Here is a 57671-nt window from a genome sequence, read left to right on the forward strand (position 1 = left end):
CTGAAACAGGTTCTTGAGTTTCTTCACCATCTATGACAGTTCCGTCCTCCATTTCAACCTCTTTCAGATCCGTGCCATCAGACCATTTCCACTCCACTCCACCTTCGTAGATAGCAGTGTTTGGGCATTCCGGCTCGCATGCACCGCAGTTGATGCATTCATCTGTGATCATTATTGCCATGTTGAAACTTATTTTATGTCGTACAACAACAGTGAACAAAATTATCTACAATAAGTTTGCGTGCAAACAATATCCTGACAATTAAATGACTCTGAACGAAAGAATTGATGCTTTTGCAGCTTTGGGAGAGAAAATCACCAAATTATCATCTGACAAGCTAGAAGAATACGCCTACAGAGCGCAATCTCAAAATCAATGGTTCACAGAGGACAATGTCAAACGAGCATTTGAGGGAATCGCCTTCATGCTCCAATCAGAAAAACTCAAGTCATGGACCAAAAACTATACCTCACTTGAAGCCGAAGTTCCAAAAATAGTTGGAGTCATCATGGCTGGAAATATACCATTGGTAGGGTTTCATGATTTGCTGTGTGTATTACTATCTGGTCATTTTGCCGCGATCAAAACCAGCTCACAGGATACTTATCTGGTACAACTGCTCGTTGACTGGCTGCTGGAGATTGAACCCCGATTCAAAAAAAACCTAGAAGCCAGAGAACGACTTACGAATATTGATGCACTCATCGCCACCGGCAGTGACAATACTGCCAGATATTTTGAATACTACTTCAAAGATCATCCGAAGATCATTCGAAAGAACAGAACCTCAATCGCTATATTGGATGGAACAGAAACACCAGAAGAGCTTCATGAACTAGGTAAAGACATTTTCTGGTATTTTGGCCTTGGTTGCCGCAATGTCTCCAAGGTACTTGTTCCTTCGGGTTATGATCCCTCAACATTCTTTGAAGCTATAGAAGATTACAAAGCAGTAGGCGATCATTACAAATACCGAAACAACTACGACTATCACAAATCGATTTTGCTGGTAAACGGCACCAAACACCTGGATAATGGATTCTTGCTTTGGTTGCCAACGGAGAATTTGGTGTCTCCTATTTCCATTCTTCATGCAGAAGAATACAACAGCACGGAAGAGCTCAATTCTATCATAGAATCCTATGGTGATAAGCTCCAATGCATTATGGGTAAGAATAAAATTCCTTTCGGTTCCGGGCAACTACCAGAGCCATGGGATTATGCAGATAATGTGGATACGTTGGAGTTTTTAGAGAAGCTTTGATTAATACTTCTAGGTCAATAACCAAAGAAGGGCTGCTTACACGGTAAACAGCCCTTCTATTCAGAACTTCTTTAGGTCTTTAAGCCTTGTTCATCTCTTTGATCAGGTTCAAAGCAGAACCTGCTTTAAACCAGGCAATCTGACCTTCGTTGTAAGAATGATTGGTCACAATCACATCTTTACTGCCATCGGCATGAACAAACTCAAGTGTGAGTGGCTTGCCTGATACAAACTCAGTCAAATCAAGGAAATTAATCGTATCAGCCTCCTGAATCTTATCGTAATCAGCTTCATTAGCAAAGGTTAATGCAAGCATTCCTTGCTTTTTCAGGTTTGTTTCATGGATTCGGGCAAAGGATTTTACAAGAACTGCTCTCACACCCAAATGTCTAGGCTGCATGGCTGCATGCTCTCTGGAAGAGCCTTCACCATAGTTGTGATCTCCAACAACGATTGTAGGTATACCTGCAGCTTTGTACGCTCGCTGCACATCAGGCACGCCACCATACTCTCCTGTCAACTGATTTTTTACTTTATCAGTCTCGCCGTTGAAGGCGTTGACGGCACCCGTTAGTGTGTTATTGGAGATATTATCCAGGTGACCTCTAAATCTCAACCAGGGACCAGCCATGGAAATGTGATCAGTTGTACACTTTCCTTGTGCTTTGATCAAGAGTTTGGCGCCAGTGATGTTTTTTCCATCCCAAGGCTTAAACCCTTCAAGCAGTTGCAGACGCTTAGAATCTGGATTGACTACCACTTCTACTCCAGAACCATCCTCAGCTGGATTAATATAGCCCGCATCCTCCACGTCAAATCCCTTTGGAGGGAGTTCCCAACCTGTAGGAGGATCAAGCTTTACTTGTTCACCTTTATCGTTGGTTAAGGTATCTGTCATTGGGTTGAAGCCCAACTTACCCGAAATCGCAATTGCCGCTACCATCTCTGGAGATGTGACGAAGGCATGCGTATTTGGGTTTCCATCTGCTCTTTTAGCAAAGTTTCTATTAAACGAGTGAACGATGGTATTCTTCTCTTTCTTATCAGCACCAGCTCGATCCCACTGACCGATACATGGACCACAGGCATTGGTAAACACTTTGGTTCCCAACTTTTCGAACGTTTCGATAAAACCATCACGCTCAATTGTGAAGCGAACCTGTTCTGAACCAGGGTTAATTCCAAAGTCAGCAGCAGGCTTAAGTCCTTTGGCCAAAGCTTGCTCAGCAATAGATGCTGCTCTGGAGATATCTTCATAAGATGAATTAGTACAAGAACCGATCAGTCCCCATTCTACTTTCTCAGGCCATCCATTTTCCTGAGCCTTTTTACTCATTTCAGAAACAGGAGTAGCCAAATCTGGTGTAAACGGACCATTTACGTGTGGCTCTAGTTCATCCAAATTGATTTCAATCACCTGATCAAAATACTGCTCAGGATTCGCATAGACTTCAGGGTCACCAGTCAAATGTTCCTTCACTCCATTAGCTAAATCAGCTACTTCATCGCGACCAGTAGCTCTCAGATAGCGCTCCATAGACTCATCATATCCGAAAGTAGATGTAGTCGCTCCGATCTCTGCACCCATGTTGCAGATGGTTCCTTTACCAGTACACGACATGCTTTGAGCTCCATCACCGAAGTACTCGACGATTGCGCCTGTTCCTCCTTTCACGGTAAGAATTCCTGCTACTTTAAGGATCACGTCCTTCGGAGCAGTCCAACCGTTCATTTTACCAGTAAGCTTCACACCTATTAGTTTAGGAAACTTAAGCTCCCACGGCATTCCAGCCATCACATCTACTGCATCAGCTCCACCAACACCAACAGCTACCATTCCGAGTCCACCGGCATTCACCGTATGCGAATCTGTACCGATCATCATTCCACCCGGAAATGCATAGTTTTCCAGAACTACCTGGTGTATAATTCCAGCACCAGGTTTCCAGAAACCGATACCATATTTATTAGAAACAGACTCCAAGAAGTTAAACACTTCATTGGAGCTATTCAGGGCATTCTGCAAATCTGCAGCTGCTCCTACCTTTGCTTGAATCAAATGATCGCAATGCACTGTAGTTGGAACTGCTACTTTGCTTTTGCCTGCTTGCATAAACTGCAGCAGCGCCATTTGGGCAGTAGCATCCTGGCAAGCAATTCTGTCTGGAGCAAAATCCACATACGACTCGCCTCTCTTGTAAACCTCTTTTGGCTCACCTTCAGCTAAGTGACTATACAATATCTTTTCTGCCAGGGTCAATGGTTTCCCAGTGACCTCTTTTGCTTTATTTACTCTTTGGCCTATAGTCTCATAGACCCTTTTAATCATATCAATATCAAATGCCATTGTGCTATGAATTTTCTCAAAAATCAGACAAACGCCAAAGTTATCTAAATCTGAAAAATCTTCATCATAATCATACAAATCAATTCCTGAGTACGACAGTGAAAGAAGGAATTTATAACAGATGCAAGGTGCTGTTGGTTGTAATACCACACAGAATATGATAAATCACTAAATAGCTTACATATGCCACAGGATTTTTTTGGTATAGAAAAGGAACTTACCACTCCTCTTGGAAAACGTAAATACTATTCACTACGGGATTTGGCGGCCAAACGAAGCGAAGTGAAATCACTTCCGTACGCCATTCGGATTTTATTGGAAAATGCCATTCGCAATTACGATAACTTCGCTGTAACTGAAGATCATCTTGAGACACTTCTCAACTGGCATGAAACTGCCGGCAAAAAGGATATCCCTTATACTCCTGCAAGGGTTTTAATGCAGGATTTTACGGGAGTGCCAGCCGTGGTGGATATAGCTTCCATACGATCTGAGGTAGCCAGAAAAGGAAAGGATACAGGCAAGACCAATCCGGTAGTACCCGCTGATATGGTCATTGACCACTCAGTGATGGTCGAATTTTTCGGCACACAAAACTCTTACAAGAAAAATGTAGACCTGGAATACCAAAGAAACGAGGAACGTTATAAATTATTAAAGTGGGCTCAAAAAGCCTTTACCAATTTTTCAGTGGTACCTCCGGGAATGGGTATTTGTCACCAGGTGAACCTCGAATACTTGGCCAAAGGGGTAATCGAGCGAGATGGCTACCTTTTTCCAGATACACTGGTAGGTACAGACTCACATACTCCTATGGTCAACGGTATTGGAGTGCTTGGCTGGGGTGTAGGTGGTATAGAAGCCGAAGCTGCCATGCTAGGCCAGCCAATCTATATGATACTACCAGAAGTCATTGGGTTGAAGCTTACCGGATCGCTTCCTGAGGGTGCTACCTCTACTGACCTGGTGCTGACAGTGACCAAACTGCTTAGGGACTATGGAGTGGTTGGTAAAATTGTGGAAATATTCGGACCAGGCTTGGCTCATTTGACTGTGCCTGATAGAGGTACAATCAGTAATATGTCGCCGGAGTTTGGATGTACGGATACCCACTGGCCAATAGATGACCAGACGCTCGCCTACATGCTAAAAACGAATCGATCTAAAGAGCATGTAGAGATGGTTAAGAAATATGCCCAGGAAAACATGCTCTGGAGAAATCCGGAAGACACTATCAAATACACCGATGAGATAGAACTTGACTTAAGTACAGTAGAACCAACCATATCCGGACCGAAAAGGCCTCAGGATAAAATCCTGCTTAAAGATGCCAAAGACCAAATTATCAGCTTACTGAAAGAATCTCATAGCAGAACCTACATCCCAGTACAGGAACGCACTGGTAACTGGGCCTACGAAGGTGGCCAGGCAGCAGAAGCTGTTCAGATTGAAACTGGTATCAAAAGCATCCCAATGAAGCGTGGGGACATCAGTTACAATTTATCTGATGGTGCAGTGGTCATTGCAGCCATTACCTCATGTACGAACACTTCCAACCCAAGTGTGATGATTGGGGCGGGATTAGTAGCTAAAAAAGCCGTTGAACGAGGACTTGATGTAAAACCCTGGGTGAAAACATCCTTGGCGCCTGGGTCTAGAGTAGTAACCGATTACCTGGAAAAGTCACACCTTCTTCCCTATCTGGAGGCTTTGAAATTTCACACGGTAGGTTACGGATGTACTACCTGCATTGGTAACTCCGGTGACATGATGCCAGAAGTACAGAAAGCAGTAATTGAAAATGATTTGGTGGTTTGTTCCGCTCTCTCAGGAAACAGAAACTTTGAGGCACGAATCCACCCCAACATTAAAATGAACTTCCTTGCTTCACCAATGCTGGTAGTGGCATATGCTCTAGCAGGCCGCATGGATTTTGACATGAATAATGAACCACTGGGCATAGACTCCAATGGTGAAGCGATCTTCCTCAAAGATATCTGGCCAACACTGGATGAAATTAATGAGATAATGGATGTGGTGGTCACCCCAGAAGATTACAAGCGCACTTATGAAACTATTTTTAATGGAGATGATGCCTGGAAAGGACTGAACGCCCCGGAAGGTACCATCTATGAGTGGGATGACAAGTCTACCTATATACAGGAAGCGCCTTTCTTTAAGGATATCTCAGAAGACGTGCCAGAGCCAGAGGACATCCAAGGTGCTAAAGTGCTGCTACAGCTTGGAGATATGGTTACAACCGACCACATTTCTCCTGCAGGTAAGTTCCAACCAGAGCATCCTGCTGGTCAATACCTGACGGAACATGGTGTAGAACAGCGAGACTTTAACTCGTATGGTTCACGACGTGGAAATCATGAAGTAATGATGAGAGGTACTTTCGCCAACGTCAGGATCAAGAATAAACTAGCCAGCCGTGAAGGCGGGTGGACCAAGTACCACCCTACCGGTGAAGAAATGCCCGTATACGATGCGGCTATGAAATACCAAGAGGATAACACACCATTGGTAGTGATTGGTGGCAAAGAATATGGTTCTGGTTCGTCAAGAGACTGGGCTGCCAAAGGAACCACATTACTCGGTGTAAAAGCAGTAATCACAGAAAGCTATGAACGTATACACCGTTCAAACCTTGTGGGGATGGGTGTTTTACCGTTACAGTTTCTGGAAGGAGAAACACAAGACACTTTAGGATTAGCTGGAGATGAGACCTATGATATCTCAGGAATAGCTGATGGTTTGACTCCTGGTAAGGAAATCCAGGTCACAGCAACTAAACCGGATGGTACCAAAACTGAATTTAAGGCGATGGTTCGGTTAGATTCCGAAGTGGATGTTGCTTATTACAAGCACGGAGGTATCCTGAATTACGTCTTGAGAAATTTCTTGAAGGACTAGGACATGCCTGACAAGTTTAAAAACAAAAAACCCTGACGAAATCTCGTCAGGGTTTTTGTTAATATATAGATGTTAACTCTCAATCAATAAGAAGAAGCATCATCCTGATTCATTAAGTATCGAACCTGAATCTCACCAGCTGTAGGACTGGAGATAGTCTGCAGCAAGTGTAACTTATCATACGATTGGAATACGATCTCAAAATCGAATATGGTTCCATCTTCTGCAGTTAGTGTCAGATTGGTATCAGTTGCAACCCAATCTCCCACATAAACAAATCCATTGTCATCAGTTAAAACAAAGGAATCATCTCGTTCGAGTGTGAACCTTTCAAAAACCAATGGAGAACTTGTGGATCCTCCACTACCAGCTGCCTGGCCATTCACATAGTATTCCGTTACCACCCAGTCTCCATAAGACATATTGGTAGGGGTCGGCTCTACTGGCTCAGCACAGGAGATGGCAAATGCTGCCATCCCTGTTATCATTATATAACTAAGTATCTTTCTCATAATTGTTATTGTTTAACGATTCGGATATTCTCTACTTCATTTCCTTGCACCACAGTCATGTTGTAGATACCAGCATCCAATTTTGAGATACTGATTTCTTTTACAAACTGTTCTGCATTTTTCTCGAAACTTTCTGAGATCAAGATCTGACCAGATAAAGTCATAATCTGAACCTTCACTGTTCCAAGCTTATCTCCAGGAATATCCAAATTCACTACGTCAGTAGTAGGGTTTGGATAAGTACTAGCTACAATTCCTTGAGCACTTGTAGGAGGAGCAACACGGCTGCCAGTAAGATCCACGGTGTTGGTAGTAGCAGTACAACCACCTTCATAATCTACTTCCACCATGTATTCAGCAGCATCCAGTACTACAATAGAAGTTTGATCACGTTTGTTTCTCATCTCCACTCCATTACGATACCATCTGATTTCCAAATCATCTGCACTATTGTAAAGAAGTGTTAACGTGATTCCATCCAATTCAAGTGATGCGTTGTTTGGTCTCGCAGTTTGTGTATATGTAGACATTGCCACACATCCAGAACCATCTGCTCTTGATACTGATAGCATAAACTCAGTTTCGGAAGTTATTGGATCTGAAGTCACATAAGTCGTACCATTGGCACCAGCCACCATCGCACCTGAAGGAAGTCCAGTTTTAGCATCAACTAGCTGATATCTGAAATAAGGACTACCGCTCAAGCTAAAAGTAACTCCCGCTTCACCACATCCAGCGGAATACTGACTAAAGCCAGGAACTGACGGTAATGCCAAGCTATTAAGAGTAATTTCATTTGATTCAGGTGATAAACAAACCGAACCATCTTCAAAGCTCTCACCTACATATACAGTATAATCACCTGGAGCTGTAACTTCGATTACATTAGAACTAGTGGTTCCAGCCTGTGTAATGCTATTGTTATTCCATCTCCAATCGTAATAAGTGAATCCTTCAGGAGCAGTTAAGGTTACAGAACCTTCACCCTGACAGAAAGTCAAAGCTCCGTCTGAAGTTATCACTGGCGCAACATCTGGCACATCACTGATCGTCAATGTGAAAGCTTCAATCGTTGTGCTACAAGTCACACGACTATCATCACTTACCCATTCGAATGAGAAATCTCCACCCTGGGTGAATGTATAATTGTCGGATTCAGTAGAAGCAAACAAAGCTCCATCAAGATAGATATTAACTACCCCAGTATTGACATTATTGGTATTTGACGTTCCTTCATAGAAATATACCGTATAATCATCACAAGCGTGGATAACATCCCCTGCGACAATTGGTCCATTGCTATAAAAGGTAGTATTGTTCGATACTCTAAACAGTGGTAGATCAACCTCTCTTACTACGATTGGGTCTGACCATTCGCTGGAGCATCCACTTCCAATAGGTGCATTGGAAACTCTTACTTCATAAGTACCTGCAATGGTAGTGGTAATAGTCTGAGAACCTACTCCATCTAGATTACTAGCTGAAGGTGCATTCCATTCATAGTAAGCAAATCCATCAGGAGCACTCAAGGTAACCTCAATAGCATCTGAACATGCCAATAGATCACCGCTTACCACTGTAACTACTGGTGTTTCCTCAACAGGATCAGTAATATTTACTGTAAACGTTTCAGTGGTAACAACACATTGTCCATTCAACGCATCATTGGTCCACTCGGCAAAGTACTCACCAGACTCCTCAATATTCATTGAAGATCCTGTTGTTGTTTTATAAGCTACTCCGTCTTTGTACACCGTATAAAGTGCACCAGTTCCAGGGCTAACATTTCCACCAGCAAAGCCATCACGGAAATAGATGGTAACATCTTCACATCCGTTGATCACTTCACCACCATTTATATAACCGCCATCAGCATACAACTCAAGCTCGATGACATCAATCACTTCAAGATCGAACGTTTCTGATTCTGCATTGCAACCATTCAAACCTAAAGATTGGTTAGATACAACGACGGTATACTCACCTGGCTCATCAGCGACATAGGTATTAGACGTACCTTCTACCAATAAAGCTCCATTATCATACCATGCATAGTATGCAAAGCCTTCAGTAGCAGTAAGAGTCACTTCACCCTCACCATCAGAGCATTCGCTCAGAGCACCATCAGCTGTAATTTCTGGCATCTCAGGTGTAGCAATCTCCTCAATGGTAAATGTATCTGTCAAATAAATACAAGTACCGTCTGTAACTCTGGCAAAATACATGCCTGCTTCAAGGTCTTCATCATCACCGTCAAGTACGCTTGCATTAGAAACGAAGTTGTTTAGATTGTCTCTGAACCATTCAACACTCGTAGGTGCATAGCTGAAGTCATCTTCAAACCTTTCTAATCTCAAATAGATGTCGTCATCCTGACCTTCACAAATTGTGATTGAGTTGTTATCTTCTTCAACCAAATCAGAATCCACAAATAGTTTGAAAGTTTCAAGGTAACCCACCTCTACCGGGTCAGTATCTACTGTCTCGCGAGTATTACATACCATTCCAGAAGATGACATAGACGTCACTCTCATATCTAACTCCAATGACTCCATAAATGAACCAAGAGTAATCTCAGTTTCTCCATCTTCAGGATCATAAGTCAATGTCGCCATTACTGTATCAGCCTCAACGTTGATGATTTCATACATGAAATAATCCTGAGGTGAATTGATGTTCAATACTACCTCTTCATTATCACATTCTTTGATATCTCCAGAAGTTACACTGAATGTTGCTGAGGTGTTGATAGGTGCTACAAGTTCTACATTTTGCTCTGAGAACTGACCTGTTACATCAACGTCTTCGTTGATGTCATCATACATATCTGTATTGTCATCAGCATCCAAGCTAAATCTATACCATGTATTACTTTGTGATGAAGTCAACACATTACCAGGAAGCTGTACGGTTATTGTTCCGGTACCTTCAGTCGCCATAAAGTCATAGCCACTCAAAGAGGAGGATGCTCCACCAACAGCCTTATAGTTTGCTTTCAATATATTGTCTACTCCGAAGCGGCCTCTAATTTCATAACCCAGAGTAACTTCATCACCTTGACAAATCTCATCAGCACTAACACTTGTAATCAACACTTGTTGCTTTGCGATAGATCGTGATTCTGTAGTGATGTAGTCAAACGGTAAGGTATTGCCAGACTTGAAAACAAAATTATCTACAGATACGTCGATTCCATTTCGCTCTTCTTGTCTGAACCTGAACCTTACCCCCGACTTCATTTCTTCAGTCAAGGTGTATTGAACTGTAGAATCATTGATGGTAAACTCAGAATCCATTTCTGGGAACGTATCCAACTGCATGTAAGTGCCACCAGCATCCAAGGAATATTCAAAAATCAGGTACTGATTATCCAATAGGTTCTCAGATACTTCATCGAATGTAAGATCGAAGCTCATGATGGTCTTGTTTTCTAGCTCATCCGCTTCGAAATCACGTGTAGTGATCAATCCTCTGCCGAAATCATTCTCAAACTCAACCATATTAGACCCACTTAAGGATGCACCCTCAGGGAAGAAACTAGTGTTGTTTTGAGAGTTAGAATAACCAGCACTCCCTGTATAGATGTAAACATCATACAAGTCAAGTGAAGAACCATCCAGCTCTGCATCGTTACCAATTACCCATCTAAATTGAACGGTCTCGACTCTGTCTTCATCAAACAATGCCAGAGAAGTAAAGTAGTATAGATAGTTATTATAGTAGCCATCTCCAAAAGATGTAATATTAGTCCAATCTCCACCGTTCATCGAATATTGGAAAACCACATTATTGGAACCCACTTTATCAAAATCCACATCGAATCTGATGTAAGGACTATTTGGACTGTACAACTCATCCTCCCTAAAGACTTTAGTGGTGATAGCCACATCATTTACGTCTCCAGCTAAAAAGTTACTAGGATCCGAAGTAATGTCATCCTCATTATTTGACATTTCTGAGAACTGGAACATATCTACATCACCTACTTCTCCAAGTGGTGCACCTTCAGTAAATTCTATAACGAAAGTCTGTGATCCGCTTAGGAACGGAGGAAGATCTACTGTAATATCTGCAGTACCTACCTGAGTTGCCAGGATCATGTCGTTAGAGCCGCTGATGTTTACAGCAAGAAGGTTGGCATAAAGGTCGTCTACACCAATAGTAGCTGTCTCGTCATTCTCCAGATCAACGCTAAATGTAGCCGTGCTACCTGCATAGAGTACATCGTTCGCTGCAAACTCTAATGTAGTTCTTACTGCCTTCAGGAAGACATCCAGATCACCAACATCCGTAGTACTCTCACCGTCTTCATCACCATAGATGAAGTAGGTTTCGCCATCCACCTCAATAGAAGCAATTAAATAAATATCATAAGTGCCAGCAGTAGCATAGAAAGGTATAGACCCTTCGAAACCTTCACCCAGCGTAGTAGTAGTACCTACAACATAAGGTTTGTCGGTCTCAGGATCAATTACAAAATCACTGCCGTCATGAAGTATGAAAGTGAATTGAGTTCCTGACGGGAAAGTATCAGGCTCTAAAAGGTCCTCATTATAATCCCAGGTGTACTCAAATGTCTCGCCATTGAACACTGCATCTTCCAGGTCTGTCTGCATCCACACATAGTCTGTTGCAGCAGGCTCGTCGATAGTAACTGCTTGTTCTTGATTGTTATCATTAAATAGGTAAGAAGCAAGTTCATTACCCTGATCATAGATAAGATCAATAGAAGATACAAGCCATGCATTTTTATCAAGGCCTAAGTTTAGAGGCTGGCTCCATCTAATGTAAACATCCTCAGCAAGGAATGCTTCAGGGATTCCCACACTAATGGTACCATCTGCATTGTACAACAATCCAGTCTGATACATATCATCCTCATCCTCTAATACCTCAATAGCGGTCCATGTAGACCCATCAGTAGATAGCTCTAATCTTGGTACAGTATTGGTATTGGAAGCCATAGTAACTACGGATTCATAATAAAATTGAAGAGTTACTGAATCAGCTCCACTAAGATCGAACGGACCTGCAACCAATTCTCTTGTACCAACTCGGTCAAAATCAAAAGAGGTAAAGACAGAAGGGTTACTAACACCTGTTACGGTCATGAAATCATCCTCGCTATCCACATCAATGATCTCATCCGATGGATAGTATTCACCGTCTTCACCTGGAATGAATGGAATCACCGAAATCTCATACGCTGCTAAAGCATTGTCTTCATCTAAAGGCAAAACAATTGGCATGCTTCCAGAGATGCTTTGTGTGCCTTGATCTGAGTTCGTTCCGATAACATAAGTTACATTGCCTTGAACCAAAACAGCAGCAAACTCTACATCATCTGGGAAGTACTCCGCATTGTAGCTAACAGTCACATCCTGACCAATGGTATAAGAAGAATTCACATCAGCCAAGTTGATGTAAGGCTCAACTAATCCAAATTCATAAAGAACATCAGCTGTTTCTGTGAATGTTGGAGTTTCGATGACAACATCATCAATTTTAGATGTATTTACCCCAGCATTAAAATTATCATCATAGGCAACCCTAAAATACAGGCTGTCTGTCCAAAAGTTGTTTGGCACGTCAACATCAAAAGTTATATCGAAACCACTATTTGTTAGCGTTTCAAAATCTTCCCATGTCTCACCATCATTGGACAAATAGATAGTCATGTCGTAATCACTATCAAAATCCTCATTATCGATATTAACAGAGATATTTCCTCCATAAGTGAAATCGAATGGAATACTAGTGGCCGAACGCTCTGACGAACCATAGAACACATCAGGAGTTCCCGACACTTCCTGTGTTCCAACTGTCATACTAAAGTATTCATCCAACTCTTCTGCTGATAAATCAACATTGAGAAGTTCGCTGAAAGTGAATGCATCGAATAAACCTGTGGTTAAGCTAAGCTTCAACGTTGGATTAGTTGGACTATCTGGGTAATCCAGATCTTGCGGTAAAACACCTGTAATCGTTCCATCCAGAGTTTCTGTAGCATTAAGCTGAACATAATCTCCGTCATTGTTCAACACACTCAAAACCAATTGTGCGCCAGATCCTGGCTCACCATCTATTGAGTAGGTCACTGTGGCTGTAGATCCCGGAACAGCGTACTGCTCACCTGCTACATCAACAGCCATGGTAAATGAAACATCTGAAATTGAAATTTCCACCTCATAAATCGGAAGAGTAACGGATGAATACATTTCATCATTGACCAATAAGTAGACCGTGTAGTCTCCACCTTCCAATGCAGGAACCTTGAAGTCAATTGATTCATCAGTAACATCCTCAATTTCTCCAATCAAAATATCCAATTCTTCATCTCCAACCGTGTTGATCAACAACTTAGCTCCAGTATTAGCAGGAAACTCTCCTTCATCAATTGAAAATGTGAAAGTCTGATCTGTCATTGGGTATGACAGGTTATCAGATTCAATACTAATTGGATCCAGAGTGATCGATGGACGGTCAATATCAAAATTGATATCATCATCTCCAACAATGTCTATCAGATTGTCAACCCCATTTATGGAAATTGAACTGATGTACCACATATCGAGTCCATCTCCATTATTTCCTTCTTGTCTTACTCTTAGAATGGTACCTGAAGTGATCATACCTGAAGGATAATCAGCAGCAGCCACCGCAAGTAATGATGTTCCGGTTGCTGACAAAGCGTTTAGTGAAACACTTGTTAGCTCAGTAAAGCTTCCACCTTCTTCGGTAGCATACTCTAAAACCAAATCAGTCCCTGCCGGAGATAATAGATTTTCAGATCTGCCAAGATAAATTTTGATGGAATCATTGTCAATAGAAGCAAAATCAAATGCTGGAAACTCAATTGATCTCTCACCATCTCCGTCAAATTCAATATTATCTAAAACAGTCAACTCACCATTTTCGATTGTTAACTCATCAAAGTCATCTGAATCTCCGAAATCAGGTGTATAGCTATCACTCCAAAGCAGTTGACTATCGTCTGAATCATATGCCGCAACATACAGATCATAACTATCATAAATAACCCCAGTTGGAACAGTTCCAACTATGGTGAATACTGTATCATTTACATTAGTAAAAGTTTCGCCTTCCAGATAAAAACGATCACTACCATTGGTGAAAATAGCACCATAGCTGTAAAGGTCCAGTTCTGCACCATCAGTGATGGAAGCAACTATGTTGATTTCATCTCCAGGATAGGCGGTTGAAACATCCACATCATCTCCCGTCACATAAACAGAATCAATGCTTAATTGAGGATTCACCACAGAATATGCAATAGAAATATCGCTATCTATGGAAGAGTATGCTTGTTCTAGAGTTAGCTCGATATCACTTGTTACCGCCCAAGAGCGAACATTTGCTCCTAAACTAGAGCTATTTGCCTGTTCAATCTTGAACATTACAGATGAAGTATAGGCAGAAGACGGCAGTTGGAAAACCTTAGATCCATCTCCAGCGATTGTATCTGATGCAGCTCCAACCTCTTCCAGAGATGTATAAGTTGAACCTCCGTTTGTTGAATAATAAAACTTAATAAAGTTTACTGTATCAACTGAATAAATATCATCCGCACCCACATCCTCAAAATCAAAGAATATGGTAACTGTATCAGCTCCTGATAAATCTACAGCGTCAGTTACCAAAGATCTGGTTCCTGCTCTATCAAAAACGCCATCGTCATTATCAGTACCTGCTTGAGTGGTTTCTTCAAGTGCGAAGATTACACTGTCTACATCATTGTAGAAGTCATCACCTTCCAATGCATGAAGCCTCAAGTTATAAATACCGTTGGTCGGCCATGTAAAATCAAAGTCTACCTCAGCATCCTGAACGGTAGACTGACCTAAGATAAGATCAGTAGTGCCAGCATCATTTAAATCAATAGCAGCATTACTGTAAAACAAGACAAAATTTGTCCCATTCTCGTAACCAGTCGCCTCAAAAGTGTAGGTTGTGTCTTCACCCACAAATTGAGTTGTATTATTAGGAGCAGTTACTGTCAACTGCCCTTTTGCTACAAACGCAAAACAGCTTATCAAGACGATAAGCAGCGCTTTGGCGGTTTGTATAAAATATTGTTCGTATTGTTTTCTCATTTTTGCAGTGATTTAATTAAAGAAATTTAAATCCGATTCTGATCGCATTGAGTGTGTTCATGGTCACCGAGCTGTTTTTGGTTGATTCCTGAAACAACTCACCATCTACAAACACTTCGTTCATTTTGGACTGTGCAAGGTTGAATCCCACTTCTGTCCCGATGTAAAATCGTGAGTTTAAGTGGTACTCAGCACCTACACCAATACCAACGCCAATCAGGAAGTACCCTTTGTTGGTAGCCGTTCTGTTGGCAATGTTTACGCTTGTGGCGCCATCAATCGAATAAGAGGTAGTGGACTCATAACTAGAGAATCCCTGCCCCACTAGAACATCCAGTGCAGCATAGGATCTGAATCCATTTTCTACTCTGAAGTGATACTCACAACCAGGTCTTACTAGGTAAGAACTACGGTTGGTCACTGCATCGGGCGTATCCTGCTCGTTACTCAACCCCACATTGATCCCCAAACGAGGAACGATGTTGGTAGTAACTGCATATCGAGCTCTCAAAGAGCCGAAACTTAATAATTTCCCACTACTGGAAGATGATGACCATGCATCATTACCAAAAGGGGAACCAGTGACTTCAAAAGCCATATCTCCAGCGTCAAAATACCCACCCTCAGAACCTTCGTCCTGTGAGAATGCGGTACCCCAGCCGATCAATAGAGCCAATGAAACCAGAACACATTTTCGCATAAGTGTAAATGGTTAGGGTTGAAAAATCAATTTTTGGCGGTTTATAAGAAGGGAAATAGGCGGCTTCTTATTTAAACCACAACAAACCTAGGAAAAATCTCATAGACATACCATACCCAAAATTAGGTATGTGGATATATTTATTGAATTATTAACAATACGGGGGTTTTATTTTAAATATTATCAAATTGAAATCGATTTCCTAGCATGATTTTTACAATTCTGTCACATAAATTTAATATTTTGATGATCTAGCTTATTTTACTCCTCTGCAAATCAAAATTTCTTCTAGCTTTATCCAGGTGAAGCAAAAACCCACCTAACCTATGCAAACAAAGCCTTTTAGCATCAGCAGAGCAGCTTACCTGGTGTTAACAATTCTTGGGATTACGACCATTTTGGTGTACTCTAAAGATTATGCCATCCCCTTTATAATCGCACTGCTCGTGTGGTTCATCATTCATGAATTAAGAGAGAATATCCAGCAGGTACCCTGGCTGAGGAGAAACTGTCCTATCTGGTTACAAAGCATGATTGGTTTTGTAGTCATCAATGTGGCTCTCTTTCTGGTGTTCCAGCTTCTGATAGTTAGCATGTCGGACCTGTTGGATTCTATTGACATCTATGAGCAGAACCTGGATAAGAGTCTTCTCCAAATCAATGCAATGACCGGTGTAAATGTGACTGATCAGGTGTTAACCTACATCAAAGAGCTCGACCTGGCGGCAGCAGCCTCCACCTTGTTTGATTACGTTTCACTGTTACTAGGCGATGCATTCCTAATCTTACTGTACGTACTATTTCTTCTGCTAGAAGAGTCGGTATTCAACTATAAGCTTGATGCCCTGTATAGCGATGAAAAGAAGAAGAAAAAAATAGTGGCTCTATTCCAAAAAATGGATCATAGTATCAGTAAATACCTCACGTTAAAGACCATCGTCAGTTTACTCACGGGATTCCTGAGTTATTTTGCCTTGTTGTTGATTGGAGTAGATGCTCCCGCATTTTGGGCAATTCTAATTTTCGTGTTAAACTATATTCCTACTATTGGCTCATTGATTGCCACGCTCTTTCCTGCTCTGTTTGCAGTGGTGCAGTTTGGTGAGTTTGGCCCAATGGTACTTGTATTAATATCTGTGGGACTCATTCAGGTAATCATTGGAAACATAGTAGAACCTAAAGTAATGGGTGATTCACTCAATATAAGTTCGCTGGTGGTCCTTCTTTCTCTGACTATTTGGGGCGCAATCTGGGGTATAATGGGCATGATTCTAAGCGTACCCATCACCGTCATCATGATCGTTGTATTTGAAGAAATCCCAGAACTAAAGCCAATTGCCATAATGCTATCGGAAAAAGGACAACTGAAAACACTCGCAGATGATCCGGATTAAAACTAAACACCGACTATCTAGTTGTAAAAAATAAAAACCAATCATTATGAAACGTACCAGTTTGTCTGCAATAGCTTTAGTTATGGCAGCATTATTTTTTTCTTGTAGTAACACCAAGTCCAGTGATTCCAATGAATCCCCAGAAGAGAAAATCAGTCAGGCCGCTGAAGATTTGGGGCCAGAAAAATATTCTGTATACAAAGCCCCTCCGTCCTATGACTATCCGGATGCAAGTCTGTCCATGACTGCTCCTGAAACATTACTTAGTCCAGGAGAAACAGCTTTCCAATTTGAGGTGACTAATTATGATCTTGGAGTACAGACGCCGGACGCAGCAGCAAGAGGTATCGCCAATTCTGGTAAAGGTCAACATATTCATTTTATCCTTGACAATGACCCCTACTCTGCTCACTATGAACCAGAGTTTACTAAGGAACTCACCGAAGGTAAGCACGTATTACTAGCCTTCCTTTCAAGATCTTATCATGAGGCCGTTAAAAATGATAGTTCATATATATTAAAGGAATTGATAGTAGGTACGCCAGCAGAAGATGAGCCTCAGTTTGACGCAATGGCTCAGCACCTCTTCTACAGCCGACCTAAAGGAACCTACAGTGGAGCCGATACTAAAAAACTTATGTTGGACTTTTTCCTCTTCAACACCTCAATTTCGCCTGATGGCAACAAAGTGAGAGCTACCATCAATGGAGAAGAGCATGTACTGACAGAGTGGGCTCCTTACTATATAGAAGGTTTGGAAATGGGAGAAGTAACCATCAAACTGGAACTTATAGACAAAGATGGAAAATTGATTCCAGGTCCATACAACTCAGTGGAAAGAAAAGTCACACTGACCGAATAGTCAGAAGTTCAAATTCTTTTTTAAATCCCATTGCTAGCGAGTAATGGGATTTTTTATATCTTAGAAGACTGATATTCAACCTAATACCACCATGAACTCATCAATTGATACCGAAGATATCGTTTCAGTCTTCAAAGAAAATGGATATAAAATCCTAAATGCCGGTGAAACAATCGTCCTGAAAAAACCCAATTCGGGAAGCTTAACTACGTTCATCATTTTTGGTCTCATTGGGTTGACTTTACTCACCATAGGTCTCTACATTGGACTTCACTTTACAACCATCCTCTGCGGATTATTTTTCATAGGAGTACCCTTGATTTATGAACGCTATAAGTATCCAAATCAAATTATCATTGACACTAACAATAAGACAGTAACACTAAAATCTGGCTACACTGTCACAAGAGTCTATCGCTTTAATGATATTTCTTCACTAGAAGTAGATGAATCAATCGTCACCAGTGATGTGAGTCCTTTCAAGGATGGTTACCAGGACTTCATTTATTCGTTCAAACTGAATATCGGTTCTAGCAAACATAAATTTGTCAACCTGGTCTTTAGAAAGCAGAGTGATTCAAGTGTCCATATGATCACGCAATACCTTTCTGATCGGCTGTCTTTGCAAAGTAGTAGCTAGGGCTTAATCATTCCAGTCTGCTACAAAAAGATTCGTATCCCTGGTTCCTCCGTTGAATCGATTGGAGGCCCAAACCAATTGCTTACCATCCGGGCTGAACATGGCAAAAGAGTCAAATGTCTCATCATAAGTGATTCGCTCAAGTCCTGTGCCATCTATATTGATCATATATAGATTAAATGGGAATCCCCTCTGCGATTCATGATTGGATGAAAAAACGACTTTTTCACCTGATGGATGAAAGTATGGAGCCCAGTTGGCATTGCCAAGATTCGTAATTTGCTTGAGATCAGATCCGTCCACATTACAAATGAACAGTTCCATTTCTGTTGGCTGTACGAGCCCTTGAGCCAGTAATTCCTTGTATACTTTTATCTCTTCTTCTGTCTTTGGACGAGAAGCTCTAAAGATCAGTTTGGTACCATCTGGTGAGAAAAATGCACCTCCATCATACCCCAACTCATCAGTCACCTGCTGCACATCCGTACCATCGATATTCATGGTGAACAATTCCAAATCTCCTGAACGCATGGAAGTAAAGACAATTTTGTCTCCCTTTGGAGAAACCGTAGCCTCTGCGTCATAACCTGGAGTATCAGTTAGTTGCTCTTTAATAGTTCCTGACAAGTCCGAAACAAAAATGTCGTATGATTCATAGATTGGCCACACATATTTGCCATCAATACTTCTCGGCGGATCTGCTGGGCACAATGAATCCATCAAATGAGTAGAGCCATAAACAATCGTGCTATCTCCAGGTAAAAAATAAGCGCAAGTAGTGCGTCCCATTCCTGTACTGAGCATGGCAGGCTTTTGATTAGGGCTAACTTTGTCTACATCCAGCACAAAAATCTGATCACAGGAAACTCCCCATTGATTAAAATCAGACTGAAACACCAACTGATCACCTGCAAATGACCAATAAGCTTCTGCATTGTTACCTCCCCAGGTCAATTGACGAACATTACTCAAATGAGATTCCTCATCATATCTGAGCGTGTCAGGTTTTGGCTCAGAAGATTCAGTATCGGCAGTCTTTTTAGAAGGACCAGTACATGCTATGATTAATAGCAGGCCCATGATGCTAACAATGTTTTTCATAACAACTAACTTTATCAGCGCGCTAAACTAATATAACTTATTACATTATGAGGTCCATTCAAGCCTTAATCATTGCATTATTTTTAGTGGCCTGTGAGCAGGCACAAAATCCAACAGAGATCATTTCACAAGACATAGCCATTTTAGCTAGCGATTCACTAGAAGGACGTGAAGTGGGCACTGAAGGAGAACGCAAAGCCGCTAGCTATATAGCAGGTAGGTTTAAGGAATTGGGGCTATCCCCGAAAGGAACGGCCGGTTTCATGCAATCTTTTTTTGTCAAAGATTCAGATAATCCTCATGAAAAAGCTACCATGTCTGACGAGGATACACTACAGGGAATATCAGGTCGAAATGTTGTTGCATTTCAAGACAATCCAGGCGATCAACTCATCATTATTGGTGCTCATTATGATCACCTGGGATATGGAGGATTGTCCTCTCTCCATCGCGGTGATTCTGCCATTCACAATGGAGCTGATGACAATGCCAGTGGTGTCTCTGCTATGCTGGAAATAGCTCGTTACTTTCAAACGAATCCTATTAACTCAGACATCCTTTACATAGGTTTTTCTGGTGAAGAGAAGGGACTATGGGGATCCAACTACTTCGCTAAAAACCCTACTGTAGATTTGACTCTGGTTAACTACATGATCAATATGGACATGGTAGGTCGACTAGACACTGCCAAGGGAATAGCTATTCACGGAACAGGAACTGCTCCTGTATGGTCTGAGATAATCGATCAATCCAACACTGTCGGCCTCAAAGTGGTGAAAAAAGAATCTGGAGTAGGTCCTTCTGACCACACCTCTTTTTACCTACAAGATATTCCTGTGCTTCATTTCTTCACCGGGCAGCACGGCGATTACCACAAGCCCACAGATGATTCTGAGCTAATCAATGTCAATGGAATCTTAAAAATTACCACACACATTGAAAACATCGTCAAAAATCTAGATACCGAACCAAAACTTACTTTTCAAAAAACAAAAGACGAGTCCAGCCAGGGTCCAAGATTCACAGTGACACTTGGTGTGGTTCCCGATTATTTGTTTGATGGTGAAGGCATGCGCATAGATGGTATCAGTGAAGACAAACCCGCTCAAAAAGCAGGTCTGGAACAGGGTGATATTGTAATCCAACTTGGTGATAGCACCATCATAGATATGATGAGCTATATGCGTGCACTTTCCGCCTTCAATAAGGGTGATTCTACTCAAGTTGTTATCAATAGAAACGGAGAAGAACTTACTTACGACATTAGCTTTTAATGCGCTATTTAGGAGGATTAATTGTATTCATTGCGTTCGGCTGTGGAAATTCGGCAGAGCACGTGCTCAACAAGCACTACCAATCCCTGGGAGACATATCAGAGGTTACTAACATAGTGGCCAAAGCGGACTGTACAGGGCCTGATGGCACCTATCAAACGATCACCAAATCCTCTACACAAGATGATTACCTGCTGTTTCTTCAAAAATACGATTACAAGCCGAACCCCTTTTATGCACTGATCAAAACCAAAGAAAAAGGATACGGACTAGATTCCTCATTAACCGCTCAAGGTCCTCTCTCCAATGCTGTGATAGCTGTATTGAAAGCGCATGAATTTCATGAGATGATGATGCAGCCCGATCAGCGTTATTTCGGGTTAAAGCAACTGGAAGATACTTCATTCTTCGACCAGAGATGTCACCAGCTAATTGGGTCAGACCACTTAGGCCTGCCAGTGCGACTGTTCTTTGATAAGAAAACAAACCTCATGGCAGGGATCGCACAAGCCAATCCTTATAAAAAAGGGGAAATTATCTGTGTTCACTTTGAAGACTGGCAGTACAGCAACGAATTTCCAATTTTTAACCGGGTCAATATCTGGCAAGGTAAAAAAGACCATTACGTGCTGGACTATAAAAAAATAGTTTTCAATCATCCCGAATTCGAAAAACTTCAGATCGAGGAGAAATAACCACATTCCCCCTTCCATCCCCACTATTTACCATTCATCAACTACCTGCAAGTAAGTCGCAACCTTGCATTACATAATACCATATAATATACAGTAATGGTATTTACAGCCAGATGCAACTTATCAGACATCAACTGCATCTAACTTCCATACAACCTAAAGATCAACTCAAAACCAAACTAAGAAGGACCATGATTCGCAACTACTTAATTGTCGCTTTCCGAAACCTCAGGAAGCAGAAGTTCTACAGCGCTATCAACATCTTAGGCCTATCGATAGGTCTTACCTGTTTTTTGTTCATTGCGCTGTTTGTATCTGATGAGTTTAGCTATGACAAGCAGTCACCTTATGCTCAGCAAATCTACCGGATGGATTTTAGTGGCTCAGTCAACGGCAATGAATTCATCACTGCCCTAATGAGTGCCCCAGCTGCTCAGACCATGAAAGCAGACTATCCGGAAGTGGTCGATGCCTTCAGGTTTAGAAGTACTGGCAACTGGTTCATCAAACGCAAAGGAAAAGAGCTGACTTTTAAAGAAGAGAATGCCATCTACGCGGATCCAAACTTCTTCGAGTTTTGGGGAATAGGTTTGATATCAGGCGATCCGGTAACATGTCTGGACCGTCCCAGAACCTTGGTACTGGACCAAACCACAGCAAAGAAGATCTTTGGTGATGAAGATCCGGTAGGTCAAATGGTGGTCCTGGACAACCGTGAAGACTATGAAGTCACGGGGGTATATGCTGACCTACCATCCAATAGCCACTTCCACTACAACATGATGCTCACCATGCACGACCGGGAAGAGGCGCAGCGAACTATGTGGATGAGTTTCAATTTCAATACGTATTTAAAACTGAAAGAAGGTGCCTCACCTCAAGCCCTGGCGGCCAAATTTCCAGACCTGATTGATACTAAAATTGGTCCGGAGATTAAGCAGTTTATGAACCTCTCCATGGATCAGTTTGAGGCGCAAGGTGATTATGCTGGGATATTTTTGGTACCTCTAACTGATATCCATCTGCACAGCGACAAACTAGGTGATCTGGAGGCAAATGGAGATATCAAATACGTTTACATATTCTCAGCCATTGGTCTTTTTATTTTAATACTTGCCTGTATCAACTTCATGAACCTCGCCACTGCCAGATCGGCTAATAGAGCCAAGGAAGTGGGAATAAGAAAAGTGATGGGTGCATTTAGAAGTCAACTCATCAAGCAGTTCATATCGGAAGCTATGCTGATAAGCTTCATTTCTACCATCCTTGCGTTTGGACTTTCGGCACTTCTTCTCCCCTACTTCAATGATCTGGCAGGTAAACAACTTGAAATGAGCCAGCTCTTCTCAACAGGCTTTATCGGAACAATGGCCATCATCATGGTGATAGTAGGACTACTCTCGGGAAGTTACCCAGCATTCTACTTATCCAAGTTCAGACCAGCAGAAACGCTCAAAGGCAAACTTAATCTAGGGTTTAAAAGTGGCAGTATCCGAAGCGTATTGGTGGTCTTGCAATTCACCGTGTCCATCATCATGATCGTGGGAACTGCTATTGTATTTAATCAACTCTCTTTCATTCAGAATAAGAAATTAGGTTTTGATAAAAACCAGATACTCATGATCAATGATGCCTGGATTCTCAGAGATAACGTACAGGCTTTTAAGAATGAAGCATTGAGAGACAGTAGGGTAAAATCTGCAACAGTGGCAAGTTTTCTCCCAGTGGCTACTTCCAACAACAACAACGTGTACTATAATGGCAAGAATGTAAATACAAGCGAAACTCATATCTTAAACAATCATTACATCGACTATGATTACCTGAAGACACTGGATATGCAAATAGTTGACGGCAGGGCATTCTCCAAAGAGTTCCCTACTGACTCCACCACTGCTATTCTAAATGAGACAGCCGCAAAGCAAATGAATGTCTCAGTGGGTGACTTCATTTCTACTCATGGTGGTGACCAGGATTCAATGTATGCCGAGAACTACAGGATCATCGGGATTGTCAAAGATTTCCATTACGAATCGATGCGTCAAAACATTAATCCACTGGTTTTCCACATCGGGCATAGCACTGGTTATGTTGCGCTGAAAATAGACGCGTCAGACACCAAAGCTACGATTAACTATCTCAATCAGGTCTGGGATGATCTGGCTCCAGGCCAACCATTTGCATATAATTTCATGGACGAGCGATTTGATCGGATTTATGCAAGTGAACAAAAGATTGGACAGATTTTCGGAGTATTTGCCTTCCTGGCCATATTCATTGCTTGCCTTGGACTATTCGGCTTGGCGTCATTTACAGCTGAGCAAAAACGCAAAGAAATAGGCATCAGAAAGGTTTTAGGAGCATCTGTCGCACATCTTGTCAATAAGCTGTCCTTCAGCTTCATTCGACTGGTCATTGTGTCTTTTCTCATTGCGAGCCCCATTTCGTACTTCGCCATGAAAGCCTGGCTCGACGATTTCGTTTACCGAACTGACATCAGCTGGTGGGTATTTCTAGTTGCCGGTATCGCAGCTTGCGCCATAGCATGGCTCACCATGAGTGTGCAGTCGTGGAAAGCAGCTCGGGCCAATCCGGTATCGTCTCTTCGAAACGAATAGAAATCTGAATCCACATATCCACAACTTATCCACAGTGATAAAATAGATGACTCCCCAGGCTAATATGGCTTGGGGATTTTTTTATTTTGTTGGTTGTTTCTCTAGTAAACCACCACGCTGCATGTACTTAATATTTGATACCGAGACCACTGGATTACCAAGAAATCAAAATGCACCACTAACCGATTTTGATAACTGGCCCAGACTCGTCCAGATAGCATGGCAGCTACATGGTCCTGAAGGGCAATTGCTCTCGCAGGGCAATCATATCATCAAGCCTGATGGTTTCACCATTCCCTTCAACTCTCAGAAAGTTCATGGAATCTCTACCGAGCGAGCCCTTGAGGTTGGAAAAGACCTAAAAGAGGTTCTGGACATCTTTTCTGAAGATGTCAAAAAAGCGCAGGTGCTGGTTGGTCACAACATCGAGTTCGACAACAAAATCATCGGTGCAGAGTACCTGCGCATGGAGCAGGAAAACTTACTGGAAGGCTACCCAAATGTAGATACCGGAGTAGATACAGCTGAGTTTTGCAACATTCGTCTTGGTAATGGCAAACTCAAAATGCCCAAGCTCATCGAACTTTATGAGAAGCTCTTTGGTAAGCCATTTGATGATGCTCACGATGCGGCGTATGATGTGGATGCCACTGCTCAGGCTTTCATGGAATGTCTGCGTAGGAAAATCATCCCCACACACGATGATACCGACCCAACCAAAATCACCTACGAGGCACCCGACCTGGAGGCTGCCAACTTTGCCTGGGCACGGGAAAAGTCGGATGGTAAACTAACTGACACAGAAGTATCTGTAGAGGACATCAAAGGACCGTTTTGTCACCTGCATGTACACTCTCAATTTTCTGTACTTCAGGCTACTCCCAATGTGGAATCCATCGTTGCCAAGGCGAAGGAACTGGAAATGCCCGCTGTGGCCATGACCGATCTGGGCAACATGTTTGGCGCCTTCAAGTTCGTTCGTGCAGCTCTGGCAGAAGGCATCAAACCCATTGTAGGTTGCGAGTTTTTTGTAGCTGAAGACCGAAAGAGATTACAGTTTACCAAAGATGATCCTGATCGGCGATTCCAGCAAGTCCTTCTTGCCAAGAACAAAAAGGGATACGAAAACCTCATCAAGCTCTGCTCCCTTGGCTATATCGAAGGCTTATATGGATTGTATCCGCGTATCGACAAAGCCCTCATTGAGCAACACAAGGAAGGCGTCATAGCAACAAGTGGCGGACTGGCTGGAGAAATCCCCAACTTGATTTTGAATGTGGGTGAGCACCAGGCAGAAGAAGCATTGCAATGGTGGCTGGATCTATTTGGTGATGACTTCTACCTTGAAATCAATCGCCACGATCTGGATGAAGAAAATCACTTGAATGAAGTACTGATTGGTTTTGCTAGAAAATACAATGTGAAGGTCATTGCTGCCAATGAGCTATTCTACCTGGATGAGGAAGAGTCTAAGGCACACGATGTATTGATTTGCATCAAAGAAAACGAAAAGCAAAGCACACCTATTGGTAGAGGTCGCGGCTTTAGACCTGGACTGAAAAACTCCAAATACTACTTCAAGAGTCAGCAGGAAATGAAATCGGCCTTTACGGACCTTCCGGAGGCGATCGAGAACATTTCTGAACTGATAGATAAGGTAGAGGAATACAAACTGGAACGTGATGTACTCCTACCGAAGTTTGAGATTCCCGAAGAGTTCAAGGATCCTCAGGATGATGAAGATGGTGGTAAGCGAGGGGAGAACGCCTATTTGCGTCACCTGACATATGAAGGTGCCAAAAAGCGCTACGAAGAAATCACCGAGGAGATTCGGGAGCGACTAGACTTTGAGTTGGCCACTATCGAGAATACCGGCTATCCAGGTTATTTCTTGATTGTGCAGGACTTCACCAGCAAGGCTCGGGAAATGGGTGTTTCTGTCGGTCCGGGTCGGGGATCAGCAGCAGGCTCTGCCGTGGCCTATTGCATCGGGATCACCAACGTAGACCCTATCGCTTATGATCTTCTATTTGAGCGTTTCCTGAATCCAGACAGGGTATCACTTCCCGATATTGATATTGATTTTGACAATGAAGGTCGAGAACGCGTCATCAAATACGTGGTGGATAAATATGGCGCTACTCAGGTAGCACAAATCATCACCTATGGTACAATGGCACCCAAATCAGCCATTCGTGATGCAGGTCGCGTGATGGAACTTCCGTTACCTGACACAGATGCGATTGCTAAGTTGGTGCCCGAAAAGCCTGGTGCCAAATTCTCCAAAATCTGGGGTGAAGTACCGGATCTGGAGCGCATGCGCCACGGCAAAGACTTGCCTTCTCAGGTACTAAACCAGGCCGTGGTATTGGAAGGTTCGCTTCGAAATACCGGTGTACATGCCTGTGGGGTCATTATCACTCCGGATGATTTGACCAAGTTCGTACCACTTGCAAGAGCCAAGGACTCTGACCTGCTGGTCACCCAGTTTGACAATAGCGTGGTAGAGTCTGCCGGAATGCTGAAAATGGACTTTTTGGGTCTGAAAACCCTCTCCATCATCAAGACAGCCATCGAGAATGTCAAAAAGCGACATGGCATAGAAATAGATATAGATCAGGTACCTCTGGACGATAAGAAAACCTACGAACTGTACCAAAAGGGTGAAACAAATGGAACCTTTCAGTTTGAGTCTCCTGGTATGCAGAAGCACTTGCGTGCACTGAAACCAGATAAACTGGAAGACCTGATTGCCATGAACGCCCTGTATCGTCCGGGACCGATGGAGTACATTCCAGAGTTTATTAATCGTAAGCATGGAAAATCGGAGATCCAGTACGATGTACCCGATATGGAGGAATTCCTGGCTGAAACCTACGGAATTACAGTCTATCAGGAGCAAGTGATGCTTCTCTCCCAGAAGCTTGCCGGATTCACCAAAGGTGAGGCGGATGTGTTGCGTAAAGCAATGGGTAAGAAACAGCGAGCTGTGCTGGATAAGATGAAGCCCAAGTTCGTAGAGCAGGCTAAAGAAAAAGGGCATCCAGAGGAGAAACTAGAAAAGATTTGGAAAGACTGGGAAGCCTTCGCCGCCTACGCGTTCAACAAATCCCATAGTACCTGCTACTCTGTGGTAGCTTACCATACTGGATACCTGAAAGCCAACTATCCGGCTGAATACATGGCGTCTGTGCTTACTCATAACCAGAGCAACATCGAGAAGGTGAGCTTCTTTATGGAAGAGTGCAAGAGTGCGGGCATCAAGGTATTGGGACCACACGTCAATGAATCAGGGCTCAACTTCGAGGTTAATGCTGAAGGAGAAATTCGATTTGGATTAGGAGCAATCAAAGGTACAGGCGAATCAGCAGTACTTGCCATCATTGAAGAGCGCGATAAGAATGGTCCCTTCAATGACATTTTTGACTTTGCTTCACGAGTAAACCTACGTGCTGTTAACAAGAAATCTTTTGAAAGCCTGGCTAAGGCAGGTGGTTTTGACTGCTTTGATGAGTTCCATAGAAGGCAATACGTGGAATCTGATGACGAAGGAGCATCCTTAATCGAGAAAGCCATACGCTATGCCAACAAGATGCAGCAAGAAGAAGACAGTGCTCAGGCATCTCTATTTGGCGGTGGTGGTGGCGACCAGGCAGTGGTTATGCGTCCCAGAGTGGTACCTATTGAACCTTACGGAGAAATTGAAAAGTTGAACATTGAGCGTGAAATGGTGGGGCTCTACATCACTGGCCACCCGTTGGATGAATACAAGTTTGAGATGAACTACCTCACCAACTGCACCCTCACAGATCTGAAAGACCTGGAAGCGATCAAAGGACGCGAACTTCGCTTTGGAGGAGTGGTAAGCAGTGTAGCTCATCGAACGACTAAGAAAGGGAAACCATTCGGACAGTTTACGCTGGAAGATTTCAATGACAACTATTCTTTCTTCCTTTTTGGACAGGATTACATCAACTTCAAACCGCTATTGGAAACGGGTTGGTTCTTGTATATCGTAGGCATGGTACAAACCCGCTGGAATGGCGTAGATCTGGAGCTGAAAATCAACCAGATGGAACCTCTGGGCGAAATCCGCGATAAAATGGCCAAAGGTGTGGAACTCCAAATGCATCTGGCAGATGTCAATCAACTCCTTGTAAACGAACTGGAAGGGTATGCTCAGAAATACCCAGGCAGCTGCCAATTTAAAGTAAGCGTGATGGGTGTCTACGAAGACCGACCGATTAATCTGGAGATGTCCAGTCGAAAAATGACTGTGGCGCTAAACGATGAGTTGCTGAAGGAATTGGATAAGCTAGAGGAGATCAAGTACCGTGTGATTACGGCTTAGGTGGTTAGGCTATAAGCTAATAGGTTTTAGGTTTTGGGTTTTAGGTTTTAAAGTTCTGGGTTTTGGTTGTAGGTTCTAGGTTTTGGGTTCCAATTTTTAGGCTTTAAGTTTTGAAATTTTGGGTTCTGCGTTTTGGATATTCGGTGTTGAGCTTGATGATAAGTTATCCTTATACGTCGATTACCCAGGCTTATCGAATAACCATATTAAATGTCTGATTGACAACAATTGACGAGTTTATCAACCTTCACATCAACAAAAAATCTATCTTTGCCGTTATCTCAATGACTGAAAAATAAACCGATATTAGAAATGGCTAAACCATTAGAATTAACTGATCAGAACTTCGAAGAAGTAATCAACACAGATAAACCAGTACTGGTAGATTTTTGGGCTGAGTGGTGCGGACCATGTAAAATGATCGGCCCGGTAGTAGAAGAACTAGCAGCAGACTATGACGGCAAAGCTGTCATCGGTAAGGTGGATGTTGATTCCAACCCAGAAGTTTCTGCAAAATTTGGCATCCGATCTATCCCTACTCTATTGGTATTTAAAAATGGAGAGGTAGTAGATAAACAAATTGGTGCAGTTCCAAAGACAGCACTTAGTGAAAAAATAGATAAGCAATTGGCTTAATTTTTTTGAATGTTAAAGAATTGAAAATCCCAGTCGAAAGGTTGGGATTTTTTTATTCATACCACTTCCACTTTCTGGTTTTTGGTGGCTGCATCAAAAAACTTCGTGAAACTCACCTTTTGACCAGTCTCATCCGACACGTAGAAGTATTCCTTGCCTTCCAGCTCCACGGTGCAAACGCCAAGATCATAGCGCAAAGCCTTCACCTTACCACCGACCGTTATCGGCATTCCATTGATATCCAGGATCTGCCTGGGACCATCTTCGACTTTCTTCTTCTTGAATAATCCAAACATCGGCGGCAAATATAACTCATGGTGATTCAGACTAAACTCCTTTTCGATGAACCGGAAAATTTCCTGATTATTGGTAGTATATTGTAACTAAACCCACTTTAACATGCAACACCACATCCAATCCATCCGCACATTTATTGGCGCCAAAAACTTTGAAGAATCTCGCCAGTTTTATCTGGCTTTTGGATTTAAAGAAGTGCCTCTGGGCAAGATGTCTTTCTTAGGCACGGAAGGGTTCGGCTTCTATTTGCAGGATTATTATGTCAAAGACTGGGTGAACAACTCCATGATCTTCCTGGAGGTAAAAGACACCTATGCTCATCGGGAAGCAGTATTGAAACTCAACCTAACCGAGCGATTTCCTACGGTGAGAATCTCAGAGGTCGTGGAGAATGACTGGGGCAAAGAATACTTCGTACACGATCCTTCCACAGTGCTCTGGCATATTGGGGAGTTTAAGGAATAGTTAAGCCGATCCAATCTTCAGGAACGAACTGATAGCTGCTCTTTGGACTGCCAGACACCAAACTATGCGCTACGCAATCATTGGCTTGACTCGGTTGACCGAGAATATTTTCTGGATCAGATGCCAACATGATTCCATTGGCTATTTTCAAGGTAGAACCAGAAAATTGACTCTTGTCAAGGATAAACTCCACCTCTCCCTTTTCACCCATCTCCATCGTATTGGCAAGCCATCCATTCTCCCGAAAGTAGTTCTCTCTCAGCTTGATGGTCTCCAGATCCATAGCGGTTTCTCTCATGGAAAAGACAAATGAGTCATTTGTCACCCAGCGATCTCCCTCGCGAGCATAACTGATCTTACCGAGTGCTGCAGATGCATGGAACACGTCTACCTGGTCTCCCTGGCAGATACAAATGCTTGCCACATACATCTCCTCCGCTTTTACATACACTTTGAGGAACCACTCAGAAATTTCAACTCTGAGAGAACTTATATCGTCAGTGTAAATCTCCTTAGATGTTTCTAGTTCTACTGGTGAAATCTGTCCATCAATAAAACCAATCACATTTTGTGACCAACACGAATTTGCAAACAAAGCGAAGAAAAAAATTAACAGAATGCGCATACTAACTGATACAATTCTGAAAACCATTTCCCGTATTTCGCACCATAAAGTTTTCTGCTAGCATCTATGTATGGGTCTTGAGAACTCCTTTCTCTTATTGCATTTCAGAAACCTACTTTCTTTTTAATACTGCCCGATATCTAAAATAACAAAGGCACCCATTTGCTAACGGGTACCTTTGCTCATGTGTATCATTACTAGATCAAAAAGCCCTCACCATCACCAGAGAGGTGGAGAATGAACCATCCACACCCAGCACCTTCACGTAAAAGATACCTTTGTACGGAAGACTCACATTATATTCACTTTCTCCAGATGGGACATTTACTTCTTCAGTGCTTATTTCATTTCCAAAGAAATCATACATCACCACATGTACCACTAGTTCATCACTAAAATCAAATGTGAGCGTCTGAGTAGCACTCCATGGATTGTTGGTAGCAGAGCAGGTTCTTCTGACTAGATTGTCGCATGTGCCTAGTGTCCATCCCTTATTTTGAAAATGATCTACAAAGTGTTGGTCAACACACAATGTAACCCGACCATTACACATCTGTACACCTGATCGTGCCCATCTGCCTCTACCCTTTTCACAGCTCACATCGTCGATGATCACTTGCGCAGAAGTAGTGATCACCTGACCAGAAGCATCAGAAACAGTCAAAGTCACTACCGTATCCGGATAATCGGGAGTTACTTCGAGTGTGGCCTCAGATGAGCCATCATTCCAGCTATAGGTGTAAGGTTCCAGACCTCCAGAAACTACCGCACTAACGTTAGCAACACGCTCATTGTACCCTTTTATTAAGTTAATATCTTCCAGCTCCTCCACTACCAAAGGCTGCACCAAATCAAACAAGTTGAATCTGGAAACAACAGGTAAGTGATCTGAAGTGGTATTCGCGTAGTTATTGACCAAATTGAAAGGAATGAATGTGTACACAGAGTTCTCAATGTATGGGTCAAAAAGCTCATCGGTGATGGTAATATGATCAATCATGTTGTCAGAAAAGACGTAAGACCTAAATCCAGCATTACTTAATACTTCTGTTACCGGATCATAAGCTGCAGTGTCCAAGACAAACTCTTCGTATGGTGTAGCTCCGCCACCTATTGAAACATCCACATCGTCGTTGTAATCTCCAAGCACAACTACCCTGTCGCTAGCGTAGTAAGTGTCCAGTGTATCTTTTAGTGCCTGAGCGTCATAGAGCTTGCGAGCAACATCTGACGATCCTCCCCCCGATTTAGCATGGATATTAACCAACTTCACAGTGGTAGTGATTCCTTGAATAGTCACCTCTGCAGTCACCATGTATGGAAGACGACCACTCGCCCAAAAAGACGAAGCACTACCTGTTGGGTAATCACTCATATCGTTAGTCACACCAGTACGAGCATCGTTGTAGAACTGCTCAAACAATACCTGCTCATCAGTGATGGTCACTGTGTTGGTATTGTAAATAAAGCAAAGCTTCTGAGCCGGGAAGTTTGGATCCGGACTGAACGAGTAGGAGTAAACATCTGAACAAACTCTTGCATAAGTACCCAACGAATCTATCAGAGCATCCAGCAGATCTATTTCAGACACCTCCTGCACAGCTATAATGTCCGCATCCAATGCTGTGATTACTGATATGGCATTTTCTAACTGAAGTGCCACATCGGATGGACCATAGTTTGGTAGCATTGTGCCGAAAAACTCCATGTTCCATGTTACTATCTCCAATGTACTATCCTGAGAAATGGCAGACCCACCAGGGGAGTAATTGTAAGCACCAGGTACATCTGCCTCAAATCTTGGCAAAAGCTGCAGCTGACCATTGTAGCTACCTACGATACCGGTCACGGTAGTTACTCCTTGTGGTTGTTTGCCTACCAGGCTTTCTACCTCTGCGTCTATGCGCAATTCAGTACTGCCAGAGCCATCAGAGATGCCATAATTAGAACCAGGGTAAAACAACCCACCATCAGCAAAAGTGACGTTGGTAATGGTAACCAACTCACCTTCATGAGCACTTAGCTCACTAATGGTCAAGGTGTCTGCCACAACTGAATTACCAGATGAGATGGAGTCGAGGCTCGTCAGGTTAGTTACCTGCAGCATCTGACCGAATTCGCCCAAGATTCCTTGAATCTGAATTTCATCTCCTATCTGGAATGCTCCAGTTCCATGTACCGACACATCATAGATACCGATACCACCAGTACTATCCTGAATGTAAGCAGGACCAGCAAACTGATCTGTGGCTGTTAGAATACCAGATATGATGACTGAATCTCCCAGATTTTTTGCTCTTGCTTCCGCAATGGTGATGAGTACCAGGGAGTCTGATCCTGGTCCTGGATCTACACCTCCATATCCAAATGCCTGACCAGTATTGATCGACCCGAATGTTTCCGCGATGGCCTCAGACCAGGAGAAATCTGTATAAGCAAATCCACTACCGATGAGTTGCAATGAATAACCTGCAGGTGTGGAGCCTGTTTCTGCTACCCCAATATCCTCTGAAGTCATACCAGCGGCAGGTCCGTCTACTGCTACAAATGTACCTTCATAGCTTAAAAACTGAACTACTGTATCCTCTGCATTGATTAAAGCGACCCCATCAGGAGCTCCGTTTTGGATTCCTGAGATCGAAAAGAACAACGTACCAAAACCGTTTTGCTGATCAGGAATAACTCCAGACAGGGAGGTGGTGTTGTAAGATCCTCCACCATTGCCATTGTACAATACCAACGACCAACCTGCCAGATCAAGCCCTGCTGTGCCGGCTATCTCCACTGCCTCACCAGTATCGCTGCTAGCATTATCATAGTGAAGCTCATTGATGAACGCGATCTCAGCAGCAGGCACGAAGGTCTGACCGTCATTCACTGCATCGTATGTACTCGTAACATCTGCAGCCCATGTAAAGTCTGCATATGTGCTACCAGTCCCTTGCAACTGCAATGAAAAACCAATTGCGGTACTACCGCCCTCTTCTACTACAATGTCCTCTGAGGTGAGTCCATCTGCTGCTCCTCCTACTGCCACAAACGAACCCTCATAGCTCAAAAACTGGATCACCTCATTTTCTGGAGATACTAGAGCAATACCATCAGGACTTCCATTTTGTAATCCAGAAATCGAAAAGAACCTGGTACCAAATCCACTTTGCTGGTCTGCAAGTACTCCATTAAGTGGGATGGTGTTATAAACAGCGCCTCCATTGCCATTGTAAAGCACCAAAGAGTAACCTGATAGATCAGCTCCGGCTGTTCCAGCTACTTCTATGCCTTCGTTCACATCTGTACTGGCATTGTCATAATGTATCTCGTTGACCCAAAGGTCTACCAAACCTGGAGTGACTATGGTAGTATCTCCATCATTTCCAGTTGTATCTGTAGGATTGCCGATCACCTGATCCACATTGAGGGCATCGAATGTATTTGCACTTTCTACCCAGATAAAATCTTCGAAATAATAACCTGTACCTGTCAACTGCAGCGAGTTGCCAACCGGCGTGGAGCTCGTCTCAGCTATGCCGATATCGGTACTTTCCAGACCTGCTGCCGGACCATCCACTGCTACTAGAGTGCCTTCGTAGCTGATGAATTGTACAACTGTATCTAACGGATTAACCAGTGCTATTCCATCAGGCGATCCATTCTGAATTCCAGCAATGGCAAACGAAATGAAACCATAACCACCTGATTCATTTGTGAATACACCTGAAAGACTTACCGTATTGTAAACTGAACCATTGCTACCATTGTATAGCACTAATTCCCAACCAGCAAGATCAATGCCTTCGGTACCGGCTAGCTCTAGAGCTTCACCAGTATCAGTGCCATCATTATCATAGTGAATCTCGTTGATAAAGACCACGTCCTCCGTGACGGCACCTACAAAATCCTGCCCGCCGTTTACCTGATCATAGGAAGCTGTATCAGCCGCAGCCCAGGCAAAGTCTGTATAGTCAGTACCAGAGCCACTGAGCTGAAGCGAGTATCCCACCGGAGTAGAACTAGCTTCGCTTACCGCGATATCTACACTGGACATTCCATCAGCCGGTCCGCCTAGTGCGGTGAAAGTACCTTCATAGCTCAAAAACTGGACAACAGTAGTATCTACAACCAGAGCGATACCATCAGGCGCTCCATTTTGAACTCCTGTGATGGAAAAGAAAGCCGTTCCGAAACCATTTTCCTGATCAGCCAGTGCACCACTTAACGACACAGTGTTGTAAACACTTCCATTGCTCCCATTGTATAATACAAGAGTGTAAGCTGACAAGTCAGTGCCGGCTGGTCCGGCTACTTCGATACCTTCGCCAGTATCTGCGCCATCATTGTCATAGTGAATTTCATTGATAAAGATCGATTGTGCCTGAGAAGAGTACACACCGATCCCAAAGCTGCAGAGAACTGCAGCCAACATGATAAGTTTTTTCATTTTGTGAGTGTGAGTTTAGTTCAGGAGCAAAATTGGCATACAAATCTTTTACACACTATGCATTGTAATTTATCGTTCTGTGAAGTTTGGCGATATCCCATCTAGTTGGTGATATTTGAGTGGATGAAGCAATGGGAATTTAAGACCTTCGTATTTGTACCCAGCAGTCAAAAGAAATTCAAATACCAGGCTTGCCTGGTTTGGTGTTATCACCAAACCGATTTGTCCAGCACTGATGTATACAAGTGATAGATGAGCTAATAAGCAGGTCATGTTTGTTGGTCATAAGTCCAACAAAGGCAAGGGGACTTTTAGTGTTTCGCATGTGGCATGCGGAAGGACAAGTTTTAAAACTTGAGGATTTAAACATCCGCGTTGCAAACGCGGATAATGGGGGCTATGGATTTTGATAAAAAGATCAACAAAACCAGAGTTGAAGTGAATACTTCCATGGTTCCTTAGACTTTGGCCTTTATTTCAGTTGGCCCAGGTTTCAGATCTATATTGAGATGTTGGTTAATAATCGGAATTAGAGGCTCAAGAGTCAGATAAGCGTTATCGTCAGCGTTCAGGACAAAAACAGCAATGGGATATTTGGTGAAGTTTTGTTGATATTGAAGGTTTCTGTCAAATGTTAAGAGGACCTCAAAATCCTGTTCCAACATAAGTTTTAGAAGTTCTCCATTCTTCTTACTATTCCAGCCCATGTCATGGACTGTAAAAATTTCATGTTCAGGAAAATCAAGCTTAATTCTTTTAGGAAGATTTTCGTCAATTAGCAGCTTCATAGAGTTCATCTAACTGTGCAGAATTGACTATTTTATTAGCAATTTCAAGTACACCAACTACCTGTTCTTTTGTCACACTCGGGAAATCATCCAAAAAACTTTCAATTGTAATCCCCTTCTCCAAATGCCAGAAAAGGGATTGTACTGGTACCCGAGTTCCCGAGAAAACAGGTTGACCATTTTGTATTTCAGGGTCAACAGATATGTATATTCCAACAATACTCATATATCAAAGATACGCAATTGAGGTGGTAAATGATGCGAACGGCGAATAATGAAGTCTCCTGCGCCTAGCAAGGCGGAGTTCAAAAAAGACCACCCTAGTCCTCGTTTGCAACGAGGACTTTTAGTGTTTCGCATGTGCCATGCGGAAGGACAAGTTAAAAACTTGAGAATTTAATCATCCGCGTTACAACGTGGATGAGAAAGAGCCATCAACACCCGCCAATCCAGAGTAATAACCATCATCAATCAATCTTTTAGACTGATGTATGGATTGGGATTTCCATGGTGAATGTGTCTCAATGGTGTCACTCCCTCGACTTGGCTTCAAGAAATTCATTGACATCTAACCAGTGAACAAAAGCATCAAACCAACGATTGCTCGTTCGATTGGGATTTCCTAATCCAAAGCCGTGACCTCCGTTTTGGTAAAGATGAAACTCTACAGGTATACCAGCTTTGTACCAAGAATCTATCACACCAAACTGACCTCTGAAGAGAAAATCGTCCGTGGCTATAACATTAAACATAGGTGGAGCATCCTTAGGTACTTCCACCTGCCCCATACCTCCATAAATAGGTCCAATGAAGGCCAGTTTCATAGTTTCCGAATTTAGGGTTGAATGCATCGTCAGACCGGCACCTGCAGAAAAACCGATCATGCCGATTCTGTCGGTATCAACACCCCATTCTCCTGCACGGTCCAAGATCATCGCATATGCTGCTTCAGCATCCTCTAGCTGATTGGAAAGATCCCATTGTGGTGGAGCTGGCGCTGCAACTTCCTCTCCCTCCTTTGAAGCATCAGCCGTAGGTGGGATGCGGGGACGATTCATCCATGCTTTGAAGTCCTCGAGTGATTCTGGCGTAGGATGTAGTCTGTACTTTAGCACAAACGCCGCAATACCTTGAGCTTTTAATGCTTCAGCGACTTCCCACCCTTCATTACCAAGTGAAAGCCATCGAAAACCACCACCCGGTGCCACAATCACTGCCGCACCGTTTGCCTTTCCAGGTTCAGGGATGAAGGGTGTCAATGTTGCAGTTGTTATGTTTCGAGCCATCGGATCTCCCCATTGTCTGAACCAGCTCTCTGAAGCCGGCTGATCATCCACACCTCCCGTACCAAGAAGAATGGCATTGGGTTCATCTGGAGCTTCCAGTGGGTAAATAGTCCCATCTTGGGCCATTGTGGAATGAACAAAGATCAGAAAGAACAGTAAAAAGGATGCCTTTGTCAGAAAGTTAGCTTTGCAACACATATTAAAAGAGGTTCTAAATTCAGTAATTCATAATAGTGTTTTTCTCACACTTATTAATGATATTTTGGTGATAATATGCCTGAATTGAAGAAAAACTTGCCCATTTGCTACACAATCCTCAACGATTGAATGAGCTGATCTTTGAATTCATACTGATAGCTCAATACCAGTGGACTGCCAGGAAAAGTACCTGAGATCTCGGCATGGAGGATTTGTTCACTCTCCGAATAGGCAATCGGTTTCATTGTCACCTGGTACGTCTTGTTGGCTTTATCAATCCAATTTTTGATTTCCTCTTTACCCTGATAGTTCTTACCCTCGTCAAAAACCACTGCTGTGTCGGTAAAACAATTGGCGTATGCTGTGCTGTCAAAGTTATCTTGTGCTTTGACTAACTCTAAGATTACTTTTGGTAAATTCATTGCTTTCTGTTTTTATGGTTATTAAATAGTAGGGATGGTACCTCCATCAATTACAAATGCAGTTCCTGTCAGGTAATTGGCTCTTGGCGAAACCAAAAATCCAATCAACTCTGCAACTTCCTTCGGTTGTGCTGGTCTGCCCATAGGAATGCCACCCAATGCATCCATCACACTTTGCGCAGCTTGTTCTTTAGTAGTGTTTGAGCTTTCGGCAAGACGCTCCATCATTCGTTCTGATGAGGAGGTCATGATCCATCCTGGTGAGACCGTAAGTACCCTCACACCTTTTGAAGAAACTTCATTGGACAACCCTTTGCTATAGTTCAACAACCCTGCCTTGGCCGCAGCGTAGGGCAAGGTAGATTCATAAAGAGGTAACTTGGCTTGAATTGACGCAATGTGAATAACCACTCCACTGTTTTGTTCAATCATCTTTGGCAAAAAACCTCTATCCAAACGAACAGAAGCAAACAAGTTGGTTTGAAAGGATTCCTCCCAGTCTTCATCGCTCAAAGCCGAAAAGCCACCACCTTTCGTTTCAGAACCGCCCAGGTTATTAACCAAAATATCCAAAGTGCCATATTTGGTCAACACCTCATTCACAACTTTATCGGTTCCACGGGAAGTACTTAAGTCTGATGCGATGAAATGAAACCCCTCTTGGTCAATGACAGGAGCATTTCTGGCCGTTACAATTACCGTAGCACCAGCCTGTGCCAGACGCTCGGCGATGGCTTTTCCAGTTCCTTTTGTGCCCCCGGTTACCAGGGCCACCTTCCCTGATAGCTCATGATCAAAATTGAATACTTGTTCCATAAACCGATTTGTTTAGGGCAAATTTCTAGCTTATGTATAGTTCTCACAAGTACGGAAATACGATTCAGATAGGGAGTAATTATTCCCCTATTGCACTTTTTGGAACATGGTTCTATTTTTATATTATGTATGAACGAAAGACATTACCCAACCTGAATTGTGGTTTGGATCTGATCGGTGAGGTGTTGTATGGTAAATGGAAAATGCGTTTGCTGTGGTTTATCAATGACGGACACTTAAGGCCAAGCGAACTGCAACGAAAAATACCCGATGCTACCCGGCGTGTGCTGAATATTCAACTCAAGGAACTTGAAGAGCACGAGTTGATAACTAAAAAAATCTATGCAGTAGTGCCGCCCAAAGTAGAATACCGATTAACAGAGTTTGGCAAGACGTTGATCCCAATCATTGCCACATTGGGGGACTGGGGCGATGCACATGAAGACCGTTTGCGGAGGGTTATTTTAGGGCGTTTGAAACCGGAAGGTTGACGGATCAGCGAGTGGGGGTGATTACCGTCAAGGGTGATTGACACCAAATTATGCGTTAACGCATAATTTGGATTTAAGGAGTTTTTGTTTAAAAAAAATCCATTACATCAAGTCTTGGGCCACCTGGAGAGATCATGCCTAATTTATCCAACTCACCCCTGCTAACCACATCTTACCCTTCCAGAATTGCAATCAAAATAACCAGAAGCATCACACTCCCGAAAATGACCCAAAACCGATTGAGGTTTCTTCGAGTAGCAGGGATATGATCATCGGTAAGCTGTCTATTAGGATAGATAATAGCTACGCACATCGATCCTATATAACCAACGCCAAGACCAGTAACTATGCTGACGACCAAGGAGAAAATTATATTCCTGGTGACACTATAACCGAAGACCAACAAAGTGATCAATGTAACACCGAACCATATTATGTTTTGCTTATATCTCAGCATAGTTCGGACTGAGTGTTTTAGCTCACTGCCTTCCCAGCCTTCTCCAACAAGGCTTTGGTAGCTTTGATTCCTTCTGGCTCTGATAGTCCGCCTCCTTCATATTCAATATCGATATAACCAGTGAAGCCAGAATCTTTGACAATCTGCAACATCTTCACAAAATCTGTATTGACTTCATTGCCTTCTGCGTCAAATTCGTGTGTTTTGCCGCTAACTCCTTTTGCATAAGGCATTAGCTCTTTCACACCCTGATACTTGTCATATTCCTCTTTGCAATCACCATGATGTCCTTCGATGCAGAAGTTTCCAAAGTCGGGCAACGTGCCGCAGTATTTACTTCCTACTCCTTCAATCACGCTCGCCAACCATTCTCCATTGGAGGAATACCCACCATGATTTTCTACGATCACGCTGATTCCGGACTGTGAGGAATAGGATACCAATTGTCCTAACCCGTCAATCGCTGCAGCTTTCACCTCCTCAGCGGTTCCGTTTCCTGCAGCGTTTACCCGAATGGAGTGGCAACCTAATATCTGTGCAGCATCCACCCAGCCGTAGTGATTTTCCACTGCTTGTTTTCTAGCTTCTTCGTCGGTATCTCCCAGGTTCCCTTCTCGATCGCACATGATCAGCAAACTCTTCACTCCTTGCTCATCACACTGCTTCCGCAGGTCATACCAAAACTGCTTGTCATTTTTCTTGGAGAAGTAGAATACATTCACATACTCCACAGCAGTAATGCCATAGTCTCTTTTAGCAATGGTCGGAAAATCAACTGGTTTCAATTCGCCTCTGAGTACATTGTCAGGACTCTCAGCCCACAGTTTCCCGAAATTGTCCCACGAACTAATCGCATCTCCAAAAAACGATCTGTGAAGTGACCACTGTGCCAGTGAAATATTAAAAAACAACTCAGTTGCTGCGCTTGCCGCTGCATTGGAATCACTCTCAGTATCAGAGGTCTTCTGGCTGGATGATGAGCAGGCAGATAACAATGGGTTCACGCCAAGTAGACTCAGTGCCGCTCCGCTTACACCTAGAGTTTTGAGGGTTTTTCTTCTGGAATTTTTCATAATGGATCATTTAAAAAATTAGGTAGTTCATGTCTATTATTCGTTGATGGCCTCTAATTGAAACCGAAATTGATTGATATACAATTGATCAGCCGTTTCGAAGATGAAATACAGATCGTGCTGTCCTTGCACATCACTTAGAGCCATCACCATTGGCTGGGCTGCCTCATAGCTTACAGCACTCTGCGCTTCACCTTTGGAGTTATCCAACACTAAGGTGATCGAACCATTCGCTTTTGACCATCCTTCTATAGATATACTGGACACGTTGGTCAAATCAATGTCTTCAAAGATAATCATTGCGTGATCTGCATTCTTTCTTGCCTGCCGGTCATCTCCATCTTCTATTGCGCCATCTATTGCAAACCCAACCAACGCATCGGCAAGTTCTGCCTGCCGTACTGGCTGTGTAAGGGTTACTTCATGTTTAGCTTCCAGGACGAGATTACCTCCCCGGTCGGTATATTTCGCTTCTATTCTCACCTTCGTTTGACGATCGCTTGGAGCCATTAATGATCCGCTGACCTCTATTGGTTGACTTTCTGCAGCCGGAGGATCATTGACAGTAAAGATGTATTTGACGATCTCTCTGGCTGCTTTCATACTAAAGTTCGGGTGCGCGATCATCATACCGTCACCCCACACGCCTGACCCGCCATTGATGATTTTTTTAGCCAGAATATCCATTTGGATGTAATCCGTATCATATCGATCAGCTATCTGCTTGAAGCTAGGCCCAATCGATTTTTCATCTAACTTATGACAGCTCTTGCAGTCACTAGACTGAATCAGCTGTAACCCAGGAGAGAGTCCATCAGCATCCAGTTCACCCAGCTGAGCGAGACTGGCAGCAGCTCGGTTGTCACTACCATCATAGATGGTCGCATTGACTGATACGTTCCCTGGGTTGATTCCATCGCCCAGTATTCCATCCTCTGCATCCGCAACGTTCACAGCATAGTGAATCGGTTGGCCAGGTAGATAAAAACTGGAGTTCGAAGGAAAGCGGATAGATACTTCAGGCGCAGTATTTCCAGCGGTCATGGTCTTTTTATATGTGGCCTTGGCACCATGTGGGTCCGTTACGATTAACTCCACCTCATATCTACCCGCCTGGTCAAAAGAATACTCCACCAATGAACCCGAATGCATCTCGTCCCCTATACTCCATTGATAGTCCAACGGTTCACGATCTGGGTCTGATGAGTTCTGCGCATCAAATGTCACTTTCAGGGGTAATGACCCATTGGTAACCGAGGACTCAAAAAGCGCCACAGGTGGTCTGTTGCCATTCACAAACTCCAGTCTGATCAATTTGGAATCGTGGTTATCTGTAAAGTAACCAATGCCATATTCCAGCACGTAGAGTGAGCCATCAGGACCAAATTCCATGGCAATGGGAGAAGCCAATACGGTTTGATCCAACAGCGGTTCTATGGATTGAAAATTACCTTGTTCATCCTGACTGATGACCTTAATCCAGTCTCTGGCCCAATCAAAAGCAAATAGCTTGTTGTGGTAATACTCCGGAAATTCATATCCATGCTTTCTCGTCTCCCGATAGTTGTATACTTCTCCTGCTCCGGTGGATCTGGACCCCTTTCCTACTCCAGGAAACTCAGGTGTCTCATCATAGGAATAATAGACCATGGCGGGAACAGCCGGCGGCAAATCAACAGCTCCGGTATTGTTGACCGAAGTGTTTTGTGGATGTTTGGGATCAAATCTGGGCCCCAGCTCTCCCGTCTCAAAATTATAATCAGCATATGCCAGGTTGTTGGCATTGAAGTAGGGCCATCCATAGTTTCCAGGACGTGCAGCAAAGTTGATCTCATCATGAGCAGTAGGGCCACGCTCAGAGGTTACGTTACCATCGGGTCCTACATCTCCCCAGTACAGCCAGTCTTTGTCCAGGTTATAAGCCATGGTAAATGGATTGCGTGCACCCATCACATAGATTTCGGGAAGACCTTCAGATCCGTCTTTGGCAAACAGGTTACCATCTGGAATGGTGTAACTACCATCTTTTTCCGGGTGAATTCGAAGGATCTTACCTCTTCGATCGTTGGTGTTGGAAGACGATTTTTGCGAATCGAAAGCCGATCTGCCAGGTCGCTCATCCAGCGGAGTAAAGCCATCTGAAGCCCTTGAAAAGGTATTGTCCCCAGTGCTGATGTACAGATTGCCGGCCCGGTCAAAAGCCAGGTCTCCAGCGGAGTGACAGCACTCCTCTCGCTGGGTGGGGATCTCAATGATCACCTGTTCTGTGCACAGGTGAAGACTGTCAGGGGTCAACACGAACCTTGACACATGTTGCTTTGGTTCATCACCTGGTGGTGAGTAAAAAATATAAGCCCATTGATTTTCGGCAAACTTAGGATCGAGTGCAATACCCAGTAATCCGTCTTCCTCTCCAGTGTACACCTCCATCTGCGTGATTAATTTTTCTTGATCGGTGCCTGGGTTATAGGTGTGAATCTGTCCTTTACGCTCTATCCAGTAAACCAGGGAATTATCAGTTACGACCAGGTCCATGGGTTCTGCCAATGGCGCTACCAGTACCTCCCTTACCAATCGATCCAGGCCTGGAGCCGCAGCTGATTTGACTTTAGCATAATCCAACTGAGCCTTTGGCAGGGGCTCATCAGCACAGGCTATCCGCACTTGTTGGTTAGTAAAATACTCCTGAATCTGTCCCCAGTTATATACGGTATCCCTACAACTGAATGTCACCAGACCCCCTGCTTCTAAATAGCGCTCTACATAACTGCGCTCCTTAAAACCAAGAGCTGTCTCGGGTACCTTGATCAACAAATGGCCTGCACTTTTTAGATGCTCTTCACGGATATCATCTACCACCAGCACTGAGTCAAATGACTCATCCAGCACACCCTCGCTACCACGAACCACCAGGTTGGAACCCGTCTGCGTGCATGAAACCAGCCATAATAAGAGCAGCACTACTGCCCCATTCGAAATACTTCTAATCATTAGCTCAATCGATTCATTAACTCTACCATTGCCCGGCCATTGTGGTACGGACCTTTCCATGGACCCGCCTTATCTTCCTGATAATCAATATCTCCATGTTTGTTTACTTTCCAGTGCCATTCACCATCTTTATCCATGAGGTAGGTTCTGATAAACTTCCAGACTTCTTTCATTTTCAAAAGAAAAAATTCATCACCAGTTATCTGCCATGCGTTGACCAGTCCTACCAGGGCCTCAGCCTGAGGCCACCAGTGCTTGTCCTCGTCCAGTGTACCATCAGCATGTGCCTCATACATCAATCCGCCATCGGTATCTTGCCCTTCCATTCCTGCCTTCACCATGGCAAGAGCTATTGGTTTAATTCGAGCGAGCAAGTCGTCATCTCCGACTAACTCGGTCGCTTCGTAGAGCAGCCAACTTCCCTCTATATCATGACCGAAAGAAACCTCACTCGATAGCAATGCCCAACTCTCATCAAAGAACAACTCAAAGTGTCCATTTTCATTTACCAGTTTGTCTACCATCAACTCAATCAGGCTTATTAATTGCTTCCTGAGGCCCTCGTCTGGCCAAACACGAAACAGGTTGGTGTATGCCTCCAACACATGCAAATGGGTGTTCATGGTCTTGGCAGCATTCATGTCTTTGTCACTAAGACGTACATCCCGTAGTGGCTGCCATTCTTTATTCAGCGCCTCCAGGTAACCTGTATGAAGTGGATCATACGTGTGCTCTTCCACCAAACTATAAATGCGCTTGGCATGATCAAGAGCTCTTTTGTATTCGTTGATTTTATGGTACTCTGACAAAGCGTAAATGGCAAAAGCCTGAGCGTACGTCTGTTTCTTATCCACTGTCACATTTCCCTGCCTGTCCAGCATCCAATAAACGCCACCGTTTTTGCTATCAATAAACCGGGAAGTCACGTACTCATAAGCTCGATCGGCCATCATTTTGTGCTTGGGATTGCCTGTCACCTGGTAGGCGGCAGCATATGTCCAAAGAATTCTGGTGTTGAGAATAACACCTTTATCCGCATCTTCATGGAGTTTTCCAAGTCCATCCATGCGTCCGTAAAATCCGCCAATCGGGTCCACCATCTTGCGTGACCAAAAGCCAAGGATATTTTCACTGAGCACCCCCTGGCATTCTCTTACAAAACTCAGGTGTGGGTTTACATCGGGTTTTATTGATTTCGCCATTCTATTCGTACTAATTAATGGCCGGGTATGGTGAGAAATAATTCATCATCTAAGGTCGAGAGTTATGCTATCAATCTGAAACCGAATTTACACCATCTAAATCACTTTTCACTTTCCGCATAAAAGCTTCATCCAACTTGTAAAACCGCATGAACCCAAAAGAAAAAAGGGCTCCAACACCCGCTATCACACTGATCATCAATCGAATACCTAAAAGAGCCTCCTCTGATTGCTCTACATTTGGCTCAAAGCCAAACCCAGCAAGCAACCAACCTGAGATGGCTCCACCCAGAGTCCAGCCAAATTTTTGAGACATGGAAGAAGATGAAAACACTAATCCAGTCGCCCTGCGGCCGGTTTTCCACTCAGAGAAGTCTGCTATATCGGCATACATGGACCAGCCCAGGGGTAAGATGATCCCTGCTGTAATCCCAATCAATACATTCATACCGAAAATCAATATAATCTGGTCTGCGGAAATCAGAAAAAACAAGAAGCTCAACCCAGCTGAAATCAATGCCGCCCAGCTAAAAGTAGTCTTCTTCCCAAAACGAGCTGCAATAGGCTTGGCCAAAAGCACACCCAGGATATTGGTACCTAACCATATGGACATATAGGCCGAAGAAAGAGCCGTGGAGGACAATTCATAAGTACTGCCAAACAGCTCAACTACCTGGTCCTTTACATAGTACTTAAAGTAGAATAGTATGGAACCATCGCGCAGTGAGTTGAAAATTAAAATGAAAATATTGGCTCCCAACATGATGAACCAGGGCGCATTTTTAGCCAGATCTTTCAGATCATCTTGAAGCGAGTTTTTCTCTTCCTTCGGTGGTGCCAGTCGCTCTCTGGTTCCGGCAAAGGTCAGTATGAACAACACCGCTGCAACAACGGCATACACCCCAATCGTCATTTGATAGCCGGTGGCTTGATCGCCTCCCTGACTGAAATATTGGACAAGCGAATTAGCGGTGGCCGTGACAAACAAACCTCCAGAAAAGGCCCCAATAAACCTCCAGGATGCCAGAGATGTCCGCTCCACACTATCACCGGTCATCACGGCCATTAATGAACCATAAGGCACATTTACGGCGGTGTAGGCCATCATCATCAAAGTGTAAGTGATGTAGGCATAAATCAACTTGCCATCTGCAGTCAGGTCCGGAGTGGTAAACGTAAGCACTCCAATAATCCCAAAAGGAACTGCCCCGAATAACAAAAAAGGACGAAACTTTCCCCATCGTGTTTTGGTGCGATCTGAAATGATTCCCATCATGGGATCGTTCAGTGCATCCCAAACCCGTGTGACCAAAAACATCGTACCCACGGCTGCTGCCGAAATACCAAACACATCCGTATAGAAAAACAATAGAAACATGGAAAAGAGCTTCCAAAACATAGACGATGCAAAATCGCCAAATCCATACGAAATCTTTTCTTTTATACTAAGGGTAGAAGTGCTCATGAAGTGGGATTTAGTTTAACCCATTGGCCTTGAGGAAAGCCAAGTTGCGGTCTATTAACTGGTTTCTGATTTGGACGCTCGCATAAGATCGCAAGCCATCTTCTGGTGTGTTTTTGCAATAGTCTATCAGCTTGCCTACTGTTGAAGTAGCCACATGCATGCGCGTATCCGAGGATGCGTAGTAGATGTATACATCACCATTGTCTTTAGCTATCCAGCCGTTGGTAAACAATACATTGGATACATCCCCAACTCGCTCTTCACCTTGAGGTCCCATGAAATGACCAGCCGGTCGGTGAATCACTTTTGTGGGATTATCTAAAGCAGTCATGAATAGGTACAGCGTGTAGCGCAAGCCTGCAGCAGTATTCCTCACGCCATGTGCCAGGTGCAACCAACCGTCATCGGTCTTGATCGGAGCAGGTCCAAGTCCATTCTTTACTTCTTTGATGGTGTGGTAGACCTTCGGGTCAATGATTTGCTCATGGGTAACCACGGCTCTTTCCATAGACTCTACTAAAGCCCAGCCAATTCCGCCCCCTTTTCCCGCATCTATGAAGCCATCTTGCGGACGGGTATACAAAGCATACTTCCCATCCACAAACTCTGGATGTAATACCACGTTTCGCTGCTGGCTGCCACCAGAGTCCAAATCCGGCAAACGCTCCCACTCCACCAGATCCTTCGTTCTGGCAATGCCACATTTAGCTGTAGCTGCTGACTGGTCTGACTCAGGAGCTGTGTGATCTCTTCTCTCAGTACAGAACAAACCGTAAATCCACCCATCTTCATGACGCGTCAAACGCATGTCGTAAACATTCGTGTCCGGCTCGTCCGTTTCAGGAAGGGTGATCGGGTGATCCCAGAACCGGAAGTTATCAATCCCATTATCGCTTTCTGCCACCGCAAAAAAGGACTTGCGATCGTAACCTTCTGCTCGGACCACCAAACAAAACTTCCCGTTGAATTCTATAGCTCCAGCATTGAAAGTCGCATTCATGCCCTGGCGCTCCATCAGGTATGGGTTCGTCTTAGGATTCAAATCATATCTCCAGATAATCGGAGTATGCTTGTCGGTAAGAATTGGGTTTTTATAACGCTGATAAACCCCTGTAGTATCAGCTATTGGTTCGTTCTTCTGATTCAAGAATTGCTCGTGCTCGGACAGCAATGTTTTGATTTTTAGAAGGTGTTGTTCTTTCACTTGATTCTTATTCGTTAACATTCAAGTGAGAAGTTGAGCTAAAATTACGAACCTTCTAAATAGATAATCATTTTAGCCCTTTATTTTGACGAATTGATACTATTGATACAGTTGAACTAGGCTCTAGCCACTTTCCCAATCAGCCAAACGGCAAATCGAGGTGACATGCGTTTGAGGTAATCAAACAGGTAAGCATCCGGCCCAATACGTAAGCGTGACTTTCCTCTTTTTATTCCCCGTATGATCTTACATGCAGCTTTTGGTGCTGAGGTCATAGCCACCTTTTTGAAAAGCTCTGCAGACTCATCCTGAGTCATTCCTTCTTTGGGGCCTCTGATAAACTTGCTGTTTTTCACAATGTTGGTCTGAATACCTCCTGGATACACGCTCATCACTTGTACACTGGTACCTTTCAACTCTTGCACCAATGATTCATTCATACCCATAATGGCCGCTTTGGACACGTTGTAGGAACTTTGATTCGGGAATGGAATCAGTGCATTCACACTGGACACGTTGACCAGCATGGCTTTAGGACGAGCCATCAAATGAGGCAAAAAGGCCTTGGTCCCGTAGTAGCATCCCCAAAAGTTGACATCCATCACCATCCTAAAATCCTCTACAGACCCATCAACAAACCCATCAGCCACGGACCGCCCGGCATTGTTGATGACACAATCTACCTGACCAAAATAGTCGATGACATCTGCTGCATAGCTGAAAAAAGCTGCCTGATGGGAAATATCCAATTTATCAGCTTTCACCTTTACGCCGGAGGATTCGATCCGCTTGACCGTTTGTTGTAGATCTACTTCATTGATATCTGCCAGAGCCAAATGAGCCCCTTTTTTGGAAAGCTCAACAGCCAGTGCTTCTCCTATGCCAGAAGCGGCGCCAGTTACCACTACTACTTTGTCTTTAAGATTCATGCTTATGGTTATCGTGTGGCCAATTTACGACATATAAAAAAAACCGCCAGTCTAAACGACCGACGGCATTCCTAACATTTTTCAAATAGTAATTCTTATTTTTTAGTAAATGGCAAAGGTTGAGCATCGGTAGTGGGACCATCGACAACCAATGTCCCGTCCTCCTCTATGCGCATCGGATCAATAAACACCACGCGCTCTTGCCCACTTTGTGTGGTGCGCCCATGATAGACACAGTACATTTCTGTGCTATCAGCAGCGAACAGTACCATGTTGTGACCTGTGCCGGTTACGTCTCCTCCCTGGTCCACATTCTTTTGCAGTACCGGATTATTGGCCGCTTTGGTAAATGGCCCAAGTGGTGATGACCCGGTAGCATAACCAACGGCATAATTTTTCCCGGCATAGTAATTTGCAGAGTACATGATGTAGTAAATGCCATTCTTTTTGAAAAGAAATGACCCCTCGGTCCATCGTCGGTTGATCTCCTGTGAAGTGACTGATCTACTTTCCCACTCTGCCTGCTGATCATCCATAGATATCGGTGGTCTTAGTAGCAAAACCGGCTCCCCTACTACTCCACTAAAGTCTGACTTCAACTCAACTCCGTAGACCCAACTCTCTTCAACTTCATCGTACCACCCTTTGGCTTTGGCCCAATCTGCCACCTCACTTTGTACAGGGTGCTTCCAGCAAGCTCGTGAGTAGTAGAGATAGTTGGTACCGTCATCATCCACAAACACATTGGCATCAATGATTGGGTATCCGGGATTGAAGATTGGTCGATCAAACAGGTCTATAAAAGGCCCGGTGGGACTATCAGATTCAGCCACTCCTATCATAAAGTTTTCTTCCTCATTGGTGGGATTCTCTTTCCACTGGGCACTGAAAAAGAGATAATACTTCTCACCGCGCTTGTAGACTTCCGGTGCCCAAAACCACTTTTCATTCCAGGAACTATCGGTATTGCCTGTGTACACCTGTCCCTCAAACTCCCAGTTGATCAGGTCCTCAGACGAATAGGTAGCAAAACCATCTTTGGCTCCACCTCCGGTACCATACATGTAGTAGGTGCCATCGCCATTATCCAAAATGTACGGATCGCCAAAGGCCACATCGATGGGATTGCTGTAGGTTATCTCGGCTTGTTTGGTTTCCTTTTTAGAAGGTTGCCTACACCCCGCTACCAGGGCAAGTAATGCAACCATTACTGATATTGACTTAATCATTTGACTATTTTTCTGTTCTGAAAGGACTTGCGGGTAAGCCTTCCTTGTTATACAAATTGGCATCATCCGGATTGTCTCCCCAGGCATACCTGACCTGACTGGGTTCCTTCACTTTTTCGCTCCAGACAATCACTTGGTCTCCCTCCACCTTGGCTTTCGCCCAAACGAATTTCCCATCTGGACCAGCAATCGCAAATGCTTTCACATAACCATACTTGTCGTTCACTTCCAGACCGCTCCCTATGTTGGAAAAAGTGAGAATAGCTTTTCCGTTTTCTATGGTTATCTTTTCGAACGTTGGGCCAGAGTGAACCACCTCCATATCATAGGCTACTTTCTCTGCGGACATGGCTAGTCGATAACCCACATCCTTTTTGTTTCTCGGGTGAATGTCATTGGCTTCTCCTATGTCAATGATCACGGCCTGGCCGGTTTTAGGTAGTGAAAGTGTCATGGATTGTGCCTCTCGCAGTTCTGCCCAGCTACTGTTTTTTGGCTGCTCGTCAGGAGCCATAAAGTTGGCCAACTGCACCCAGATAAACGGAAACTCCTGCCCAAACTGCTGCCTCCAATCATTGATCATGGCAGGAAACAGCTCGCGGTATTGCATGGAATTGCGGGTATTGTTCTCTCCCTGGTACCAAATTACACCCTTGATGGCTAAATCAGTGATTGGAGCAATCATGGCATTGTACAAACAGGTAGGAAAATCATTAGGACCCATCGCAGGTCCTCCGAATGAGGATGATACCACTGCGGGTTTGTACTTCCAGTCTCCGGCTAAAGAAATCTTTTCAGAGCCAATTTTTAAAAAAAGCTGATCTGCCTCTCCATAGATACCTCCACCTCCTACTCCATCTGTCACTCGAATGACCAGCCAGTTGACACCCGGCTTCAATACTTCGCCCTTCACAGCATACGTTCTCTCCTGAGTCCAGTCCGTCATCCGGCCGATAAACTGTCCATTGATGTAGGTATCATCGATATCATCTATTGGTCCCAGACTAAGTGTAGCTGCCAACACTTGATCTTCGGATAGTTCAAAAGACTTAGCAAACCAGATGATACCATCCTCATTACCTATCTTCGTACTTTCCCAGATTTTTGGCATTTCGATGCTTTCCCAGGATTGATACTCACTTTCACTGAGGCTGAACCATTTCTGATTCATACCAGGCTCTTTGGCCAGAGCTGTTTGATATTGAGTCATCATTTCTTGAGATTTCTCAGTTCGCTCTACATATGCTGACTTATCAAGGTTCTGAAATCCATCTACAGCGGTTAATGCTTCCCAACTCATCCAGGTCTCTATGTCTGTGCCGCCCCATGAGCTATGGATCAAACCAACCGGTATATTCAAATCATTGTTGAGCTGCCTGCCAAAATGATAAGCCACAGCCGAAAAATTAGGCGTTGACTCGGGACTGCTGATGGCCCATCCACTAGTCGTCACATCGCTTTCTGGCTTGGCAGCCATATCCTTTTCTATGGTGAACAACCGGATATTGGGGTTTTGACTTTCAGCAATTGATTCTGGACCATTGTTCGTTTGGAACAGTGGCCACTCCATGTTGGACTGTCCACTACCTATCCACACATCACCAATAAGTACATTGGTGAGGGTCAGATCTTCAGTAGATCCAGATATGTTCATTGTGAAAGGTCCACCGAAATTCATTGGTTTCAATTGCACCTTCCACTCTCCAGACTTGGATGCTTTCGTTTCTACTGTCTGGCCGTTAAAACTTACAGCAATGGATTCTTTGGGGTTGGCTGTCCCCCAAATCTTGACTGGTTGGTCGCGCTGCAAGACCATGTGATCGCCAAAGACATTGGCTACCTTTAGTTGTGCATTGGTGATTAATGCATGCGCCAACAGTAGAACTATGGGGAGAATTCTCTTTATCATCATTTTAGGATCATTTAATAAATGACCAAAGTTCGGCAATCAAACACAAGCAAACGTACATTTTACGCCATAATCTGGTACTCATTTGTCATTCACTATTCTCCTGACGGTTTCTTGAGAGGCTCATTCAGTGGTTTTGGCTCACCAAATAATGGATTACCATTCAAATCCCAGGTAAAGGATTGAATGCGAATGGATCGATCACCCCCACAACCTTGACCGGCCTGAGGGTTGGCGTGATAGATGATCCAGTCTTCTGCCCCATCTTTAGACTTGAAAAAGCTATTGTGTCCTGGACCAAAGGCATTTCCAGCAGGATTCTGAGTAAAAACTGGCTCTTCAGACTTTTTCCATGAAGCTGGATCCATCAGGTCTGCATCGGTCTCGGCAGTCAACATCCCAAGTGAATAGCCATCCGTCCAGCACCCACCAGCAGAATAGATGAGATGCACCTTGTCGCCATGTTTGAGGATTTGTGGCCCTTCAGTCACCGTTGGTGACACCTCATTGGTCTCCCAACCAAACTCTGGCTTGGTGAGTAATACTCGTTCTCCAACTGGTGTCAAAGGATCTTTCATCTCGCAGATGTAAATATCTTGTCGCACATTCTCATCTCCTTCCCAGCCGGACCATAGGTAATAGAGCTGATCCTTGTGCTCGAATAATGTCCCGTCGATGGCCCACTTATCTCCTGGCAATTCCAACTGCCCATGATCCACCCATGTACCAGCGAATGGATCTGCACTTGCATTCTCCACCACAAACATTCGGTGGTTGTAGTTATCACCATCGTCTGCAGCATAGTAGATGTACCATTTACCATGGTAGCGATGGATCTCTGGTGCCCAGATTTCTTTGGAGTTAGGACCGGAGGCTGGTGGTGTCCAAACTACCTGTTTTTTAGCTTCGGACAAATCGGACATGATTTCACTCCGATACAGCGTCAGGTTATTGCCAGTGGTGAACGTTAAATAATAAGCATCCTCCTCCTGCCATACCCACGGATCTGGCCCTGAGGTGTGTATGGGGTTACGAAACATGGAATCATCATCCTGCTGCTTCTCCTCAACTTTTTTTTCGTTTTCAATGCTCGTGCAAGCAGATGCCAACATGATGATGCCTAATACTGACAAGATGAACATTTCTTTCCTGGACATGATATTTGCTTTATTTGGTGACCTGCTTGGGTATGATGACCTGATCCTCATCTACCTCAAACTCAAACTGTTTGCTCTTCCTATTCCATTTCTTGATGATCGGAACAATTCGTGTTCGTCTTGGACTCACTTGATCTGCACTGTTGTGTACATGGTAAACGTAATGCAATTGATCATTAGGTCCTGTGAAAAGATCTCCATGACCAGACCCGTTTTCGCCGACTATGGACCTGTGTAGAATCGGATTACTCTCGTTTTTAACCCATGGACCGTAAGGAGAATCTGCTATGGCGTAGCCCATAGCATAGTCGATGTTCATGAAATGGTTGGCCGAGTAAAATAGGTAATACTGATCTTTCAATTTAATAACTGTGGGTCCTTCCATAATCGGATCAGATTTGTAAAGTGGCGTAGCTTCCCAATCTTCAGTTTGATCAAAACATTTAGTTAAAGTTTCCGGCTTTATCTCACCCGCCTCCAGATCAAACTCGGCCACCCACAGGTAATTTCCACGGTTGAACCTGACGTGATAGAGATAGTATTTGCCGTCATCATCTTTGAAAATGTAGGAGTCGATGTTCTTTTCAGAGCCATCAATTGGACCTACTTCTTCCTGCCGGAAGGGTCCCATCAAGGAATTAGAAGTTGTTAACACGGTCTGTTCATTGGCCGTATGGGTGAGGTAGTAAGTGGATCCTTCCTTAATAATCTGTGGAGCCCAAAATCCCCAGGTTCCAAAAGTGTTGTCCCCTTCATTTAGGATCATATATAGTGAATCACTTTGCCCAGCTGGAACGGTCCAAGATTTTAAATCTTTCGATTCTAAAATTGAAAACCCAAGTGGTTTACGATTTTTTGTCCCGATCAAATAATAGGTTTCTCCCTCCTGGTAAATGGTAGGGTCTGCAAGAAATATCTCCTTTGATTGCTGTGCCATTACCTGTACGGCTACAAAAAGGATCAGTGAACAGACTATGTGGTGTTTCATTTTACAAATTGTTTTGGTTGATTCCTTGAAGTTATTGTTGCTTATCTATACCGAATTCGGTGACTAGCTGATCATATTCCTCACTGCTGATGGTAATCATACAGCCATGACGCACCTTAGGAGGCATGCTGTATTTATCCCAATCAGAAAAGAAGGTGTAACCTGATATCTGATACCAGGGACCATCCAGCTGATCGGCGACCGATAAGCCGTAGGAAACACCAGGATATTGCTCATAATAGAGGTACCATACCTCTCCGTTAGGCGACGGAATGAGCATGGGTGCTTCTCGAAAATTTGGACTTATAGGGTCTGACAAATCCTTATACGGACCAAATAGATTATCTGAGCTGGCAATGCGAATGGTTTTGCCCGTCACCCAATCCAGTGTAGGATATCGCTCATCTTTAATAATTGCCCAGTACTTTCCTTCAGCATTTCGGATGAAAACATCGATTGTTCCCATGTCCCAATCAAATAGTTTGTTTGGCACCTCTGAAAATTCCTTCAAATCCCTGGAGGTGACATAAAGAGTACGTTGACTTGCCCAATACCTCTCTGGATCCTCTTTGGTTCCCTCCTCGTGTGGAGTATGCCAGGTCATCACATACTGTCTGCTATTCTTATCGTAATAAAGCTTCGGTGCTCCTATACGCTGGAGTGGCTGATAGTTGGGTGTTTTCTTGAGATCAGGGGTAAACACACTGTGCTTCTTCCAGGAGATCAGGTCCTCTGACACCCAAATAGTAATATCTGGTGAGGCATCACTTTCATTTCCGGCAATGTAATAACGGTCGTCGTGCCCCTTTACAATGTCTGGATGTCCATGATACTCCTCAAAAACACGTTTTCCATTATTCAGCCGATACCAATGCAGCCCATCCAAACTAACAGAATAATAGAGTTCACCATAATCATCGTGTGTCATGTGAGCAAAAAGATAGGCTTCATTGACGGGCCGCTCTCCAGCCTTAACTTGCCCTGGAGGATCTGGCTGCTGAGCCCAAGCCAAGGCAGCTAGAAGCATTAGGGTCGTTGATAGTATACATTTCATTCCTTCTCTAATTAAACCATGTGATGGCTGGTCACTTTTGAGCCGAGGCTATCCAGCAACCAGACCATCAGCAGGTGTGTATTTAATTCTTTATAATTCGTTCTTTAACTGATAAGTTTTTAGCAGTTAATTCGAGTAAGTAGATACCGGTAGAGAGCTTATCCAGACTCAACTCAAGTGAGTTCTGACCTTGGATCAACTGTGTGTTTTGTTTATAAACAACCTGCCCAGCTGCATTCAACAAACGAATGCTACCGACTCCTTTTGATGAATGACTAAACAGAATACTCAGTTTTTCTGTGGTTGGGTTCGGAAAGATTTCCAATTCCACTTTATCGACCTTTTGTTCTGCGGTCACAAGTCGCTGACTCTGGGTAACCGATTCCAGAGACCATCGCTGACAGTCACCACCGATCCACTCCCATTGCTGCACATTGGCACCATCCGCAGTAGCACATTCTGACACATCGAGCACCTTCAATCCATTCTTGGAGGTGATCTTGTAAAAGCCTGGCTCTACCTCTTCGAATCCCCACTTTTGGCAATCAGCTCCTGTACCTGTCCAGACCTGCACGTTACTTCCGCTTGTGGACGAGCATCCATTTACATCCAGGGCCAAACCACTGGCATTGCTAATGATTTCATAGTACCCATCGGATGTGGTATTAATACTCCATCGCTGGCAGTTGGCACCATTCCATGGCCACTGCTGCACGTTTGCTCCCACTGAGGTAGAACATCCCGAAACGTCCAATACTTTGTTGCTGTTTTTGGAGGTAATTCGGTACGATCCTGTGGGCACTTCATTGGGACTAACAGGCTCCAGTCTCCACTGCTGACAGTCACCACCGAGCCATTCCCACTGCTGAACATTCTGTCCATCCGCATCGGAGCATGCATCTACATCGAGCACTCTGCCGCTATTCTTTGAAACCAATCGATAATAACCAGCGCCCGTTGGCTCGATGTACCATCTCTGGCAGTCAGCTCCATTCCATGGCCATTGCTGCACATTGCCTCCATTGACAGATGAACAACCAGCCACCTCCAGTACTTTACCACTTTGCTGAGAGGTAATCCGATATTCTCTATTTCCAAGGTATTCGAGTTCCCATCGCTGACAATCACCACCAGCCCATGGCCATTGCTGTACATTCGCACCATCAGCTGTGCTGCAAGCATTTACATCCAGTGCTTTTCCACTATGCTTAGCAGTCAACCGATAAACACCATCTGCAAAAGGGACATTGAATGTACCAACTCCCGCGTACACGCGACATTCCTTATTGGCCAGCTGAACCACTTCAGTACCTCCAGCCCCTGCAACAAACTGAGTGCTATAGTTGCTGCAAGGATTTGTGCCATCACTAGGTGTAAACAATGGAGCTGATCGCTCTGCCCATAGCCCGGTACCATTGGTGGAGTTTACCATGTATTTCTTCCCATTCTCTGCCACGTCTACATTGGCACCATTTCGAAGAACCTGACCTGCTACGAGTAATTCTCCATTTGTGGTGCCATTATCAATCCAGGTAACTGTAGGAGCATGTGAGAAGTGGTTGCCTGATACCGATTCGATTCGACTACCGATATTGCCAATGGCTCCCCAATTCACGCCATCTGAAGATGTTCTGATAAAGGCATCACAGTTGTAAGTAGGGCCACATATTTCATAAACCATCACATAATCACCATTTGGCAACTTGCTGATGGTGGGCATCCCTGGTCGCTGATCATTGTCGGCAATACCGATATCAAATACTTCACCTCCCCATGTGGCACCTCCATCTGTAGAGATTTTGTGGGCGATCAGCTGGTTGTAACCTGAGCCCTTATGTTCTTCAGAGGCATAGTACATGACCAATCGCCCCAGATCATCTATGATGAATTCTGCTTCCCATAAACCTGTGTTTCCTGTCACTGGTGTAGAAAAATAGCTCCAACTATTACCCTGATCCGTACTCTTGTAGATTTTGATTGCACGGCTTGCTGGTGCAGCTCCATCATGAGCCGATACCGCCCAAAACAGGGTACCCGCAGTAGTACTCCCCAGGTTTTGAGGGACCTCATACAATTCACTGCAACAAGTGTTGGCAAAACCAGTCTCAGTGATGGTGGTAATCTGAGACCAGCTGAGACCATCATCTGTACTTTGGTAAATACGACCGGCACCAATAACATCAAAGCTCGCAATGAGTCTGCCATTAGCGGAACCATTGGCTTTCAGCCGGATCAATCTCGGGTAGAAGGAGTCTACATCCTCCAGCAGCACCTCTTGTGATTTCACAGCGAGGCACAGAAATAACAATAGAAATAGTGATGTGAGTTTTTTCATCATTTCTGGTTTTTTTTATAAAACATTGATTTAATCACACCTGCTATTGTCAATCAATCAGCGGAGGTCAATTCTTTTATTAGATCCACCTCCTCCTGGCTGTAGACAGATCCATCTTGTCTGAAAATGTCATGAAACCAAACCTCTGGTTCTTCACCAGATTCGATCGGTGTATCCCAAGCGTATATCGTATTGCTTTTGCCTGACACCAAGCCCCAGTTGAAAGCGCCAATCTTGTGTGCTTTGAGCATAGGCATAATGTCCTGGAAAGTGCTATTACGCGTTCTGGCCATGTATTCGGTACAGAGCATCGGTTTACCATACTGCTGCAAGGTGTCGATCATGGCAGCATGATGCGCACTGTCTTCGTAGTTGTGGTAGGTGATCACATCAGAGTTTTCCAGTTGAAACTTATTCAGGTTGG

General features: G+C 43.8%; 40 protein-coding genes (2 of these 40 only partly in view). 12 read left to right on the forward strand and 28 right to left on the reverse strand.

Going from position 1 to position 57671, the window contains the following annotated elements:
• Positions 1-181 carry the 5' portion of a 4Fe-4S dicluster domain-containing protein gene (locus tag ACO067_RS05025; RefSeq protein ID WP_421871451.1) on the reverse strand. The gene continues 167 nt to the left of window position 1, outside the view, so 181 of the gene's 348 nt are visible here — the first part of the coding sequence; it begins with the start codon at positions 179-181; its stop codon lies beyond the left edge, outside the window.
• An 85-nt stretch (positions 182-266) separates the two neighbouring features.
• Between ACO067_RS05025 and ACO067_RS05030 the strand changes: the two genes are divergently transcribed.
• Positions 267-1265, forward strand: coding sequence for an acyl-CoA reductase (locus ACO067_RS05030; RefSeq protein WP_421871453.1), 999 nt, complete (start codon positions 267-269; stop codon positions 1263-1265).
• Between the two features lie 79 nt (positions 1266-1344).
• Here ACO067_RS05030 and ACO067_RS05035 read toward each other — a convergent pair whose 3' ends face one another.
• Complete coding sequence (locus tag ACO067_RS05035; protein ID WP_421871455.1) at positions 1345-3612, reverse strand: aconitate hydratase; 2268 nt, start codon at positions 3610-3612, stop codon at positions 1345-1347.
• 183 nt (positions 3613-3795) lie between these two features.
• On the opposite strand from ACO067_RS05035, the gene acnA reads away from it, so the two are divergent.
• Positions 3796-6531 carry an aconitate hydratase AcnA gene (acnA, locus tag ACO067_RS05040; protein ID WP_421871457.1) on the forward strand — a complete coding sequence of 912 codons (2736 nt, stop codon included), beginning with the start codon at positions 3796-3798 and terminating at the stop codon, positions 6529-6531.
• Between the two features lie 83 nt (positions 6532-6614).
• Here acnA and ACO067_RS05045 read toward each other — a convergent pair whose 3' ends face one another.
• The 3 genes from ACO067_RS05045 to ACO067_RS05055 are packed head-to-tail and all read right to left on the reverse strand — an operon-like array spanning position 6615 to position 15857.
• Positions 6615-7043, reverse strand: coding sequence for a hypothetical protein (locus ACO067_RS05045; protein WP_421871459.1), 429 nt, complete (start codon positions 7041-7043; stop codon positions 6615-6617).
• A gap of 5 nt (positions 7044-7048) precedes the next feature.
• Positions 7049-15157: a T9SS type A sorting domain-containing protein gene (locus ACO067_RS05050; RefSeq protein WP_421871461.1), complete on the reverse strand. Its 8109-nt coding sequence runs from the start codon at positions 15155-15157 to the stop codon at positions 7049-7051.
• Positions 15158-15173: 16 nt separating this feature from the next.
• The gene (locus ACO067_RS05055; protein WP_421871463.1) at positions 15174-15857 is read right to left on the reverse strand and encodes a hypothetical protein; all 684 of its coding nucleotides are present in this window, start codon (positions 15855-15857) and stop codon (positions 15174-15176) included.
• A gap of 326 nt (positions 15858-16183) precedes the next feature.
• Between ACO067_RS05055 and ACO067_RS05060 the strand changes: the two genes are divergently transcribed.
• The 3 genes from ACO067_RS05060 to ACO067_RS05070 all read left to right on the forward strand — a co-directional run bounded on the left by ACO067_RS05060 (position 16184) and on the right by ACO067_RS05070 (position 18753).
• The gene (locus tag ACO067_RS05060; protein ID WP_421871465.1) at positions 16184-17251 is read left to right on the forward strand and encodes an AI-2E family transporter; all 1068 of its coding nucleotides are present in this window, start codon (positions 16184-16186) and stop codon (positions 17249-17251) included.
• Between the two features lie 82 nt (positions 17252-17333).
• Positions 17334-18113, forward strand: coding sequence for a hypothetical protein (locus ACO067_RS05065; RefSeq protein ID WP_421871467.1), 780 nt, complete (start codon positions 17334-17336; stop codon positions 18111-18113).
• 91 nt (positions 18114-18204) lie between these two features.
• Complete coding sequence (locus ACO067_RS05070) at positions 18205-18753, forward strand: hypothetical protein (RefSeq protein WP_421871469.1); 549 nt, start codon at positions 18205-18207, stop codon at positions 18751-18753.
• Between the two features lie 3 nt (positions 18754-18756).
• Here the strand turns inward: ACO067_RS05070 and ACO067_RS05075 are convergent, their stop codons facing one another.
• Positions 18757-19854 carry a TolB family protein gene (locus tag ACO067_RS05075; RefSeq protein ID WP_421871471.1) on the reverse strand — a complete coding sequence of 366 codons (1098 nt, stop codon included), beginning with the start codon at positions 19852-19854 and terminating at the stop codon, positions 18757-18759.
• A 47-nt stretch (positions 19855-19901) separates the two neighbouring features.
• Here ACO067_RS05075 and ACO067_RS05080 point away from each other — a divergent pair, with 47 nt between their 5' ends.
• The 5 genes from ACO067_RS05080 (at position 19902) to trxA (ending at position 29428) form a co-directional block, all read left to right on the forward strand.
• Complete coding sequence (locus tag ACO067_RS05080; protein WP_421871473.1) at positions 19902-21128, forward strand: M28 family peptidase; 1227 nt, start codon at positions 19902-19904, stop codon at positions 21126-21128.
• Positions 21128-21823, forward strand: a complete 696-nt coding sequence (locus ACO067_RS05085; protein WP_421871475.1) for a hypothetical protein — start codon at positions 21128-21130, stop codon at positions 21821-21823. The genes ACO067_RS05080 and ACO067_RS05085 overlap by 1 nt, the downstream gene beginning before the upstream one ends.
• A 191-nt stretch (positions 21824-22014) precedes the next feature.
• Positions 22015-24441, forward strand: coding sequence for an ABC transporter permease (locus ACO067_RS05090; RefSeq protein ID WP_421871477.1), 2427 nt, complete (start codon positions 22015-22017; stop codon positions 24439-24441).
• Between the two features lie 121 nt (positions 24442-24562).
• Entirely contained in the window at positions 24563-28792 is a 4230-nt protein-coding gene (gene dnaE, locus ACO067_RS05095) for a DNA polymerase III subunit alpha (RefSeq protein WP_421871479.1), read from the forward strand.
• A 312-nt stretch (positions 28793-29104) separates the two neighbouring features.
• Positions 29105-29428, forward strand: a complete 324-nt coding sequence (gene trxA / locus ACO067_RS05100) for a thioredoxin (protein WP_258101426.1) — start codon at positions 29105-29107, stop codon at positions 29426-29428.
• Between the two features lie 56 nt (positions 29429-29484).
• Here the strand turns inward: trxA and ACO067_RS05105 are convergent, their stop codons facing one another.
• The gene (locus ACO067_RS05105) at positions 29485-29724 is read right to left on the reverse strand and encodes a hypothetical protein (RefSeq protein ID WP_421871481.1); all 240 of its coding nucleotides are present in this window, start codon (positions 29722-29724) and stop codon (positions 29485-29487) included.
• Between the two features lie 103 nt (positions 29725-29827).
• Between ACO067_RS05105 and ACO067_RS05110 the strand changes: the two genes are divergently transcribed.
• On the forward strand, positions 29828-30190 hold the full coding sequence (locus tag ACO067_RS05110) for a glyoxalase (RefSeq protein WP_421871483.1): 363 nt from the start codon (positions 29828-29830) through the stop codon (positions 30188-30190).
• On the opposite strand, the gene ACO067_RS05115 is transcribed toward ACO067_RS05110, so the two are convergent.
• The 8 genes from ACO067_RS05115 to ACO067_RS05150 form a co-directional block, all read right to left on the reverse strand.
• On the reverse strand, positions 30180-30815 hold the full coding sequence (locus ACO067_RS05115; protein WP_421871486.1) for a hypothetical protein: 636 nt from the start codon (positions 30813-30815) through the stop codon (positions 30180-30182). The two genes, ACO067_RS05110 and ACO067_RS05115, sit on opposite strands and share 11 nt — an antisense overlap.
• A 202-nt stretch (positions 30816-31017) precedes the next feature.
• Positions 31018-35253, reverse strand: coding sequence for a DUF5689 domain-containing protein (locus ACO067_RS05120; RefSeq protein WP_421871488.1), 4236 nt, complete (start codon positions 35251-35253; stop codon positions 31018-31020).
• Between the two features lie 69 nt (positions 35254-35322).
• Positions 35323-35526, reverse strand: coding sequence for a hypothetical protein (locus tag ACO067_RS05125; RefSeq protein WP_421871489.1), 204 nt, complete (start codon positions 35524-35526; stop codon positions 35323-35325).
• A 185-nt stretch (positions 35527-35711) separates the two neighbouring features.
• Positions 35712-36041, reverse strand: coding sequence for a DUF5615 family PIN-like protein (locus ACO067_RS05130; protein ID WP_421871491.1), 330 nt, complete (start codon positions 36039-36041; stop codon positions 35712-35714).
• Positions 36025-36267, reverse strand: coding sequence for a DUF433 domain-containing protein (locus ACO067_RS05135; RefSeq protein WP_421871493.1), 243 nt, complete (start codon positions 36265-36267; stop codon positions 36025-36027). The genes ACO067_RS05130 and ACO067_RS05135 overlap by 17 nt, the downstream gene beginning before the upstream one ends.
• A gap of 304 nt (positions 36268-36571) precedes the next feature.
• A complete protein-coding gene (locus ACO067_RS05140) occupies positions 36572-37453 on the reverse strand; it encodes an alpha/beta hydrolase (RefSeq protein ID WP_421878272.1) in 882 nt (293 codons plus the stop codon).
• 179 nt (positions 37454-37632) lie between these two features.
• Positions 37633-37947, reverse strand: coding sequence for a nuclear transport factor 2 family protein (locus tag ACO067_RS05145; protein WP_421871495.1), 315 nt, complete (start codon positions 37945-37947; stop codon positions 37633-37635).
• Between the two features lie 21 nt (positions 37948-37968).
• The gene (locus tag ACO067_RS05150) at positions 37969-38763 is read right to left on the reverse strand and encodes an SDR family oxidoreductase (RefSeq protein ID WP_421871497.1); all 795 of its coding nucleotides are present in this window, start codon (positions 38761-38763) and stop codon (positions 37969-37971) included.
• A gap of 32 nt (positions 38764-38795) precedes the next feature.
• Between ACO067_RS05150 and ACO067_RS05155 the strand changes: the two genes are divergently transcribed.
• Positions 38796-39254 carry a winged helix-turn-helix transcriptional regulator gene (locus ACO067_RS05155; protein WP_421871499.1) on the forward strand — a complete coding sequence of 153 codons (459 nt, stop codon included), beginning with the start codon at positions 38796-38798 and terminating at the stop codon, positions 39252-39254.
• Positions 39255-39728: 474 nt separating this feature from the next.
• On the opposite strand, the gene ACO067_RS05160 is transcribed toward ACO067_RS05155, so the two are convergent.
• From ACO067_RS05160 to ACO067_RS05220, 13 genes are all read right to left on the reverse strand, one after another.
• Positions 39729-40784, reverse strand: coding sequence for a sugar phosphate isomerase/epimerase family protein (locus ACO067_RS05160; protein ID WP_421871502.1), 1056 nt, complete (start codon positions 40782-40784; stop codon positions 39729-39731).
• A gap of 36 nt (positions 40785-40820) precedes the next feature.
• Positions 40821-43835, reverse strand: coding sequence for a PQQ-dependent sugar dehydrogenase (locus ACO067_RS05165; RefSeq protein ID WP_421871504.1), 3015 nt, complete (start codon positions 43833-43835; stop codon positions 40821-40823).
• A complete protein-coding gene (locus ACO067_RS05170; protein ID WP_421871506.1) occupies positions 43775-44977 on the reverse strand; it encodes an AGE family epimerase/isomerase in 1203 nt (400 codons plus the stop codon). Before ACO067_RS05170 ends, ACO067_RS05165 begins: the two co-directional genes overlap by 61 nt.
• Positions 44978-45047: 70 nt before the next feature.
• Positions 45048-46442, reverse strand: a complete 1395-nt coding sequence (locus tag ACO067_RS05175; RefSeq protein ID WP_421871508.1) for an MFS transporter — start codon at positions 46440-46442, stop codon at positions 45048-45050.
• Between the two features lie 10 nt (positions 46443-46452).
• Entirely contained in the window at positions 46453-47667 is a 1215-nt protein-coding gene (locus tag ACO067_RS05180) for a glycosidase (RefSeq protein ID WP_421871510.1), read from the reverse strand.
• A 95-nt stretch (positions 47668-47762) separates the two neighbouring features.
• Positions 47763-48575 carry an SDR family NAD(P)-dependent oxidoreductase gene (locus tag ACO067_RS05185; protein WP_421871512.1) on the reverse strand — a complete coding sequence of 271 codons (813 nt, stop codon included), beginning with the start codon at positions 48573-48575 and terminating at the stop codon, positions 47763-47765.
• Positions 48576-48670: 95 nt separating this feature from the next.
• Positions 48671-49804, reverse strand: coding sequence for a glycoside hydrolase family 43 protein (locus ACO067_RS05190; protein ID WP_421871514.1), 1134 nt, complete (start codon positions 49802-49804; stop codon positions 48671-48673).
• 4 nt (positions 49805-49808) lie between these two features.
• Positions 49809-51716, reverse strand: a complete 1908-nt coding sequence (locus tag ACO067_RS05195; protein WP_421871516.1) for a sialate O-acetylesterase — start codon at positions 51714-51716, stop codon at positions 49809-49811.
• 92 nt (positions 51717-51808) lie between these two features.
• A complete protein-coding gene (locus ACO067_RS05200; protein ID WP_421871517.1) occupies positions 51809-52870 on the reverse strand; it encodes a family 43 glycosylhydrolase in 1062 nt (353 codons plus the stop codon).
• A gap of 10 nt (positions 52871-52880) precedes the next feature.
• Positions 52881-53858, reverse strand: coding sequence for a glycoside hydrolase family 43 protein (locus ACO067_RS05205; protein ID WP_421871519.1), 978 nt, complete (start codon positions 53856-53858; stop codon positions 52881-52883).
• 31 nt (positions 53859-53889) lie between these two features.
• A complete protein-coding gene (locus ACO067_RS05210; protein WP_421871521.1) occupies positions 53890-54912 on the reverse strand; it encodes a family 43 glycosylhydrolase in 1023 nt (340 codons plus the stop codon).
• Positions 54913-54994: 82 nt separating this feature from the next.
• A complete protein-coding gene (locus ACO067_RS05215; protein WP_421871523.1) occupies positions 54995-57250 on the reverse strand; it encodes an RICIN domain-containing protein in 2256 nt (751 codons plus the stop codon).
• Positions 57251-57300: 50 nt separating this feature from the next.
• Positions 57301-57671, reverse strand: the final stretch of a protein-coding gene (locus ACO067_RS05220) for a glycoside hydrolase family 2 TIM barrel-domain containing protein (RefSeq protein WP_421871525.1). Its footprint extends 715 nt past the window's final position; the window shows 371 of its 1086 coding nt (coding positions 716-1086); its start codon lies beyond the right edge, outside the window; it ends in the stop codon at positions 57301-57303.

The organism is Marinoscillum sp. (genome assembly GCF_965229915.1).
Lineage (GTDB): Bacteria > Bacteroidota > Bacteroidia > Cytophagales > Cyclobacteriaceae > Marinoscillum.

Coding starts and splice junctions, on each gene's coding strand:
- ACO067_RS05030 (WP_421871453.1), top strand. CDS start 267: ATGACTCTGAACGAAAGAATTGATGCTTTTGCAGCTTTGGGAGAGAAA.
- ACO067_RS05035 (WP_421871455.1), bottom strand. CDS start 3,612: ATGGCATTTGATATTGATATGATTAAAAGGGTCTATGAGACTATAGGC.
- acnA (WP_421871457.1), top strand. CDS start 3,796: ATGCCACAGGATTTTTTTGGTATAGAAAAGGAACTTACCACTCCTCTT.
- ACO067_RS05045 (WP_421871459.1), bottom strand. CDS start 7,043: ATGAGAAAGATACTTAGTTATATAATGATAACAGGGATGGCAGCATTT.
- ACO067_RS05050 (WP_421871461.1), bottom strand. CDS start 15,157: ATGAGAAAACAATACGAACAATATTTTATACAAACCGCCAAAGCGCTG.
- ACO067_RS05055 (WP_421871463.1), bottom strand. CDS start 15,857: ATGCGAAAATGTGTTCTGGTTTCATTGGCTCTATTGATCGGCTGGGGT.
- ACO067_RS05060 (WP_421871465.1), top strand. CDS start 16,184: ATGCAAACAAAGCCTTTTAGCATCAGCAGAGCAGCTTACCTGGTGTTA.
- ACO067_RS05065 (WP_421871467.1), top strand. CDS start 17,334: ATGGCAGCATTATTTTTTTCTTGTAGTAACACCAAGTCCAGTGATTCC.
- ACO067_RS05070 (WP_421871469.1), top strand. CDS start 18,205: ATGAACTCATCAATTGATACCGAAGATATCGTTTCAGTCTTCAAAGAA.
- ACO067_RS05075 (WP_421871471.1), bottom strand. CDS start 19,854: ATGAAAAACATTGTTAGCATCATGGGCCTGCTATTAATCATAGCATGT.
- ACO067_RS05080 (WP_421871473.1), top strand. CDS start 19,902: ATGAGGTCCATTCAAGCCTTAATCATTGCATTATTTTTAGTGGCCTGT.
- ACO067_RS05085 (WP_421871475.1), top strand. CDS start 21,128: ATGCGCTATTTAGGAGGATTAATTGTATTCATTGCGTTCGGCTGTGGA.
- ACO067_RS05090 (WP_421871477.1), top strand. CDS start 22,015: ATGATTCGCAACTACTTAATTGTCGCTTTCCGAAACCTCAGGAAGCAG.
- dnaE (WP_421871479.1), top strand. CDS start 24,563: ATGTACTTAATATTTGATACCGAGACCACTGGATTACCAAGAAATCAA.
- trxA (WP_258101426.1), top strand. CDS start 29,105: ATGGCTAAACCATTAGAATTAACTGATCAGAACTTCGAAGAAGTAATC.
- ACO067_RS05105 (WP_421871481.1), bottom strand. CDS start 29,724: ATGTTTGGATTATTCAAGAAGAAGAAAGTCGAAGATGGTCCCAGGCAG.
- ACO067_RS05110 (WP_421871483.1), top strand. CDS start 29,828: ATGCAACACCACATCCAATCCATCCGCACATTTATTGGCGCCAAAAAC.
- ACO067_RS05115 (WP_421871486.1), bottom strand. CDS start 30,815: ATGCGCATTCTGTTAATTTTTTTCTTCGCTTTGTTTGCAAATTCGTGT.
- ACO067_RS05120 (WP_421871488.1), bottom strand. CDS start 35,253: ATGAAAAAACTTATCATGTTGGCTGCAGTTCTCTGCAGCTTTGGGATC.
- ACO067_RS05125 (WP_421871489.1), bottom strand. CDS start 35,526: ATGACCTGCTTATTAGCTCATCTATCACTTGTATACATCAGTGCTGGA.
- ACO067_RS05130 (WP_421871491.1), bottom strand. CDS start 36,041: ATGAAGCTGCTAATTGACGAAAATCTTCCTAAAAGAATTAAGCTTGAT.
- ACO067_RS05135 (WP_421871493.1), bottom strand. CDS start 36,267: ATGAGTATTGTTGGAATATACATATCTGTTGACCCTGAAATACAAAAT.
- ACO067_RS05140 (WP_421878272.1), bottom strand. CDS start 37,453: ATGGCCCAAGATGGGACTATTTACCCACTGGAAGCTCCAGATGAACCC.
- ACO067_RS05145 (WP_421871495.1), bottom strand. CDS start 37,947: ATGAATTTACCAAAAGTAATCTTAGAGTTAGTCAAAGCACAAGATAAC.
- ACO067_RS05150 (WP_421871497.1), bottom strand. CDS start 38,763: ATGGAACAAGTATTCAATTTTGATCATGAGCTATCAGGGAAGGTGGCC.
- ACO067_RS05155 (WP_421871499.1), top strand. CDS start 38,796: ATGTATAGTTCTCACAAGTACGGAAATACGATTCAGATAGGGAGTAAT.
- ACO067_RS05160 (WP_421871502.1), bottom strand. CDS start 40,784: ATGAAAAATTCCAGAAGAAAAACCCTCAAAACTCTAGGTGTAAGCGGA.
- ACO067_RS05165 (WP_421871504.1), bottom strand. CDS start 43,835: ATGGAAAGGTCCGTACCACAATGGCCGGGCAATGGTAGAGTTAATGAA.
- ACO067_RS05170 (WP_421871506.1), bottom strand. CDS start 44,977: ATGGCGAAATCAATAAAACCCGATGTAAACCCACACCTGAGTTTTGTA.
- ACO067_RS05175 (WP_421871508.1), bottom strand. CDS start 46,442: ATGAGCACTTCTACCCTTAGTATAAAAGAAAAGATTTCGTATGGATTT.
- ACO067_RS05180 (WP_421871510.1), bottom strand. CDS start 47,667: ATGTTAACGAATAAGAATCAAGTGAAAGAACAACACCTTCTAAAAATC.
- ACO067_RS05185 (WP_421871512.1), bottom strand. CDS start 48,575: ATGAATCTTAAAGACAAAGTAGTAGTGGTAACTGGCGCCGCTTCTGGC.
- ACO067_RS05190 (WP_421871514.1), bottom strand. CDS start 49,804: ATGATTAAGTCAATATCAGTAATGGTTGCATTACTTGCCCTGGTAGCG.
- ACO067_RS05195 (WP_421871516.1), bottom strand. CDS start 51,716: ATGATGATAAAGAGAATTCTCCCCATAGTTCTACTGTTGGCGCATGCA.
- ACO067_RS05200 (WP_421871517.1), bottom strand. CDS start 52,870: ATGTCCAGGAAAGAAATGTTCATCTTGTCAGTATTAGGCATCATCATG.
- ACO067_RS05205 (WP_421871519.1), bottom strand. CDS start 53,858: ATGAAACACCACATAGTCTGTTCACTGATCCTTTTTGTAGCCGTACAG.
- ACO067_RS05210 (WP_421871521.1), bottom strand. CDS start 54,912: ATGAAATGTATACTATCAACGACCCTAATGCTTCTAGCTGCCTTGGCT.
- ACO067_RS05215 (WP_421871523.1), bottom strand. CDS start 57,250: ATGATGAAAAAACTCACATCACTATTTCTATTGTTATTTCTGTGCCTC.